50 protein-coding genes, 1 pseudogene and 1 other annotated feature (2 of these 52 running past the window's edge) are annotated in these 57671 nt (G+C 39.9%); of the genes and pseudogenes, 34 read left to right on the top strand and 17 right to left on the bottom strand.

Annotated features, from left to right (window positions below; translation table 11 throughout):
- From kdgD to gudD, 6 genes are all read left to right on the top strand, one after another.
- Window positions 1-530, top strand: the 3' portion of a protein-coding gene (kdgD, locus tag KFZ58_RS15210) for a 5-dehydro-4-deoxyglucarate dehydratase (RefSeq protein ID WP_235792138.1). Its footprint begins 397 nt before the window's first position; the window shows 530 of its 927 coding nt (coding positions 398-927); its start codon lies beyond the left edge, outside the window; it ends in the stop codon at window positions 528-530.
- A gap of 50 nt (window positions 531-580) precedes the next feature.
- Window positions 581-2044, top strand: coding sequence for an alpha-ketoglutaric semialdehyde dehydrogenase GucD (gucD, locus tag KFZ58_RS15205; RefSeq protein ID WP_235792137.1), 1464 nt, complete (start codon window positions 581-583; stop codon window positions 2042-2044).
- Between the two features lie 173 nt (window positions 2045-2217).
- Window positions 2218-3282, top strand: a complete 1065-nt coding sequence (locus KFZ58_RS15200; RefSeq protein ID WP_235792136.1) for a tripartite tricarboxylate transporter substrate-binding protein — start codon at window positions 2218-2220, stop codon at window positions 3280-3282.
- A gap of 64 nt (window positions 3283-3346) precedes the next feature.
- On the top strand, window positions 3347-3748 hold the full coding sequence (locus tag KFZ58_RS15195; RefSeq protein ID WP_235792135.1) for a tripartite tricarboxylate transporter TctB family protein: 402 nt from the start codon (window positions 3347-3349) through the stop codon (window positions 3746-3748).
- Between the two features lie 13 nt (window positions 3749-3761).
- Window positions 3762-5261, top strand: coding sequence for a tripartite tricarboxylate transporter permease (locus KFZ58_RS15190; RefSeq protein WP_235792134.1), 1500 nt, complete (start codon window positions 3762-3764; stop codon window positions 5259-5261).
- A 49-nt stretch (window positions 5262-5310) separates the two neighbouring features.
- Complete coding sequence (gene gudD, locus KFZ58_RS15185; protein WP_235792133.1) at window positions 5311-6660, top strand: glucarate dehydratase; 1350 nt, start codon at window positions 5311-5313, stop codon at window positions 6658-6660.
- A gap of 195 nt (window positions 6661-6855) precedes the next feature.
- On the opposite strand, the gene KFZ58_RS15180 is transcribed toward gudD, so the two are convergent.
- From KFZ58_RS15180 to KFZ58_RS15155, 6 genes and pseudogenes are all read right to left on the bottom strand, one after another.
- Complete coding sequence (locus tag KFZ58_RS15180) at window positions 6856-8406, bottom strand: C69 family dipeptidase (protein WP_235792132.1); 1551 nt, start codon at window positions 8404-8406, stop codon at window positions 6856-6858.
- Window positions 8407-8856: 450 nt separating this feature from the next.
- Window positions 8857-10350, bottom strand: a complete 1494-nt coding sequence (locus KFZ58_RS15175) for a sodium:solute symporter family protein (protein ID WP_235792131.1) — start codon at window positions 10348-10350, stop codon at window positions 8857-8859.
- Window positions 10335-10592: a hypothetical protein gene (locus tag KFZ58_RS15170; protein ID WP_235792130.1), complete on the bottom strand. Its 258-nt coding sequence runs from the start codon at window positions 10590-10592 to the stop codon at window positions 10335-10337. The genes KFZ58_RS15175 and KFZ58_RS15170 overlap by 16 nt, the downstream gene beginning before the upstream one ends.
- Window positions 10593-10595: 3 nt before the next feature.
- Window positions 10596-11216 (bottom strand): 3-isopropylmalate dehydratase small subunit, encoded by a 621-nt coding sequence (leuD, locus tag KFZ58_RS15165; protein ID WP_235792129.1) that lies wholly within the window; start codon window positions 11214-11216, stop codon window positions 10596-10598.
- Window positions 11213-12633: pseudogene (gene leuC / locus KFZ58_RS15160) on the bottom strand (3-isopropylmalate dehydratase large subunit). Before leuC ends, leuD begins: the two are co-directional and overlap by 4 nt.
- A gap of 76 nt (window positions 12634-12709) precedes the next feature.
- On the bottom strand, window positions 12710-13375 hold the full coding sequence (locus KFZ58_RS15155) for a GntR family transcriptional regulator (protein WP_235792128.1): 666 nt from the start codon (window positions 13373-13375) through the stop codon (window positions 12710-12712).
- A 292-nt stretch (window positions 13376-13667) separates the two neighbouring features.
- Between KFZ58_RS15155 and KFZ58_RS15150 the strand changes: the two genes are divergently transcribed.
- The 4 genes from KFZ58_RS15150 to KFZ58_RS15135 are packed head-to-tail and all read left to right on the top strand — an operon-like array spanning window position 13668 to window position 16477.
- Window positions 13668-13874, top strand: a complete 207-nt coding sequence (locus tag KFZ58_RS15150; protein WP_235792127.1) for an RraA family protein — start codon at window positions 13668-13670, stop codon at window positions 13872-13874.
- 35 nt (window positions 13875-13909) lie between these two features.
- Window positions 13910-14299 carry an RraA family protein gene (locus tag KFZ58_RS15145; RefSeq protein ID WP_235792126.1) on the top strand — a complete coding sequence of 130 codons (390 nt, stop codon included), beginning with the start codon at window positions 13910-13912 and terminating at the stop codon, window positions 14297-14299.
- 30 nt (window positions 14300-14329) lie between these two features.
- Window positions 14330-15235, top strand: coding sequence for a hydroxymethylglutaryl-CoA lyase (locus KFZ58_RS15140; protein ID WP_235792125.1), 906 nt, complete (start codon window positions 14330-14332; stop codon window positions 15233-15235).
- Between the two features lie 21 nt (window positions 15236-15256).
- Window positions 15257-16477 (top strand): CaiB/BaiF CoA transferase family protein, encoded by a 1221-nt coding sequence (locus KFZ58_RS15135; protein ID WP_235792124.1) that lies wholly within the window; start codon window positions 15257-15259, stop codon window positions 16475-16477.
- A gap of 398 nt (window positions 16478-16875) precedes the next feature.
- Here KFZ58_RS15135 and KFZ58_RS15130 read toward each other — a convergent pair whose 3' ends face one another.
- The 3 genes from KFZ58_RS15130 to KFZ58_RS15120 all read right to left on the bottom strand — a co-directional run bounded on the left by KFZ58_RS15130 (window position 16876) and on the right by KFZ58_RS15120 (window position 18753).
- Window positions 16876-17559: an excalibur calcium-binding domain-containing protein gene (locus KFZ58_RS15130; protein WP_235792123.1), complete on the bottom strand. Its 684-nt coding sequence runs from the start codon at window positions 17557-17559 to the stop codon at window positions 16876-16878.
- Window positions 17560-17621: 62 nt separating this feature from the next.
- A complete protein-coding gene (gene srtD / locus KFZ58_RS15125) occupies window positions 17622-18227 on the bottom strand; it encodes a class D sortase, LPxTATN-specific (RefSeq protein WP_235792122.1) in 606 nt (201 codons plus the stop codon).
- A 58-nt stretch (window positions 18228-18285) separates the two neighbouring features.
- Window positions 18286-18753, bottom strand: a complete 468-nt coding sequence (locus KFZ58_RS15120) for a hypothetical protein (protein WP_235792121.1) — start codon at window positions 18751-18753, stop codon at window positions 18286-18288.
- A gap of 574 nt (window positions 18754-19327) precedes the next feature.
- On the opposite strand from KFZ58_RS15120, the gene KFZ58_RS15115 reads away from it, so the two are divergent.
- The 11 genes from KFZ58_RS15115 to KFZ58_RS15060 all read left to right on the top strand — a co-directional run bounded on the left by KFZ58_RS15115 (window position 19328) and on the right by KFZ58_RS15060 (window position 32796).
- Window positions 19328-20506, top strand: a complete 1179-nt coding sequence (locus tag KFZ58_RS15115; protein WP_235792120.1) for a YeiH family protein — start codon at window positions 19328-19330, stop codon at window positions 20504-20506.
- 108 nt (window positions 20507-20614) lie between these two features.
- Window positions 20615-21337 carry a GntR family transcriptional regulator gene (locus tag KFZ58_RS15110; RefSeq protein ID WP_235792119.1) on the top strand — a complete coding sequence of 241 codons (723 nt, stop codon included), beginning with the start codon at window positions 20615-20617 and terminating at the stop codon, window positions 21335-21337.
- 243 nt (window positions 21338-21580) lie between these two features.
- Entirely contained in the window at window positions 21581-21718 is a 138-nt protein-coding gene (locus KFZ58_RS15105; RefSeq protein WP_235792118.1) for a hypothetical protein, read from the top strand.
- 192 nt (window positions 21719-21910) lie between these two features.
- The gene (locus KFZ58_RS15100; RefSeq protein WP_235792117.1) at window positions 21911-23266 is read left to right on the top strand and encodes an aminotransferase; all 1356 of its coding nucleotides are present in this window, start codon (window positions 21911-21913) and stop codon (window positions 23264-23266) included.
- 6 nt (window positions 23267-23272) lie between these two features.
- On the top strand, window positions 23273-24253 hold the full coding sequence (locus KFZ58_RS15095) for a selenium metabolism-associated LysR family transcriptional regulator (RefSeq protein ID WP_235792116.1): 981 nt from the start codon (window positions 23273-23275) through the stop codon (window positions 24251-24253).
- 23 nt (window positions 24254-24276) lie between these two features.
- A complete protein-coding gene (gene xsc, locus KFZ58_RS15090) occupies window positions 24277-26052 on the top strand; it encodes a sulfoacetaldehyde acetyltransferase (protein WP_235792115.1) in 1776 nt (591 codons plus the stop codon).
- 518 nt (window positions 26053-26570) lie between these two features.
- A complete protein-coding gene (locus KFZ58_RS15085; RefSeq protein ID WP_235792114.1) occupies window positions 26571-27623 on the top strand; it encodes a TRAP transporter substrate-binding protein in 1053 nt (350 codons plus the stop codon).
- A gap of 78 nt (window positions 27624-27701) precedes the next feature.
- Window positions 27702-29594 carry a TRAP transporter large permease gene (locus KFZ58_RS15075; protein ID WP_370642303.1) on the top strand — a complete coding sequence of 631 codons (1893 nt, stop codon included), beginning with the start codon at window positions 27702-27704 and terminating at the stop codon, window positions 29592-29594.
- A 93-nt stretch (window positions 29595-29687) separates the two neighbouring features.
- Window positions 29688-30881: an iron-containing alcohol dehydrogenase gene (locus KFZ58_RS15070; RefSeq protein ID WP_235792113.1), complete on the top strand. Its 1194-nt coding sequence runs from the start codon at window positions 29688-29690 to the stop codon at window positions 30879-30881.
- Window positions 30882-31061: 180 nt separating this feature from the next.
- Window positions 31062-31286, top strand: a complete 225-nt coding sequence (locus KFZ58_RS15065; protein WP_235792112.1) for an SDR family NAD(P)-dependent oxidoreductase — start codon at window positions 31062-31064, stop codon at window positions 31284-31286.
- Window positions 31287-31496: 210 nt separating this feature from the next.
- Window positions 31497-31766, top strand: a binding site (T-box leader).
- 187 nt (window positions 31767-31953) lie between these two features.
- The gene (locus KFZ58_RS15060) at window positions 31954-32796 is read left to right on the top strand and encodes an SAM hydrolase/SAM-dependent halogenase family protein (protein ID WP_235792111.1); all 843 of its coding nucleotides are present in this window, start codon (window positions 31954-31956) and stop codon (window positions 32794-32796) included.
- A 289-nt stretch (window positions 32797-33085) separates the two neighbouring features.
- On the opposite strand, the gene KFZ58_RS15055 is transcribed toward KFZ58_RS15060, so the two are convergent.
- The 6 genes from KFZ58_RS15055 to KFZ58_RS15030 form a co-directional block, all read right to left on the bottom strand.
- Window positions 33086-33361: an aminotransferase class V-fold PLP-dependent enzyme gene (locus KFZ58_RS15055; protein WP_255695124.1), complete on the bottom strand. Its 276-nt coding sequence runs from the start codon at window positions 33359-33361 to the stop codon at window positions 33086-33088.
- A 154-nt stretch (window positions 33362-33515) separates the two neighbouring features.
- Window positions 33516-34871 carry an aminotransferase class III-fold pyridoxal phosphate-dependent enzyme gene (locus KFZ58_RS15050; RefSeq protein WP_235792110.1) on the bottom strand — a complete coding sequence of 452 codons (1356 nt, stop codon included), beginning with the start codon at window positions 34869-34871 and terminating at the stop codon, window positions 33516-33518.
- Window positions 34864-36303, bottom strand: a complete 1440-nt coding sequence (ortB, locus tag KFZ58_RS15045; protein ID WP_235792109.1) for a 2-amino-4-oxopentanoate thiolase subunit OrtB — start codon at window positions 36301-36303, stop codon at window positions 34864-34866. Before ortB ends, KFZ58_RS15050 begins: the two co-directional genes overlap by 8 nt.
- Window positions 36304-36328: 25 nt before the next feature.
- On the bottom strand, window positions 36329-36631 hold the full coding sequence (gene ortA / locus KFZ58_RS15040) for a 2-amino-4-oxopentanoate thiolase subunit OrtA (protein WP_235792108.1): 303 nt from the start codon (window positions 36629-36631) through the stop codon (window positions 36329-36331).
- A 93-nt stretch (window positions 36632-36724) separates the two neighbouring features.
- Window positions 36725-38155: a Na+/H+ antiporter NhaC gene (gene nhaC, locus KFZ58_RS15035; protein WP_235792107.1), complete on the bottom strand. Its 1431-nt coding sequence runs from the start codon at window positions 38153-38155 to the stop codon at window positions 36725-36727.
- A gap of 15 nt (window positions 38156-38170) precedes the next feature.
- Window positions 38171-39181: an asparaginase gene (locus tag KFZ58_RS15030; protein WP_235792106.1), complete on the bottom strand. Its 1011-nt coding sequence runs from the start codon at window positions 39179-39181 to the stop codon at window positions 38171-38173.
- A gap of 555 nt (window positions 39182-39736) precedes the next feature.
- Between KFZ58_RS15030 and KFZ58_RS15025 the strand changes: the two genes are divergently transcribed.
- A complete protein-coding gene (locus KFZ58_RS15025; RefSeq protein ID WP_235792105.1) occupies window positions 39737-40924 on the top strand; it encodes a M14 family zinc carboxypeptidase in 1188 nt (395 codons plus the stop codon).
- 226 nt (window positions 40925-41150) lie between these two features.
- Here KFZ58_RS15025 and KFZ58_RS15020 read toward each other — a convergent pair whose 3' ends face one another.
- The gene (locus KFZ58_RS15020) at window positions 41151-42050 is read right to left on the bottom strand and encodes a glycine betaine ABC transporter substrate-binding protein (protein ID WP_235792104.1); all 900 of its coding nucleotides are present in this window, start codon (window positions 42048-42050) and stop codon (window positions 41151-41153) included.
- A 530-nt stretch (window positions 42051-42580) separates the two neighbouring features.
- Here KFZ58_RS15020 and KFZ58_RS15015 point away from each other — a divergent pair.
- The 6 genes from KFZ58_RS15015 to KFZ58_RS14990 all read left to right on the top strand — a co-directional run bounded on the left by KFZ58_RS15015 (window position 42581) and on the right by KFZ58_RS14990 (window position 49027).
- Window positions 42581-43663 carry an amidohydrolase family protein gene (locus KFZ58_RS15015; RefSeq protein WP_235792103.1) on the top strand — a complete coding sequence of 361 codons (1083 nt, stop codon included), beginning with the start codon at window positions 42581-42583 and terminating at the stop codon, window positions 43661-43663.
- Window positions 43663-44019 carry a Rieske (2Fe-2S) protein gene (locus tag KFZ58_RS15010; protein WP_235792102.1) on the top strand — a complete coding sequence of 119 codons (357 nt, stop codon included), beginning with the start codon at window positions 43663-43665 and terminating at the stop codon, window positions 44017-44019. The genes KFZ58_RS15015 and KFZ58_RS15010 overlap by 1 nt, the downstream gene beginning before the upstream one ends.
- 28 nt (window positions 44020-44047) lie before the next feature.
- Window positions 44048-45511 carry a betaine-aldehyde dehydrogenase gene (betB, locus tag KFZ58_RS15005; protein WP_235792101.1) on the top strand — a complete coding sequence of 488 codons (1464 nt, stop codon included), beginning with the start codon at window positions 44048-44050 and terminating at the stop codon, window positions 45509-45511.
- A 64-nt stretch (window positions 45512-45575) separates the two neighbouring features.
- Window positions 45576-45926 carry a Rieske (2Fe-2S) protein gene (locus tag KFZ58_RS15000; protein ID WP_235792100.1) on the top strand — a complete coding sequence of 117 codons (351 nt, stop codon included), beginning with the start codon at window positions 45576-45578 and terminating at the stop codon, window positions 45924-45926.
- Between the two features lie 13 nt (window positions 45927-45939).
- Entirely contained in the window at window positions 45940-47145 is a 1206-nt protein-coding gene (locus KFZ58_RS14995; RefSeq protein ID WP_235794758.1) for an NAD(P)/FAD-dependent oxidoreductase, read from the top strand.
- Window positions 47146-47944: 799 nt separating this feature from the next.
- Window positions 47945-49027 (top strand): flagellin N-terminal helical domain-containing protein, encoded by a 1083-nt coding sequence (locus KFZ58_RS14990; protein WP_235792099.1) that lies wholly within the window; start codon window positions 47945-47947, stop codon window positions 49025-49027.
- Between the two features lie 424 nt (window positions 49028-49451).
- Here KFZ58_RS14990 and KFZ58_RS14985 read toward each other — a convergent pair whose 3' ends face one another.
- Entirely contained in the window at window positions 49452-49595 is a 144-nt protein-coding gene (locus KFZ58_RS14985) for a hypothetical protein (protein WP_235792098.1), read from the bottom strand.
- 628 nt (window positions 49596-50223) lie between these two features.
- Between KFZ58_RS14985 and KFZ58_RS14980 the strand changes: the two genes are divergently transcribed.
- From KFZ58_RS14980 to KFZ58_RS14955, 6 genes are all read left to right on the top strand, one after another.
- A complete protein-coding gene (locus KFZ58_RS14980) occupies window positions 50224-50979 on the top strand; it encodes a MurR/RpiR family transcriptional regulator (RefSeq protein ID WP_235792097.1) in 756 nt (251 codons plus the stop codon).
- Between the two features lie 136 nt (window positions 50980-51115).
- Window positions 51116-52711, top strand: a complete 1596-nt coding sequence (locus KFZ58_RS14975; protein ID WP_235792096.1) for a PTS transporter subunit EIIC — start codon at window positions 51116-51118, stop codon at window positions 52709-52711.
- Between the two features lie 19 nt (window positions 52712-52730).
- Window positions 52731-54056 (top strand): 6-phospho-alpha-glucosidase, encoded by a 1326-nt coding sequence (locus KFZ58_RS14970; RefSeq protein WP_304956801.1) that lies wholly within the window; start codon window positions 52731-52733, stop codon window positions 54054-54056.
- Window positions 54057-54144: 88 nt separating this feature from the next.
- Window positions 54145-54636, top strand: coding sequence for a PTS sugar transporter subunit IIA (locus KFZ58_RS14965; protein ID WP_235792095.1), 492 nt, complete (start codon window positions 54145-54147; stop codon window positions 54634-54636).
- A gap of 226 nt (window positions 54637-54862) precedes the next feature.
- The gene (locus KFZ58_RS14960) at window positions 54863-56407 is read left to right on the top strand and encodes a Ppx/GppA family phosphatase (RefSeq protein ID WP_235792094.1); all 1545 of its coding nucleotides are present in this window, start codon (window positions 54863-54865) and stop codon (window positions 56405-56407) included.
- Between the two features lie 258 nt (window positions 56408-56665).
- A protein-coding gene (locus KFZ58_RS14955) for an RNA degradosome polyphosphate kinase (RefSeq protein ID WP_235794756.1) crosses the window boundary here: on the top strand, window positions 56666-57671 show its start. 1070 nt of this gene lie beyond the right edge of the window; 1006 of the gene's 2076 nt are visible here — the first part of the coding sequence; it begins with the start codon at window positions 56666-56668; its stop codon lies beyond the right edge, outside the window.

The following is a 57671-nucleotide window of genomic DNA, read 5'->3' as shown; positions in this document are numbered from 1 at the left end:
ACGCTATTTTATACCAAAGATCTAATGCGATTTCGAGTGTGGAAACCATAGAAAAATTGGCGGAATTCCCGCAGGTTATCGGCGTGAAAGACGGTACGGGAAATATGGAGTTAAATATCGAACTCACCCAGAAAATTGGCAACCGTCTGGGATGGCTGAATGGTATGCCGATGGCGGAAGTGACAATGCCAGCCTATGTGCCGCTTGGATTTAACTGTTATTCATCAGCTATTTCCAACTATATCCCGCATATTTCAAGGAAATTCTATAACGCCCTTTTAAATGATGATAAGCAGACAGTCCATGAAATCTATGAAGATGTGATTCTGCCAATCAATCAAATTAGAAGAAAAAGAAAAGGGTATGCGGTTGCACTGATTAAAGCAGGAATGGAAATTGTCGGACTACCGGTAGCCAATACTGTTCGCCCGCCAGTTGTGCCGGTGGAGGAAGCACACTATGAAGAATTAAAACAAATCTTGAAAGTTGCATTGGAGAATCATCCGCCCAATAGAGAAGTAACGATCTAAACAAATGCTTGATAACTTAAAATTAATCTTAAAGTGGAGGCGATTTCATTATGGCAGTACAGATAGAAACAAGCAATAAATTTTTAAACTACATAAACGGGGAGTGGGTTGCTTCGAATACAAATGAAGTAATGACAAATATCAACCCTGCTAATACCGATGATGTAGTTGGACAAGTTCAAAAGTCCTCAAGAGAAGACTTGGATAAAGCAGTAGCAGCTGCAAAACCTGCAAAAAAGGAATGGAGAGATTTAGCAGGCGCAGAAAGAGGCCAGTACCTTTATAAAGCAGCTGATGTTCTTGAAAGCCGTATAGAAGAAGTTGCACAATGCATGACCAGGGAAATGGGGAAGACCTTTCCAGAGGCGAAAGGGGAAACAGCTCGCGGTGTAGCTATCCTCCGCTATTATGCAGGGGAGGGCATGAGAAAAGTGGGTGATGTGATCCCATCCTCTGATAATGATGCTTTAATGTTTACGACAAGAGACCCATTGGGTGTGGTCGGTGTTATTACTCCATGGAATTTTCCTGTTGCTATTCCAATGTGGAAAATGGCACCTGCCCTGATTTATGGAAACACGGTAGTGCTCAAGCCTGCTTCGGAAGCTGCTGTAACATGTGCAAAGATTTTTGAATGCTTTCAAGAAGCTGGATTGCCGGCTGGCGTTGCAAATATGATAACTGGTCCAGGTTCTGTCATCGGACAGGGGTTAGCAGAACACCCGGATGTTAGTGGAATCACCTTTACCGGCTCTAACACCGTTGGTAAAAACATTGGCCAAATCGCTCTTGCCCGCGGCGCCAAATATCAGCTGGAAATGGGCGGAAAAAACCCGGTAATTGTAGCCGAAGATGCTGATCTTGACCTTGCTGTTGAAGCGACAATCAGCGGCGGGCTTCGTTCTACAGGCCAAAAATGTACTGCGACAAGCCGTGTGATTGTACAAAGCGACGTGTATGAAGTGTTCAAAGAAAAACTTGTAGCTAAAGTAAAAGAGATCCGTGTTGGCGATGGCTTGCAGGATGGTGTCTGGATGGGGCCAAGCGTAAGCGAATCCCAATTGAATACAGTGCTATCCTATATAGAAAAGGGAAAAGAAGAGGGAGAACTCCTCTGTGGTGGGAAAAGACTTTCAGGTGAAGAATATGATAAAGGATATTTCGTGGCACCGACTGTATTTGATGGTATAACCTCTGATGCAACGATTGCACAGGAAGAAATCTTTGGTCCGGTCCTTGCACTTATGAAAGTGGATGAAATGGAAGAGGCAATTGAACTTGCGAATGATGTGGAGTATGGATTAAGCGCATCAATTTTCACGACAAATATCCAAAAAATGCTTTCCTTCATTGATGATATGGATGCTGGTCTTGTACGTGTCAATGCAGAAAGTGCCGGGGTGGAACTGCAAGCACCATTTGGTGGCATGAAACAATCTAGCTCCCATTCCCGAGAGCAAGGGGAAGCGGCTAAAGAATTTTTTACCTCTATCAAGACAGTGTTTGTGAAGTAACCAGATATTCATCCCCCTTTATACCAATTAACGTATAAGGGGACATTCAAAAAAGGAATTTGAAAGCGTTTTATACTGCGATTTTGGTTCTGAAATGAAGGAATTGGATGTTTATCATATCAAATTTCCCAATATTGGGATAGTTAAATTAAATAAAGTGAAGAGGTGTTTAAATGAAAAAATTATTGATGTTTTTGGCAGTATTCTTGATGGCTGGGATTCTAGCTGCTTGCGGGTCCGATTCAGAAGAGGCATCAGGTGATACAAATGATGGAGAGGAAGAAGCCAGTGTTGATCTGAACAGAATAAGGGTGCTGATCGGTTCTACCTCAACAGGCGGTGACACATATCAGATTGCGGACGCTACTAGCAGACACACAGAAGAGGCATTAGGTACCAACATGAAAGTGGATGCTGTGGGTGCACTCCGGGCATTTGATGAATTGAGGAAAGCGGATGACGATGGAAGCACGATCATGTTTTTCCATGATATGGCATACCTGGGGGTGGAATACGGAACGTTTGGTGAAGAAGATGCATTGGAAAACTGGACGATTGGCCCCGTTGTTGCAACTAATCCAGGTAATGCATTTTTAACCAAAGGAGATGCCCCATATAACACCATGGCTGAATCCGCGGAATGGCTAGCAGAAAATCCGGATGAAACGATTACAGTGGCTATTGAGTCTGGTGGTGTATCAGAAGTTGTGTTTAACGGGTATTACCTGTGGGTGGAAGAAGAATATGGAACGGAAGTATCTGACCGTATCCGCGCATATGTTACAGGATCCCAGCAGGATAAAAACCAGGCATTATGGGATGGGAATGCTGACATTATCCATGGTTCTATTGGTGCAAATAACGAATACACCCAGAATGGCGTAGAGGACAATATCAAGATGAAATTCCTGGGAATTACAGCTGATGAAAGAGTAGAAGGTTTTGACATACCTACATTTGCAGAGCAGGGAATTACAGTAAACGGCAATGAGTTTGTCTTTAATAAGGAATTCTTCTTCCTGATGCCGGAAAATGTCGACCAGAATTTTGCAACGTCTCTGGACAATGCCATTGCAGAGGTCGCTGAAAATCCGGATTATGCAGAAGACTTAAAAACAAATACCTATGTTGTTAATCACATGCCAGCAGCAGAAGCAGAAGAATACTTATTAGAGAAGAGGGAAAATTTCCGCTATATTATCGAAAATGCGCCAAACTTGGATGAAATAGCGCAGTAGAGTGGTGAAAGGGGAGGGTGTCTAACGAGGCAGCCCCCCATATTCTTGGAAGGAAGGTGAGGATATGACGGATTTCTTCACAATTGAATTATCTTATAGCAACTATCATCTCATTTTTCCAAAAATTATTGCAAGTATTCTTATAATGATAGGTATTGTTCTTTTAGTAACTAGTCTGATAAAAAAATGGAAGGCAAAAAAATTAAGATTCCAATTTAAATTTTTTTCCGAGAACTACGATAAAGTTAAGATTTACGGAACAATTATTTTACTGATTGTATATGTATTAACGCTTGAAATAATTGGTTTTGTTCCGGCCAGTATTATTTTTATGGTTTTAGTAACGCTTCTGTATATCGGAAATATAAAGAAAAAATCTATTACTGTTTCTATCACAAATTCGTTGGCAACAACCATAGTTATTTGGTATGTGTTCGGCCAGTTGTTTGATATCACTTTACCATAAGGAGGGGAAATCGATGCCTATCTTTGAAATACTTACTCCGATGTCTGTCCTATTATGTTTTTTTGGTGTATTTATGGGCATTATTATGGGTGCTATTCCTGGGATGACTGCTACGATGGCTATAGCTATTTTTTTGCCCCTTACATATGCCTTGGATATGATTGACTCTATTGGTCTGTTGATTGGTTTGTACGTTGGAGGGATCAGCGGTGGGTTAGTACCGGCAATTTTGCTAAATATCCCTGGTACGCCTTCCTCTCTTTGTACAACCTTTGATGGATATCCGATGACCCAAAAAGGGGAAGCAGAAAAGGCATTAAAAGTAGGGATAACAGCATCCATTATTGGGGGGTTCTTCAGTTTAACCGTTTTATATTTCTTTGCACCGATGCTATCATCTGTTGCCATTAACTTCTCTGCAGTGGAAAAGTTTTTGATTATTGTTTTTGCTTTAACGGTGATTGCATCCATTTCGAAAGGGAGCCTGCTTGGGGGGATTTTCAGCGGTCTCTTAGGGATGTTTATCAGCTTGATTGGTACATTTACGGATAATAACCAAATGCGTCTGGTACCGCCGGGCTTTGAAGATGAATTAGTCTATGGTTTTGCCCTGCTGCCTGTTTTAATTGGTTTGTTTGCTATTGGGCAATTGCTGCAGGAGGCTGAAGAAGGAATGAAAGCTGCTCCACATCAGCGGATTGATCTTCAAAAGGGAAAAGATAAGAACAATAAGTTTAGTTTTAAAATATTTAAAAATCAAAAGGTCAATGTTATTCGTTCTTCTCTCCTCGGTACTTTTATAGGGGTACTCCCAGGCGTAGGCGGTAGTGCTGCTTCGATTACAGCTTATTCACAGACCAAAAACTTCTCAAAAAATCCGGAGAAATTGGGGACAGGTGAACCAGAAGGTGTCATTGCCAGTGAGGCCTCCAACAATGGTTTAATTGGCGGTGCCTTAGTACCCCTTCTTTCCCTGGGAATTCCAGGGGATAGTACGACGGCTATTCTGATCGGTGCATTTTTATTACAGGGAATTCAAGTCGGGCCACTGTTCATCACCTCAAATCCTGATTTATGGAATGGAATCGTATTCGCGTTAATCATTGCAAATATCGTGATGTTCATCCTGATGTTTTTTTCCATCAAATATTTTGCGAAGATCGTTTTTATCCCAAAATATGTGATCTTCCCAATTATCGTTGTAGCTTGCGTGGTTGGTTCCTATGCTATTAATAACGGTGTCATGTTTGATGTATGGACATTATTATTATTTGGGTTATTGGGTTATATTTTTCCTAAAATTGGGGTGCAAATTCCATCATTTTTGATCGGCTTCATCTTAGGGGCAGAGGCTGAAAAATATTTTATTGATAGTTTAAAAGGCAGTGGGGGAGATTTAAGCATCTTTTTCACGAATGGACCTATTGCAATAGTGCTATGGGTATTGATTCTCGGCTCTGTGATCTATGCCATTATGGATAGCCGCAAAGCGAAAAAAGCGGATGTATATTAGTGTAATTTGATTCGGGATCTTAATCAGGAAAGAATAGGAGAGGTAATTTATGCAATCAGAGACAAAAATAAAGAATGAAACACCGACATTGGTTGATCTGTCTGTATATACCGTTGCAGGAAAAGATAGTATGTTGCTTAATTTAAGCGGCGCCCATGGACCGTATTTCACAAGAAATGTCGTTATTCTCAAAGATAATAGTGGTCAGGTCGGTGTGGGTGAGGTTCCAGGAGGAGAAAGAATCCGCAAAACATTGGAGGATGCGAAAGCACTGGTGATGGGTGAATCCATTGGCAACTATAAAAACATTTTGAAGAAGGTAAGAGAAACATTCGCAGAAAGGGATGCGCACGGACGGGGACTGCAGACCTTTGACTTAAGGGTTGCGATTCACGCGGTAACCGCATTGGAAGCTGCGTTATTGGACCTGCTGGGTAAATATTTGAATGTGCCTGTAGCGGCCCTGCTTGGAGATGGCCAGCAGCGATCAGAAGTGGACACTCTGGGCTATTTGTTTTATGTTGGCGACCGCAACAAAACAGATCTGCCGTATTCAAGTGAACCAAATGCAATTGATGACTGGTCCCGTCTGCGGCATGAAGAAGCATTAAGCCCAGAAGCAGTCGTCCGGTTAGCCGAAGCTGCTTATGAACGTTACGGTTTTCGTGACTTTAAGCTTAAAGGGGGCGTTTTGCGCGGAGAAGAGGAGATCGAAGCAGTTACTGCGCTAGCTGAAAGATTTCCGGATGCTCGAATTACTTTAGACCCAAATGGTGCTTGGTCATTGCAGGAAGCAATCAAACTCTGTAAAGACCAGCATGATGTATTAGCATATGCGGAGGACCCATGCGGCGCGGAAGATGGATTTTCTGCTCGGGAAGTTTTGAATGAATTCAGAAAAGCAACCGGCCTGCCCACTGCAACAAATATGGTTGCAACAGACTGGCGGCAAATGGGTCATGCGATTCAACTACAGGCTGTGGATATCCCGCTTGCCGACCCGCATTTCTGGACAATGTCAGGATCAGTAAGAGTTGCGCAGATGTGCAATGATTGGGGACTCACCTGGGGATCTCATTCCAATAATCATTTTGATATTTCGCTGGCGATGTTTACACATGTAGCTGCAGCGGCTCCTGGAGACATTACTGCAATTGATACCCATTGGATCTGGCAGGAAGGCCAGTCTTTAACAAAAGATCCACTTCAAATTGCTGACGGGAAAATTAAAGTACCGGAAAAACCTGGGCTAGGTATTGAAATTGATATAGAACAAATCGAAGCGGCTCATCATGTATATAAAAAGATGGGACTTGATGCAAGAGATGACTCCGTCGCGATGCAGTATTTGATTCCGGATTGGGAGTTTGATAATAAGCGTCCTTGTCTTGTAAGGTAATAAGTATTAAAGTTATCGTCGTCAAATGACGATAACTTTAATTAGTAGATAGGAAAGTATAAAACTCTCCTACTGCATAAGTGCGAGCTTTGGCTTTCACCATATGGGGAAAGCCTTAGTTTTCTAATATCACTGATAGGAGGTTAATTGTTTTCGGACAAACAGGTACAGTTATAGGGTGAATAACCCAATACCTCAATCTTCATCCTTACTGTAAATCCCAAACTTACGAGGATATATATCGAGTTCAGGATCATAACAATTAACATACGGCTCATCTGGCTTCTTAACCATCGATTGACTCCAAGGTGGTGTGGTTTCTCCAATATCTGCCGTGTCCTCTGGCATACGAATGCCAAATCGCTTTCGGGTTATCTTTTCCACCTTATATGTCAATTCCTGCCCTAATTGAAGACTTTTGAATGACCATTTTTCCACGTTTTTACTGATCATCTTTTGCGCAGCATCAGCACCCTCAGATTCAAGCAGTGTTAGATACTTTTCTTCCAATTCTTTTCGTTCGTTGAGCATTTTCATTTCAAGGCTCTCCATGCTTCCAGTGATACGGTTTAAGAAGAGTTCAGGATGTTCACTTGTAAAATACAGCAGTCGTTTAAATTCGCGAGTTGCATAACGCGTGGCTTCTTGCATTGCATAATCCGGACTTAATGGTTCCGAATCGGAGTATTTGGTCAGATACCGGTGCTGCACAAATTCAGGCGGCACTGCTGAAGGTTTCGTAACAATTGGAATTGGAACATATGGTGTAGTGACTGCTCCTGTGACGGCAACCCAAAGTGTTTGCAAATCCTTATGAACATGAGGGCGTATATGGGCAACCTGACCGTAGCCTGCCTGGTCATTGGACCAGCGTGGATCCCTTACTAGTGCAAGCATATCTTCAAGGGACATCGGAAGTAATGTTAGAAGTTCATCCTCGCGTTCTGGTGGTATCCGCATTGCGGTGAAGTGATCCTCTTCCTTGTCTACACCTATCCCTGGAAATGGCACTCCATACACATCCTGTAAGTTTAAATAGTCAGAGTCATCCTGCTCAGGGTTCCGCCATCCTTGTTCCCTGGCGAAGTCAACAATGTTATCTGATCCCATATAGTCATCATTGTTTTTAAAATCAACAGGAAAATCATGAATATAACCTGGATAGGAGACACGCACATCATTGGGGCCGAGGCGTTCTGCTGCCCATAACCCTTGGCCGCCAGCAAATTCAATCATCACCCACCCCTCATTCTCATCGGCAAAAAGATGGGAATTGCCTCCATATGTTGCATATCCATACGCATTGATTAGCCCGCCGGTGATTTCCACTGCTTCACGAGCTGTGGTTGCGCGCTCCATTGCAATACGTGCGAGATCACTATAATTCAGTCCTCTTTGTGGTTCAGGTGTCATATCTATTAATTCCTGCCGCGAATCGGACCAAACATCACGCCCAGCTACTCCATGTTCGTTTAATCCACCATTTGTTAACGGCGGAGGAAAACCGAGAAATTCTGAGTAGGTGGAACTGATGTATTTGTACGTGTTTCTATCCTGGGGAATGGTGATCAGTTCTCCAGGCAAATTTGCTGCCTCCGTCACCCCGACTTGAATTCTTGATCCCGCTGGATGATTCTGCGCTGGCACAATATCTATCCAGTGGCTGGATGGTTCATGACCAAATCCACCGAGTAGTGTTGAGCCATCCTTTGTTAAATTTTTGCCTACATAAAAAGCGATACTCATATTTACGGACTCCTTTTCTAATAGCATTAGTCATTATCCTATGTAGTCCATACAAATAGAGTTAATAGAAATTTTTATGCAGAAATAAATAAGTATAAGGACCGCAATTGAACAGAAACACACAGAATATATTCTTGGGAAGAACTGCCAAAACTCAATCCAATACAAGAGGAGTAGAAGACAAAAGAATTTGGGGCAACTATAGCATCCCCTTTTACCCCTGGTAATTTGAATCAAACGTAGTCTTTTCATTTGATTCAAATCACCAGGTCAGCAAGCGTAGCGCGGTAGGCTTTACTGAGCTAGAGGATTGATTACTATTTAAAACTAAAGTAATTAAATGCGAACGATATTGACAAACACCGTCTTTGTTTTTAGGCAGTGCGTTTGTTTACGAAAATCCAATAACATATTGAAAGATTTAATATTGACGTACCGATTAAATATAACTCAAAATCCAATCACTTTCTTTGTCTCCTGCTGCACTTCAGGTGAGGCTTTAACAATAAGACTGCCACCCACACAAATGATGAGGTTTACCAAAAGCCCCCAGACACCGCTGTAAATACCGAGTGGTGTCAGTCCGGTGAATGTCATAAATGATGCAACGACAGAACCTATCAGCATTCCTGCAAAGACAGGTTTTGAATGCAACCCCTTCCAGTACAGTCCCAGTATGATAGCCGGAGCCAGTTGAATGAGTATCTCCAGTTTCAGTACAAATATATCAAACAATGTAGCAGGAGGATACCAGGCAAGGATGAGCAATACAACCACGAAAAAGATGCCGACTACTTTTCCAACCTTGATCTCCTTTTTTTCTGAAGCTTTTTTATTAATAAATCTTCCATAAATATCCCTTGAAACAATAGAAGACATGGAAAGAACGATAGAGTCAGCGGTAGAAATGATAGCAGCTACAATGCCGCCGAATAATATAATCATGGCCCAGTAGAATATAAGATGCTGTGAAGCAAGCATATTTGCCATGATACCGACTAAATTTTCCGATTCCATTGTGCCCAGTCCTGGCACTGCATTGATACCGATAATACCTATTAGAAAAACCAAGCCGGTCGTGAAAAATGGCATCCAGGCCATACCGATGAATGACTTTTTCAAGGTATTTACACTCTTGGCAGCAAAAATCCGTTGTATGGAGTGAGGATATATTGCTGCTCCGATGGATGCGAGTATCAGCATACTAAGCCAACCATTTATTCCTGTCATCTCAGGCACGCCCAGCAACTCAGGCGAATAGGCTTCCATATAATCTGCTGAGGTAGGCAGTCCTCCAAAGTAGATGATGGATCCTATCACAAGAACAAACACACCAACAAGAAGTGCGATTCCCTGCATGGTATCTGTGTATGCTACCGCTCGCATGCCACCCAGCCAGCTGTATATAAGCATGATGACCACGAAGAACAATACGGCAAACTGGTAAGGCACAGTTCCTCCTGTTAACCCTGAGACACCTTGCCCTATTGCAACCAGTTGCTCAAGAAGAAAGTTACCTAAGGCAAAAAGCATAATAAATGCCCCTAATATTGCGATAGGTGTATAATTAAAACGCTTTTGCAGCCAATCTACAGGGGTAATAAAATTAAACTTTTTACTCAGTGCATATAACCTTGGTGCAAATATTAAATACACCATAATGACAAGAATCATAAAGGTAATGGATTGAATCCATTCAAATCCAATACGATATCCTTGTGGAGCGTAACCGACAATCGTATTTCCACTATATTGAGAGGCGTAAAAAGTGAAAAAAAGTACAAACACGCTCAATTCCTTACCGCCAAGATAGTACTCTACATTGCTATCTCTAATATTTCGGTTTTTCAAATATGTAGCAAAACCGATCCCCAGCATGAGAAGCCCGTAAATCACCAAAATCAGTATACCAGACCAGCCGCCAAACGCTAATTCTTGTTCCAAGGTGAATTCTCCTCTCCATCTGAATCGTCTTCGTCCGTTATCCATAAGTTTTTAATGGCAAATGTGAGTGTAGCCGAGATGGCAATGGATACGATAAGAACAATCCAGGCCCAGTAAGGGATGCCATATATAAGTGGTTCATAGCTTCCGGCTGGTAAATACCAAGGGAAGGATAATAAAAATAATATTCCAAGTACTATCCATAGTTTTTTTGATTTAATCGGTTCTCGAATAAATTTCATATATTATATTTCTCCTTCTCTGTACGGATTCATATAAACTGGTCTATGTTTCTCATGTGCCAATATTTCATTTTCAACACGCATCGTCAGATCAATATCATCAATTCCTTTCAAAAACTTCATTCGTGTATGCGGATCAATGTCAAAATGAATGGGGTCATGAAAGTCACTTTTTATTCGTTGATTTTCCAAGTCTATGCTTAAAGTGAATCCGGGATTTTTTTCTTCAAAGGAAAACAATTTTTTTATTACATTCTCTTCAAGTTCGATTAATAATAACCCATTTTTACTGCTGTTATTTTTAAAAATATCAGCAAATGATGGAGAGATAATCGCACGAAATCCGTAATCATACAATGCCCATACAGCATTTTCACGTGATGATCCACAACCGAAATTCTCCCCTGTTAAAAGGATTGTTGCGTTTTCATACGCTTTTTGATTTAATACGAAGTCTTCATTTAAACTTCCATCATGATTGAATCTCCAGTAATGCATTAGATTATTTCCATAACCTGTTCGCTCAAGACGTTTCAGAAATTCAGTGGGTATAATGATATCCGTATCGATATTCGTTTGATTTATCGGGACAGTAGACCCAGTGTATGTTATAAATGGTTTCATAAGCTTTCCACCGCTTTCTTAAATTCCCAATTTCTTATATCTGTAAAATGTCCTTTTATTGCTGCCGCAGCTGCCATTGCAGGACTGACCAAATGTGTCATTGCCCCTTGACCTTGGCGACCTTCAAAATTCCTGTTTGAAGTAGAAGCGACTCTTTCTCCTTCTTCTGCCATATCCGGATTCATTCCTGGACACATACTGCATCCGGGTTCTCTCCACTGGAAACCTGCATTTATAAATATTTTATCGATACCTTCCGATTCGGCACGTCTCATGACATGATAAGAGCCGGGGACTACCAGCGCGTTAATAGTGTCAGCCACATGATACCCTTCTATGATTTTAGCAGCACTGCGTAAATCTTCTATTCTGGCATTAGTACATGACCCTATAAACACTTTGTCAATATTTATATCACTCATTTTTATTAGCGGTTTCAAATTCATGTATTCTAACGCAGATTCGGCAGTTGCTTTTGCAATTGAATCCGAAATAGTGGATGGTTCAGGAACAGTATCACTAATTGATGTAACCTGTCCGGGATTGGTTCCCCAGGTAACTTGTGGTTCCAAATTTTCTATATGAATCGTAATCTCTTTATCATAGACTGCATCTTCATCAGTGTATAAGGATTTCCAGTCTTCTAAAGCTTGGTCCCATGTACCTCCTTTAGGTGCGAATTTTCGGTCTTTTAAGTATTCAAATGTTTTCTGATCTGGAGCTATCATCCCCGAACGTGCTCCAGCTTCAAGAATCATATTACAGATGGTCATTCTCTCTTCCATAGACATGGCTTCTACCGTACTACCGGTAAATTCTACGATATAACCGGCTCCACCTTTTGTGCCGATTTCATGGATGACCTTCAAAATTATATCTTTAGCAGTAATTTCGTTAGGTTTTTCGCCCTCAATTTTAATGTTCATCGTTTTTGGTTTATTCTGTGGAAGTGTCTGTGTTGTAAGTACATGGGTGATTTCACTTGATCCAATACCGAATGCCAACGCTCCGAAAGCTCCATGTGTTGATGTATGACTATCCCCGCAAACAATTGTTTTACCGGGAGTTGTTAATCCTAATTCAGGCCCTATGATATGAACGATACCGTTATCAGGATGATCCAAATCATAGACTGTAACCCCAAATTTATTACAATTTTTGATTAATGCTTCCACTTGTTTTTTGCCAGGAGATCTCTAATATTTTCACGATCCTTGGTTGGTACATTGTGGTCAGCGCTCGCAAAGGTTAAATCCGGTCGTCTTACTGTTCTACCTTGTTCTCTTAAACGAGAAAATGCCTGGGGAGAAGTGACATCATGTATTAAATGCAAGTCGATAAAAAGCAATGGTTGTTCTAAATTTGACTCAATGATATGCCTTTCCCAGACTTTTTCGAATAAAGTTTTTCCACCCAATTATTTTTCCTCCTTGAAAATTATAGTGATATTGATAGAAGGTTTCTTATTCCCATACCATGCGTTTATTGTAGTATTAATTTTTATTTGCCTTTCTTTCAGTGAAAATTTCTTTCCATTTGAGAAAATCTCTCTCAATGTGCAGTTTCATAGTCTTTTCTGCTTGTTCCTGATCACCTTTTATTATTGCATCAACAATATCTGCATGCTCTTTTGTAAAAGCATCTTTTCGTGTGTAATCACCTAAGAGTACATTGCGTGTGTAACTGGATTTACCAAGAATTAATTGCATGATCTGAATGAGCTGTTTGTTATTTGAACTTAAAACAATGTGTTTATGAAAGGCTGAATTTAGTTTGGCTATTTCGCTGTTGGATGCTCCATTTTTAAGCGCCAACTCTGTATTATCAAGGATTTCAACCAATTCTTTCTTGCCGCTGTCTGTACTATTTAAAGCAGCAAGACCAGCTCCGAATGGTTCCATTTTTTCACGGCATAGATAAACATCCTCTGCATCCTCAAAAGTTGGATCATATACGTATATGTGTACACCTTTTTGAACTAGAAGTCCCTCGTGGATCAAAAGTCTTATTGCTTCTCTTACAGGTCCCCGGCTCACGCCAAGTTGTGTTGCTAAAGACGTTTCGGTAAGGTTCTCCCCAGGTGAGTAAACATTCTCCAGTAAATTTTTTTGAATTTGTTTATAGGCTTGGATGTGGAAAGGTTCTGATTTTACGAGCATAGTAATTGACTCACCTCCATGTTTTTTGAAAGGGTTTTCAATATTGTAAGTTGTTATCTGTATTTTGTCAACAGCGTAAAGTAAAAATTTATTTAGATTTAACAAAATATTTTAAGGTGCTTGCATTTTTGAAATATTACTGTTAGACTTTTTGTAAGTTGTAAACTGTTAACAATTTATAATGTATAGAAGGATTTATCAGCAAAACTTACCTTGAATAATGAATGGTGACAGCTTATTTTACCTCTTACGTTTTTTGAAAGGGTTTACAAATGATGTAAAGGGGTTATTTATGGCTGAAATTATAGAGGAATTTAAAAATATTCCTACCACGTGCATTGCAGATGCTTTAAACACTGACAGTTTACTTAACGGAGATATCAAACCATTGGATAACAAGTATAAATTTGCAGGAAAAGCATTCACAGTAAATATAGAAGCAGGGGATGTTTCTTCAATATTCAAGGCTGCTACGCTGATAAATGCGATGATATTTTAATAATTGATGCAAAAGGAGATAGAAGTAAAGCAGTAATGGGAGACTTTATACTCGGGGTACTCAAGAAGATGGGAGTAGGCGCTGTCGTTATAAATGGAGTAATCCGTGATATCCAGGATGTTAAAGCATGGAATATCCCCGTTTACGGCAAAGGCACAACAGCGGCTGCAGGAAAAATTGGTAACAAAGGTGAGGTGAATGTTCCTATTACAATCGAAGGCATCGTTATTCAACCCGGGGATATTGTTGTAGGTGATGCGGATGGGGTGATTGTTGTTCCTCAAGATAATCAACAAAGCATACTATCAAAGTCATTAGAATTTGTGGCCAAGGATAAAAAGCGTGATGAAATTCTTACTGGTAGTAAAGAATCAATTAAAGAATATATAAATTCTATTCTTTCGACGAAGGAAGAATTGAATTGAATAATACATTTTACCTAGGGGGATTACTTTGTGAATAGTAAAGTAAATATTACTGACGTTACAGGTAGAGACGGCTTTCAAATGGAAAAGAAGTGGATTGAAACCCAAGATAAAGTTGGGATTATGAACGCTATCATAGAAGCTGGTGTAAAAAGAATTGAAGCGACGTCATTTGTTTCTCCAAAAGCAGTACCCCAATTACAGGATGCAAGGCAGGTAATCGAGGGGCTGCAGCGTGAGAATATTGACGTAATTGCTTTAGTACCTAATTTAAAAGGTGCCGAGTTTGCTATAGATGCCAATGTGGATGAAATCAATGTTGTCGTTTCTGTCAGTGAAACACATAATAGAAAAAATGTAAATAAAACGGTGGAAGAATCAATCCTGACGATTGGTGAAATTAATAAACTTGCCATAGACAATGGCAAGAAGGTTAATGTTGGTTTGGGTACCACATTCGGCTGCCCGTTTGAAGGATTATATGAAGTAGAAAAAGTGGTTGATGTTATAAAAAGTTTGAAAGAAGAAGGAGTAGACAGCTTTATCCTCGCAGACACCACAGGGATGGCCAATCCTTTACAAGTCACTCATTTTGTGAAAACGGTTAATAAGCTTTTCCCGGAAGATCATTTTGGTTTACATTTACACAATACACGAGGCATGGGATTGGCTAATTTATACGCCGGATATGAAGCAGGTATTAGAGATTTTGATGCTGCACTTGGCGGAATCGGAGGATGTCCGTTTGCACCAGGCGCAACGGGTAATGTTTGTTTGGAAGACATCGTTCATATGTTTGAGTTAATGGGGGTTCCTACAGGCATTCATGTACGTGATTTAATGAATACCGCGAAAGATTTGGAAAAATTACTGGGTTATAAGTTGCCCGGTCAAATTATGAAAGCTGGATTATCAACTGATACCCATGAATCCTAACAATATGAAAGGAGCATTCCTATGACTGAAAAAGATTTAAGAGAAAATCAACCACTGAAAGGAATAAAAGTATTAGAATTCGGTTCATTTATTGCAGCACCATTTTGCACAAGGCTAATGGCGGATTTTGGTGCAGAAGTGATTAAAATTGAATCTCCGACCACTGGTGACCCGTTAAGAAATTGGGGGTTGGCAAAATACGAAGGAAAATCCCTTTGGTGGCCAATTCAGGCTAGAAATAAAAAGTGTATTACATTGAATTTAAAAGAAGATGAAGGAACAGAAATTGTTAAAAAACTGGTAAAAGAAGTAGATATTGTCGTGGAGAATTTCCGTCCAGGTACGATGGAGAGATGGGGGATTGGTTACGATGACTTAAAAGAAATAAATCCTTCCATAATAATGGTGCGTATCTCAGGTTTTGGACAAACCGGCCCTTATAAAGATAAAGCCGGTTTCGGAAGTGTTGGGGAATCAATAGGTGGACTACGGTATGTAACAGGTTATCCCGACAGACCCCCTACCCGAATTGGCGTAGCTATTGGTGATTCGCTTACTGCGATGTTTGGGGTTATCGGTGCGCTTATGGCATTGCATCACCGTGATAAGAGTCCTGACAAAGAGGGGCAATTTATAGATGCCGCTTTATATGAATCTGTTTTTGCCGTCATGGAAAGTAGTTTAACAGAATACATGAAAGTTGGTGCTGTCAGGGAAAGAACCGGCACCTTCTTGCCAAGTGTAGCGCCATCTAATAATTACCCAACAAAAGGTGGAGAATGGATTGTAATAGGGGCTAATTCAGATAATATTTTCAAAAGGTTAACCAAAGTAATGGGCATGGAAGAACTTGCAGAGGATGAACGGTTTGCCACGCATAATGCACGAGGGGAAAACCAGGAAGAAATAGACAAAATCATATCGAATTGGACGATTAAGCAAGATATGAATGATATTGTAAGTACATTGGATGAAGCCGGCGTACCTGCTGGAGGTATCTATAGTGTTGAAGACATTGCCAATGATGTTCACTACCATGCAAGGGATATGATTTTAAAGGTAATGGACAAACAAATGGGTGAATTATATATGCCGGGAGTTGTCCCTAAAATGAGTGGAACACCTGGAGAAGTTAAATGGACCGGCCCTGAATTAGGTGAACATAATACGGAAATATATAAAGATTTATTGAATATAGGTGATGATCAATATACTGAGTTAAAAGAGAGAGGGGTTATTTAGAGTTTCTATAGAGGTCAAATTGTGAGAGACAACTATAATTTGAGAATAATCCTGTTTTATAGGCTCAGGCTACAAAGGTTTGGAAAAGATAATGCTACGTTTGATTAAGCACAATATTCACTACTTGTAGATTGGTTTAATTAATGTAAGCTTTTAACTAAAAAAGGCTGGGACAAAATCCCAGTAAATGAAAGCGTGGTGCCCCACATGAATTGGTGAAGGTACCACGCTTATTTTTACTTTTATATTTTAGTAAAAAAAGATGCCATCGGATAAAATTAAAGTAATGACAATAAGTAGGTGATCAGGTGTATATACCAAGAATGATACCATCTAGGAAGTATGGAACAATTGTGAACCGGCAATCATTTTTTAGTAATTCATTTATTTTGGGATATTTATTCACAGCCAACTCCATCGCGATCTCTATCTAGGTGTGTCCCATAGCCTGGATCTCCTTCATATACAGGAGCTGCACCAGCATCTCTAGCCGCCGTACAATTTTCGTAATAAGTACTAGTGTTATTTGTTGTACTAGATGTAGAATCATCTGTAGGTGTAGTATTATTAGAACCTGCAGTGATTTGTAAATCTTCAACTTCCGTTTGTAGAGAAGCGTTTTCTTCTTCTAGCTCTTCTACTGTGGTAGTCAGATCTTCCTTTTCATTACTTAAACTATCTATTTCATCCTCTAATTCTTGTGTTTCCTCATTATGTTCTTCACTCTCACTCGTTAATGCATTGAGTTCATTTTGACTACTTTCCAGCTCATCTTCAACTTGTTCTTTATCTGATTGGATTTCTTCTACCTCTAGCTTTAGAGATTCATTTTCGTCTGTTAGTTCACTTATTTCATTTGTTAGTTCCTCGTTTTTTTGAATTTCTTCATCCAGTTGTGCAAGTGAGGAATCGTCGTAAATCTCAGTGCCAACAAGCATAAAAATGAATCCACCTATTAAAAGGGGATAGAACAACTTCTTTGATAGTTTTCTTTCTTTATTTTGAACTTTTTTGATAAAGTGGTATGTTAGATAAACAAAAGAAGCCATGAATGCAACAAAACCTAAGACTAATAGTATCATAGAATAGAATTATGCCTCCCTCTTGAACAACTGATGTTAGGGCGGTTTTATTTCCCGCCCACTCATTCAACCAATGTAGCCTCCACAATATAACGATCGGGTGCATACCCGATATAATCAAATGGATAACATGTTGTCAGCGTCAATGTTGGCTCCTCTTTTTCGACAATAACCGTCCGATCATCGGCATCGGTAATCCATGTCTTATTGATTTCATATTCAAAGGTCTCCCCGTCGTAATGGACTTCTAGTGTATCACCTTGACCTAGCTCATCTAGCCCGGTAAAGACAGTGTCGCGATGCCCGGAAAGTACTGTGTGCCCGCCTTCGCGATTTGGAACGGTTGTCCATTCACTCACATACATCCCAACACCTTGATCGAGGGTACGCTCATCCGCTCCCCAATACGTTGTAAAACGCTTATCCATAGCCGGAATATCTAGTTTTGCTATCTCTGAGCCTTTTTCTATATCAAAATTGAGCGTTGATGGATCGACTGTTACTTCACTTTTTTCGGGAATATGCTTTTCAGCTGTATCAACGGCTGCAGCTTCTGCCTTCTCCGGAATTTCCTGAACGGATTGTGTTGCCTGAAAATAATTCCAACCGCTGTAAGCAACAACAATGAAACCAATCACAAACAAGAGCAGCGATAATTTACGGATCATTGGACTTTCCTCCCTTATATGAGAGAAAGGCAGACGATCGGATCGCCTGCCTTAAATTTTACTGACGCTTGCGCAAACCAAGTGCACCAAGTGCCATAGCTCCTAAACCACCTAGGATGCCAAGCGGTAACGCTGTTGCAGTGTCTGGTAGCTCGCCACCTTCTTCATCAGATGATGTTGATTCATCTGTCGTTGCAGCATCATCGGATGATGTAGTATCTTCTTCAGAGGAAGTAGATTCATCCGATGCTTCCTCGGATACTTCTTCTGATTCGTTATCATTTTCGGATGCATCATTGCTGGAAGAAGTAGAATCTCCATAATCATAGGTTTCACATGCTTCTTCATCGTTATCTCTATCCAATCCATCTGGATCATTTGGATCTGCATCGAAGTGTTCCTGAGCTTCTGCTTGTGAGTCAAAATCCTCGCAGTTCAAATTGTCCGCAGCAAAGACCGATTGAGCTGTACCGAACATAAAAAGAACTGAAAGCAAAACTGCCAATGTTAAACGTGTTCCTTTCATTTTGTTACACCCCCCTAAATATTATTTAAAAAAGTAGCAGTTACAAGATGATTCTACTATTACTAAAATCTACTATTTAATGTAACTACTAGACTCACTGTAACATAATGGTAATAATTTTGTAAAATTTTCTGTATGTTTAAAAAGAGAGTGAAGGGTCGTACTTCTATTAGAAATTAATTCTTTACTTCAACTGCCATTCTCCAGTTCATTAAAACTACCTAGGCGGAACCCCGTTGATAATGCAACTAGTTCATGCTTAATTTATATTTAGCTATTCATTTAAATTACAACGTGTGTAATCTGCTTGTTAATTATTTTAGTAGAAAAAATTTATTGGGCTATATATCCTCCAGCAACCACTAACTCGGCTCCTGTCTGAGAATCTAGATTCATCGGACCCTAGATAGACTATGGCATAGCGACTTATAGAACATTAAAATTTTCCTTCCTTGATTATAGAATAATCTTATAAAGAATATTAAAATTCCTTATTTCTCCTTTTTATTAACATCTATTATGCTTAAAAATAGAAGTTTCATATAAAGGTTGATTATCATGGGGAGTTGATAACTTGGAAAAACCAATAGTAAAGCAAGAACTTCAAAAAGAAGCCCATTTCTTAATAAAAATACTGCCTGGGTTGTTTCTGTGTTTGGTTGTCATGTTTTTGGGGATTTATGGTGCTGAACTTATTGGGTATTTAATGATCCAAGCGGGTTTATTATCTGAAGGAAGTCAAACGCCAGTTTCTGGAATCTTTGTTGCCATTATAATTGGGATTATTATTCGCAATACGGTCAGCCTGTCAGATGTTTATGCCCAAGGAATTTCTTTTTCAATGAAATACGTATTGCGTGCTGGGATTATTCTGCTGGGTTTGAGGCTTAGTTTGATGGAAGCATTGAAGCTTGGAGCGTTTGGGATACCGCTAATTGTGGCGTGTATTTCAGTGGGTTTGTTTATAACACTATATTTGACGAATAAAATGAAGCAATCCATGCGACTTGGAACTTTGATCGCAAGTGGAACCGGAATTTGTGGTGTGACTGCGATTATGGCTACATCTCCTGTAATAAAAGCTAAAGAGGATGAAATTTCCTATGCCGTTGCCAACATTACGATATTCGGTTTAACTGGAATGATGCTGTATCCGTTTTTGGCCAATTTTTTATTTGTGGATGATCCGATTAAAGCGGGTTTGTTCTTAGGAACAGCTATCCATGACACAGCTCAGGTGACAGGAGCTGCATTAATGTATGACCAGTTTTTCCAAACACAGGCAGTTGTCGAGACAGCGACTGTTACGAAATTAACGAGGAATTTATTTATCATTGCTATTATTCCATTTTTATCGTATTTATTTTTTAATCATACAAGGAAGAAAGATGGTGAGAATGGCAAAGGGGAGGCTGCTTTGCCGAAGTGGTATACTTTTATCCCTTTGTTTGTTATTGGCTTTTTGCTTCTTTCCGTTGTACGGACGATTGGTGATGCTACGACAGAAAATACAGGAAATGCCTTTGGATTTTTCGCTCAAGATACATGGGAAGGTATTTATACCAATCTCAGTTCATTCGGGACTACATATCTCCTTGGAATGGCGATGGCAGGGGTCGGCTTGTCCACTAACTTTAAAATGTTTAAAGGAATCGGAATTAGGCCATTTTATATAGGGTTTACTGCAGCGGTGGCAGTAGGGGTTGTGAGTGTTGTTTTGATTTCTTTGTTTGGTGGGTTTGTTAGCGTTTAATTTTATTGGAGGAACGACGGATGGTTAGTTAATCAACAAAATTACCTTCTCATTTTCTGAAAAATTTGCTATTCTTAACCTTAAATAATTAAGAAGGGAATTTGACACATGCAATTAAACCATCAAAGTTCTGTCCCATTACATGTACAATTAAAGATTATTATCGAAAGACAAATAGCATACGGGGAACTTAAGGGAAAAATTCCGAGTGAACGCAATTTTAGGCAAGAATATGACGTCAGCCGAAGCACAGTTCGTGAGGCTGTTAAACTTCTGGTTCGGGAAGGTATTTTGCAGAAAAGGCCCGGTAGCGGAACTTTTGTTTCATTAAAACCAATCCATCAATGGCTTGGGACTCTTACCAGTACCACGGAGGCCATCAGGAAAATGGGCATGAAGCCAGGGGCGAAATTAATCCATCATTATAAAATGACTCCATCTGCCTCTATTCAAAAAAAGACCGGATTTAAAAAAGCTCATTTTATAAAAAGAGTCCGGTATGCGGATGATATACCAATTGGCTTGGAATGTCATTATTACCCTGTTGCTATTGGGGAGGCGCTTGCCCAATATGATTTAAACGATGCCACACTTTATGAGATTGAAGAAAAAGAACTCGGTATTTTGTTTGCTGAAGCGAATCAAACGATTGGTAGTGGAATTATATCAGATGAGGATGCCCTACTTTTGGATATACCAGCACAGTCGGCTGTTCTTATTGCTGAACGAACTATTAAAGACGAGGAAGGGAGTATGATTGAACTGGAAAAAGCGTATTACCGCAGTGATATGTATAATTTTCAAATAAATTTATCTCGCAAATTTGGTTGAGTCATACGTTTTCCAACTTTTATCTGATACATTACGTTTCGGTCTGTTGCCCAGTCGATGCCGGGGTTTATAAGAAATAATTATTAAATTTATTATTATTTCAAATCACTCAATTTACTAAATAGTATTGAAATAAATTTAACAAAACCGTATAATAACCTTAAATCAAATTAAAGTGGTACGGACGTCCTGATGAGTCATGTGCTAGTTCTTCTTTATTTTGCGGAGATTGGAGTGATTTTTATGATCGTTGGTGTTCCAAGAGAAGTGAAAAATGAAAAGCGTGTTGCTTTGACTCCGTCTGGTGATACTACATTCACAACTGCGGGCAACCAGGCATTAATTGAATTTTCAGCCGTGTATGGAAGCGGTTTCCATTAGGAGGAATATCTGACTGCGAGGGCTGGCTCATGATGATTCAACCTATGTAAAGCATGGCGTGCTGCATGGTTGTGACATATGAATCAGTTGCCAAAACACACAACATGAATTCTAAGCCAATTACGGATGTTTTGATGAGTAAACCAGTCTCTTCTTGATTCGGAAAAAAATCCAAAGAAATGGGGGAGAAATATGAAACCAGAAGTGGAGATGAAAAAGGCAGGAACAGAAAATGAATCGCATCTTTGGAACGCCATGCATAAATACAATCCAAACGCAAAAGCAACAGTGGCCGTTTCCGGAGAGGGTTCGTGGTTTACAGATGAAGAAGGGAATAAGTATCTCGACGGGGTGTCCGGACTATGGTGCTTGAATCTCGGATATGGAAGGCAGGAAATCGTTGATGCTGCTGCAGAACAGATGAAAAAGCTTTCGTATTTTCCATTAACCATGAATCATCAGCCGGCCATTCAATTAGCCAACAAAATTAGTATATTGCTCGGGGCAGAATATCAGACATTTTTCTCCAATAGTGGGTCAGAGGCAAATGAAACGGCATTTAAAATAGCCCGGCAATATCACATGCAAACAGGAAATCCCGGCAAATATAAATTCATTTCCCGCTATCGGGGATACCATGGATCAACACTTGGTGCAATGAGCGCGACAGCACAGGCCAGCCGCCGGGTCAAATATGATCCATCTGCGCCGGGTTTCCTGCATGTTGCACCACCATACAGTTACCGGTCGTTATTTTCAGGAACGCCTGAGGAAAAAGATTTACGAGCGGCTGATGAATTAGAGGAAATGATTCGGTGGGAAGGCGAGGAGACGGTGGCAGCATTCATTATGGAGCCATTCATTTCCGGCGGTGGTGTAATTATACCATCCATGAAATACATTCAGCGCGTTCAAGATATTTGCAAGAAGTACCATGTATTACTCATTATGGATGAAGTCGTGTCCGGCTTTGGACGTACCGGGAAAACGTTTGGATTTAACCATGCTGATGGGGTCCAGCCAGATATTGTAACCATGGCGAAAGGACTGACAAGTGGCTATCTGCCGCTTGGTGCAACAGCAGTAAAAGGTGAAATCCATGAGGCGTTTAAAAAAGAAGGAAAAGACAATCATTTTCGTCATGTATCGACCTATGGCGGACATCCTGCAGCTTGTGCAGTTGCATTGAAGAATATTGAGATTATCGAAAAAGAAAACATTGTGAACCGGGTGAAATCACTGGGAGATGAAAAACTGCTTGAATTAAGTAATCTGAAAAGTCATGAAAATGTTGGGGAAGTAAGGCAAGCAGGATTTTTGCTTGGATTAGAAATGGTAGAGGACAAGGAGACGAAGGAACCTTTAGCAGACGATAAGATGGGAGAAATCGTCGGTAAATGTAAACAAAACGGCCTGATTATTGGCAAAAACGGGGATACTGTTCCGAACGGAAATAACATCCTTATTATCGCCCCGCCGCTTACTAGTACAGAAGAAGATCTTGACTTTATCATTGCAACAGTTCAGTCTGTCATCCACACGATGTAGAAACTAATGGTTGTCAAAAAAATGAATGGGAAGGTTGGACACGTGAATTACGAGCGCTTAAATACCTTTATCGCAGTCGCTGAGAAAAGTAATTTTTCAGAAGCTGCAAAAATGTTATATGTCACACAGCCAACGATTACATCACAGATTAAAGCATTGGAAGAAGAATTAGAGACAAAATTATTTGAACGGACAACAAAAAAAGTGGAAATGACCCAGTCAGCGAAAATACTGTTGAAGTATGCCAGAGAAATTGTACAAATGAATGATGCTGCCCGTAAAGAAATTAAACACATGGAAAGTCAAAGTTATGGTGACTTAAGAATGGGATGCAGTCTAACGATTGGCGAATATATTTTGCCACAGTTTCTCAATCAATTTAAGGAAACGTATCCTTTAATTCAACTACAGGTGAATATAGAAAACTCCCATTCCATTTTAGAAAGCATAAAGGCTCAAGTTATTGATGTAGGGTTAATTGAGAAACCCATACAGGATGTTCAAATTTGCGTAGAACCTTTTCTGGAAGATGAACTTGTTTTAATTGCAGCTCCTGGTTACTTTTCAGATAATGACTCGCATATTACGCTGGAACAAGTTCAGGAGTCCCCGCTTATTTTTCGGGAGGAGGGTTCAGGGACACGGTCCGTTGTCAACGATTATCTCAGGAATTCGGGTCTAACGGAGGATGATTTGCAGATTGTGATGGAACTGGGAAGTACGGAAGCGATTAAAGCAGCTGTTGAGTCAGGTCTGGGCGTATCTTTTATTTCAAAAAATACGATTAAAAAAGAACAAAAGTTGGGACTGTTAAAAGCTTATTCCATTACAAATTTAAAAATGAAACGTGATTTCTACATCGCATACCGGAAAAATCATGTACTAAAGTCAACGACGGATCTTTTTTTAGATACATTACGTAGTATTATGAAGGAAAGGGAAACGTTAATGGTTCAACCGTTAGCCGGTGATGATCATAAATATTAATTTTTATAGAGGAGGAATTAATTATGGTAAAACAAACGGAAGAAATGAAGCAGGCAGTTAATCAAAAACAGAAAATGACACCAAGTGAAGCAATCGTGGAAACTCTTGTGGCAGAAAACGTGAAAGAAGTTTACGGTATTGTGGGATCAGCGTTTATGGATATGCTGGATTTATTCCCAACGGCAGGAATTCGTTTTATTCCGGTGCGTCATGAGCAGAGTGCGGGTCATATGGCAGATGCCTACGAACGTGTTTCTGGGACAGCAGGCGTCATTGTTGGTCAGAATGGCCCGGGGATCACAAACATGGTTACATCGGTTGCAGCAGCAAATCAGGCACATAGTCCAATGGTAGTTATTTCACCGTCTGCCGGAACGAATTCAATCGGACTGGACGGTTTTCAAGAAGCGGATCAGGTATCTATTTTTGATAAAATTACAAAAGAAACGGTCCGCGTGACACACAAAAATCGTGTGGCTGATTGCCTGCGGACAGCTTTCCGGATTGCATATGCCGAGCGTGGTCCAGTATTATTCGATATTCCACGTGACTTGTTTTATGGTGAATTGGAAGACTATATTCTACAGCCAAATCAATATCGGGCAGATAAACGGGGAAGCGGTGATAAGCAGTCTATCGAAAGGGCAGTTGAACTGCTGAAGAATGCCAAAAAGCCGGCGATTATTTCCGGACGTGGTTCTGTTGATGCAGATGGTGTTGATTCTGTGGTTAAAATAGCCGAGCACTTAACTGCACCGGCAACTTGTGCCTATATGCATAATGATGCGTTTCCAGCGGACCATCCGTTAGCGGTGGGGCCGATCGGCTATATGGGATCCAAAGCAGCAATGTACAGCTTGCAAGAAGCAGATGTGGTGCTGGCAATTGGTACTCGTCTGTCACAATTCGGTACACTGCCATGCTATGATATCGATTATTTCCCGAAACAGGCAAAGATCATTCAAATTGATATTAATCCACGTCAAATAGGTCGAACTCATCCTGTTGAGGTTGGTATTATTGGGGATGCAAAAGAGGCAAGTGATGAAATTTATCAAGGGTTGCAAGCGGCCCTACCTTCCCCCGAAAAGGATAATGATCGAGTGAAGCTTGTAAGCAAACGCAAAGAAGAGTGGGAGCAGGAGCTGGTAGATTTGGCGATGGAAAGTGGCAATCCAATCAATCCACGCCGTGCTTTATTGGAAATGACAAAAGCGATGCCGGAAAACGCGATTGTTTCCTCTGATATCGGTAACGTTTCGTCGACAGCGAATGCTTATTTGAAATTCAACCAAACCCGTCGTCATATTGCAGCACTGACATTTGGCAATACTGGTTTTGCCTATCCAGCAGCACTTGGCGCACAGCTTGCGGAACCGGATGCCCCTGTGTTTGCAATCATCGGTGATGGTGCTTGGGGCATGAGCCTGCATGAAGTTAGTACAGCTGTTGAACAAAACATTCCAGTGGTGGCCTGTGTCTTCAATAATAAAGCATGGGCAGCTGAAAAGAAAAACCAGGTCGATTACTATGATGATCGTTATGTCGGTTCTAATATTGAAGCACCGGAATTTGCTGAAGTGGCCAAATCAATGGGAGCGCTTGGATATACCATTGATAAAGCGGAAGATATAGTTCCTGCGATAGAAGAGGTATTGAAAAAGCGGAAACCAGCTGTATTAAATATTTATGTTGATGGTACACAGCTTGCACCACCATTTCGTAAAGATGCCTTGAAGATGCCTACACGTTTATTGGATAAATATAAGCATCTAGATTATAGTGTGTGGGGAAAATAGTGTAATTGGGAGCTCTCTGTCTGATTGGCAGAGGGCTTTTTGAAATAACTTTCATAATAAAATGATCGCACGACGCACTTTAAAAAAATTATTTCCTTTTTGATAAGAAATCTGTCTTCTATATGTAAAACTATCACACCTTTAAACGTTCTCAGGCAGTTCTAATACGTTGTTTTATTATAAAAAGTTATATACCTTATAAAAAATTACGATTTTAACATTTTTAGAAAATTATTGATTTATTAAGAGAATATGTTTAAATAATATTACATACTAACTGGTAGGGTCTACATGATGAAAAGGCTATGGTGATGGAATGATTAATAAGAATGCCTGCTTCATATTCAGATTAGTAGTTTCCTTAAAAGGAAAATGAGGGAGGGTGTCTATAAAAAAACATGTTGTAAGCGTTACCAAAAATATGTTTTTAAAGGTTAGCAATATAATGCCTACATTATTTGCGTATTAATAATAAAAATTGAAATTGTTAGTGTTGATCCGAATAGAGGAGGCAATTTATGAAAAGAAAAGTAATTCCGATTTTAGTGTTTTCACTTTTAGTCTCTCTGATAATATTATCTGACGTTCGGTTATCACAGTTTGCGGGGGCTACAGATACAGATGTTATAACGCTTCGATTAGCCCAATCAAAAGCTGCGAGCCATCCGGTATCACTAGGGAGTGATAAATTTGCTGAACTTGTTGAAGAAAAATCAAATGGAAAAATAATTATTGAAACTTATCATGATGGGCTTATTGGTGATGATCGTGAAGTGATTGAAAGTGCACAGCGCGGGAGTATCTCCTTTGCTGGTTCATCGACTCCTAATATGACGAGTTTTACTAATTATTTTACTGCTTGGGATTTACCTTACATTTTTGAGAATAAGGAAGAGGTGTACAAAGCAATTGACGGAGAACCTGGGGATATTATTCGTCAGGAAATGGAGAAATCTGGTTTTAAGGTTATCTTCTTCCCAGATTACGGATTCAGGCAGATTGTTAATAATCAACATGCTGTGGAAGTCCCATCCGATTTGGAAGGGATGAAAGTACGCACAACAAATTCTCGTATTGAGCAAGCTGATTTTGAAGCATTTGGTGCTCACCCTACGCCTATTTCCTGGTCTGAGGTGTTTACGTCATTGCAGCAAGGAACGGTTGATGGAGAAGGAAATAGCTATTCTTTGTTATGGGATTCGAAACACCAAGAGGTACTTTCCCATGCCACAGAGGTTAATTATAACTATAGCTCGGACATTGTTGTTATGAATAAGGAGATATTTGATGACTTAACTGAAGAAGAGCAAAACATTATTATGGAATCCGGTCAAGAAGCGATGGAATGGCAGCGGCAAGTTGCTAATGAACGTGAGGCAGAAGCAAAACAGCAGTTTATTGATTTTGGAGTGGAAGTATATGAGCCTACGGAAGAAGAAATGATGGAGTGGAAACAAGCAAGTGAAGTAGTTTGGGATACCTATGTTCGTGAAGGATATGCTGAACCGGAATATGTCGATATCATCCTTGAAACATTAGGCAAGACAAAAGAAGGTATATTTTCAGAATGATTCTAGGATGGGAAATGTTAGGTATTTGCACCAAGTAATACTACACCGACAGCAAGCTTTTAATTAGGAGGTAGATGTATGGAGCAGGCTACAGAGGTGGAAGGGCCAAAAACAGAAAAACCGCAGAGGAAGCATAATTTCTTCAATTTTTTGGATCGACGATTTGAGGAAGTATTCATTGTTGTTGGCTTTGCATTATTTATATTATTGATTAATTTCCAAGTCATCAACCGATATCTATTACCCTTTATTGAAGTGGCAAATATCACTACTTGGACGGAAGAAATGTCACGTTACTTATTTATTCTTGTTTCATTTCTTGGTGCAAGTTTAGCAATTCGACAGGGAGAATCAATTCGTGTCAATGTGCTGTTTGATAAGTTACCGACGAGGTGGCAACATGCGATTGAAATAGCAAATACTGTTTTTATGCTGTATTTCAGCTATATCATGATACGTTATGGATTCGAACTGATCAGCTTTCAGCTTGAAACGTCCCAGACAACGCCGGCAATGGCCATTCCAATGGCCATTCCATATAGTGCGGTTCCCATTGGATTTGTGCTTATTGCAATACGTTTAATTCAAAAGTTTCTTAAAGATACAAAAGAATTGACGATGCAAGAAGGTATTTTAGGATTAGTATTATCAGTTATTATGGTGTTGCCTGTTGCTTTCCTGGGCGACTTGCAAATTTCTCTCTTATTGTTTGGCTATTTCATCTTGTTTATTTTTATCGGAATGCCGATTGCCTTTTCCTTAGGTGTGAGTACGATCGCGACCGTGATTGCAACCGATGCGATTCCAGTGGACTTTTTTCCGCAAACGGCTTTTACAAGCATTGATAGTTTTCCAATAATGGCAGTACCATTATTTATCGCTGCTGGTGTCATCATGGGCGGTGGGATCATTATCCAACGATTATTAAAATTCTCGGATGAGTTAATCGGTTTCTTACCTGGTGGATTGGCGTTAGTGGCTATTGTAACAAGTATGTTCTTTGCAGCGATTAGTGGTTCAGGACCGGCAACTGTTGCGGCTGTTGGAACTATATTAATTCCAGCGATGATCAAACAAGGCTACCACCCTGGGTTTTCAACAGCAATTGTTGCAACAGCTGGTTCAATTGGGGTTATAATTCCTCCGAGCAATCCGCTTGTAATTTACGGCGTTATGTCACAAGAGTCTATTTCAGATCTATTTATTGCAGGAATTATTCCAGGAATAATGACTGGTATTGGATTAATGGGTGTTACTTATTTTATTGCTAAAAAGAATGGATGGAAAGGAGGTAAATCATCATTTGATTTAAAAATGACACTTAAGGCTGCATGGGATGCGAAGCTTGCATTTCTTGTACCAATAATTATTTTAGGTGGGATTTATGGCGGTTTAATGACGCCAACAGAAGCTGCTGCAGTAGCTGTAGCATATGGCTTGATAATTGGTGTGTTTGTCTATAAAGATCTTAACTTGAAGTCATTTTATCGGCAATTAGCTAAAGCAGGTGTAACATCGTCCATTATTATTTTAATAATTGTAATGGCAAGTATCTTTGGACGATTGATAACGTTGGAACAGGTGGCAGAAACGGTCGCAAATTTTGTTCTTGGTATTAGCGAAAATAAGATTGTTATTTTATTACTGTTGAATTTATTCTTGTTATTGGTTGGTCTGGTAATCGAGGCATTGGCTGCAATTGTTATTGTTACACCGATCTTATTACCGATGGCAACGGCTTTAGGAATTGATCCAGTTCACTTCGGTATCATTATGGTCTTCAACTTAGCAATTGGGTTCATCACGCCGCCAGTTGGTGTTAATCTCTTTGTTGCTGCGAGTACGGCGAAACTTAAAATTGAAGAAGTTATTAAAGGGAACAACATATTACTTGGGACGATGTTGGTAATGCTTGGGATTGTTACATTTGTTCCAGAAATCAGCTTATGGCTGACGGATTTTACGGAATGACATCAATCTACCAAATGATGCTTTTTTGAATGATTAAGGTATTAGAAGAAAAATATTTATTTCAATTTTAAAAAACACGAAGGAGGAGCTAAAATGAGTTCGGTATTTTTACCAAGACAGTTAGAGGTAGGGGAAAAAAGTTTGGAAAGTATAGGAAAGATAGCGACGAGGCAAGGGATTTCTCATCTGTTTGTTATTATCGATGCATTTCTAACGACAGATCCCCTAAATTATGATGTGAAAATAAAGCAAATTTTGGATGAGGAACATGTGCGGGTCACATTCTTTTCAGACTACCATGGGGAACCAACTACAGATCATTTAAATGGTGCATTGAAAAAGCTGCATGATTCAAATGCGGATGGAGTATTATCGCTTGGCGGAGGAAGTGCAATTGATATTGGAAAGGCAGTAGCCCTTTTTGCAAAGAACCCTTACATGAAATGGGAAGCAATCGCATCACAAACTCGCTTGGATCGGCTGCCTTTAATGGCTTTACCAACGACAGCAGGGACTGGTTCGGAGGCGACAAAAGTGATGGTTGTAAAAAATAGTGAAACAGAAGTGAAAATGAATCCAGGTCATCCTGATTTAGCCCCGGATGTGGCGATATTGGATCCACTTTTGACGACGAGTCTACCAAGGCATTTTACCGCGTACACGGGAATGGATGCGCTAACCCATGCGATTGAAGCATATGTATCAACAAATGCAAGTCGGATAACGGATGATTATGCACTTAATGCGATTAATTTAGTAGGAAAGAATCTTCACATCGCATATGAAGAAGGAAGCAATGTAAAGTCAAGGGAGGAGATGCTTTTAGCTAGCTGCTATGCTGGGACAGCTTTTTCGAACGCATCTACTAATCTGGCACATGCAGCAGGTAGGCCATTAGGTGCGCGATTTTATATTCCTCATGGGTTAAGTGTTGCATTATTGTTACCGTTTGTCATGCGTTTTGGCGTTTCTGCAGTACCGGAACGATATGCCACAATTGCTGTGGCACTAGGGGAAGACTCTAGCAAAGATGTCAATGAATTAGCGGAAAAGTCAATAGTTTTAGTAGAGGAATATAATAGGCAATTTGGCATATGGCAAGATGGTTTGAAGTATATTGACATAGAAGATTTGAAAGTCAATTTGTCTACGATTGTGGACGATGCTTTAAGTGGAAACGGTATTACAACCAATCGAATTATTCCTACAAAAAAGGATGTAGAAGAAGTTCTATTAGCACTTGTGGAAAAGTTACACAGTGTTAAACACGAAAATATTATAAATTAGTAGATAAAATTTTCTCACTCTTGAATATCCTCTTATTAGATAAAATTCATTGTTTTATCTGATTTGCATCATGAATATTATTAGAAAGTGCGGTTCCCCAACAAGGGTCTTAACTGTCAGGGAAGCATGCATCAAGGTTTTTAGAGCAACCCTCTTAACGCGATTGCCCCCGGCCCTATCATGACGCCATTTTGGGATGAATTGATGGCGCCAGGGGATGAGCGTGATCAGTTTATAGATGCGCTTGCTAAAAAAGAAGTTCCTTGTCTTTTCTTAGGTTCCGAATTATCTTCTTTCGTTACTGGTGAAATCATTAATATGGGTGGAGGACTAGGAAATATCGTTTCTCAAGAATCAACTTTCTTTCTTCTAGTGAGAATGAATCGGTTAATAAGTAGGGTCTAGTGAATAAAATAAACCCTACTTTCTTAAGATGATCCTCTTCTGTAACCAGGAGAGAATTATTTGTAGATTATGACTGAATTGGCTGACGATTAACTTCCCTAGAGGATGCCAAAAAAATCGTAAATCGAGTTAATAAGTACTTGCCTTTTAGACTATTATTACGTATACTAACCATCATAGATAACATTTATTTGAATCATTCGTTATTTATTAAAAGCGTTGACGAGGAAAAGTAAGATTCACATATTTTTTTCACAGAGAGCTTCGGCAGCTGAAAAGAAGCGAAGATATGAATCTGAACAATGGCCTCTGAGCTTCGTGCTGAAAGTATCAATTGATATTAGTAGGTTCCGACGAGATTTGGTGCTCGTTATCCATACCACAGTATAAAAGTTTAAAGCTTTCGTACTTGATGAGACCATATATGCGAATATATGGTGAAATAAGGTGGTACCACGTTAATCCAACCACGTCCTTATCGATATTATTTCGATATGGCGTGGTTTTTTCGTTTTTTAGGCAGTTAAGAAAGTATAACTACTTTCTTACTGCATAAGTGCAACTAAGGTTGTCACCTAAAGGCTTGGTGACAACCAAGTTTTCTAATGATTCATAAAACCAGGCTTATCAACGAAAGATAAGCTACATAAAAATTAGGAGGGTTTACATGAGTAGGAATTTAGTAATTCAAACAGATTTTGGGACTAGTGACGGTGCAGTTAGTGCAATGTATGGGGTGGCCATTTCTGTGGAGCCAACGCTTCGTATATTCGACCTTACACATGACATCCCGCAATATAATATCTGGGAGGCATCCTACCGGCTAAATCAGACAATAGCCTATTGGCCAGAAGAAACTGTATTTATTTCGGTGGTTGATCCTGGGGTTGGAACTTCAAGACGAAGCGTTGTTGCCAGGACGGTTGATAATCAATATATTGTAACACCCGATAACGGGACACTTACCCATATTAAAGAAGTGATTGGAATTAAGGAAGCAAGGGTAATTGATGAGAAAATGAACCGATTGCCGAGGTCGGGCGAATCATATACGTTCCATGGCCGCGATGTTTATGCATATACAGGAGCAAGATTGGCTTCAGATGTAATCACCTTTGAACAAGTCGGGCCTTCCATCGATGCGGGAGATGTTATTGCATTAACCAAACCTGAGGCTTTTATTGAAGATGGTGTTATTTATGGCAATATCGATATACTGGATGTTCGCTTTGGTAATTTATGGACAAATATAAGCAGAGCGTTATTTAATGAAGCTATTATAGAATATGGCGATTCTTTTGAAGTTACCATTGCAAATAATCGTCAGCAAGTATATAAAAATATTATGACATATGGGCATTCCTTCGCTGATAGCCATCTTGGTGAGCCATTATTATATGTTAATTCATTAGATAATTTGGGTGTAGCTATTAACCAAGGTTCCTTTGCAAAAGCATATCATATCGAAACTGGCGCTAATTGGCGGATTGTTATTCGGAAGGTGGCGTGATTGGTTGATTTAGTAATGATTTAATGTGTATAAGTTTTAAACGATTCCTTGGACACTACTAGACTTTAGTGAATAAAAATAAGCTTTTCTTTTGCTTAAAAATATCATCTAATAAAAAGTCCCTTGGTTGTGCAGGCACCTCAAGGGACTTTAACAATTAAACATCATTATGTTCGAATCGGATGAATTTGTAATAGCAATTTAATATGATTCCTTAAAAGCAAATCAGACAACAGGAAAACTTTAGACTTATTAAAGCACAAATGATGGCAGCAGTTTATTCCCCTACTTACTGCTTAACTTTTTCGCCTTGTGCAATGCGATGTAATTTCAAATAATATTGAATTGCACTAATGAAACGATCTGTTTCCTCTGCTGTATTATAAGGGGCAAAACCAGCACGAATCCATCCGCCAATTTCATTAATTCCTAGTTTATTAGCAAGCGTTGGTGCATAAAAATCCCCGCTTGCAATAAAGATGGCATGATTTACTGCTAGCCATTTACATAATCGGGAAGGATTGACTCCCTTAATGGTAAAGGCAATCGTTGGCGTTTTGGGAATATGATCTGGCGCTTGATATAAGGTTTAACGCTGGAAATTGCTGACGGACTTCTTCAATTGATAACATACATTCAACTCCCTTTATAAAAATTATAATGAAACGTTAAAAACAATGGTTACCCTCTGTAATTTTTGAACTTTACTACGGTCATTATCACCACCCCTTAATTTCATCAAGGACACTATCCGGTACACGACCTGCAGTAACATCTTCAAATGACTCTTCCAGGATTTGTAATGCCTGTTCTAAATATTCCTCTTTAATCGTAAGGGGAGGGGCTATACGTAATACAGAACCGGAAAAAAAGGTTAAAAACAATCCTTTTTCCCAACAACTCCAACATATCTTTGCGGCATATGAATGATTCGGTTCTTTACTCACTTGACTTCCCACAAGATCAATACCAAGCATCAATCCTTCTCCTCTAATATCGCCAATTACGCCAAAACGTTCTTGAAAATATCTGAAGCGGTTCTTGATATAGGATCCTAATTCCTGAGCACGTTTCGTTAAATTTTCGGTTTCAATAACTTCAATCGTAGCCCTTGATGCGACACAACTTATTGGATTTGCAGCTAGAGAAAACGCTCCTGCAGGTGGTTGCCAAGAAGTCATTATTTCGCTTCTACCAACCACTGCACTTAAGGGCATGCCTGAAGCAATTGCCTTACCCATGACTGTTAAATCAGGTTCTAACTGAAAGTGTTCACTAGCAAACCACTTTCCCGTTCGGCCAAATCCTGTTTGGACCTCGTCTGCTATAATGAGAATACCGTGTTCATTACATAACTGCTTCAACTCATCTATAAAAGCTTGTTGAGGCACAATTACTCCAGAGTCACCTTGTATAGGCTCGATTATAATAGCTGCTATTTCTTCTGGAGGGCAAACAGTTTCGAGTATATGTTTAATAGCTGCAATGCATCGCTCACTCTCATTATCAGTCTTGAATTGTGGTCGGTATATATCTGGGAAAGGAATATGATAGATATCCGGTAATAAAGGGCCCATATTTTGTCTCATAGGCAAACTAACCGCAGAAGCACTCAAAGCCCCATAGGTATTTCCATGATATGAACGTGAAAATGCCAATATTTTAGATTTCCTAGTATAACTTCGAGCTAGCTTAATCGCCGTGTCATTCGCATCACTTCCTGATAAACCATACGTCACCTTTTTTGAAAAGTTGCCAGGAGTAATACGAATAAGTTCTTCTGATAAAGCGATTAAATTTTCGTGACTAGCATACGCTGGATTATAGTGTACTAACTGATCCATTTGCTCTTTCATACGATCAATAATAACTGGGTGGGCGTGTCCAGTGTTGGTTACACAAGCACTGGATAGAAAGTCAATCCACTTGTTACCATCATAGTCATAGATGAATTCTCCTTTGGCCTCTTTAATAACGAGAGGGAAAAAAGGGAGCCTCATTCCAGAACCAAGGACTTCATTTTCTCTCTTCAGCCATTTCATGTTTTCATCCATTTTATTCACTAAATTATTCACTAGGATTCGTCTCCTTTTTAAGGTGAGATGAGTGTTGGTTGATATAAGATTCAATATAATCTAGACCTCTGTTTACTTCTTTTGCTAAAAAATTCTTGTCGCCCATATTCAGTTTCTTAACATCTTCATTTTCCAATTTGTTACGTAAGTATGATTCTCTGATTCGGTCTAAATCTATCTCTTCTATTTTTATTTGTTGGATATGCTCTGGGATTACAATTGTTGATCCAGGTTTATTTTCTTCAGGATTTCCCTTATAAACACTTATTCCTTGTTCTTTTGCAAAGTTAAGTTGCGCAACTGGATGTTTACCAGCGCCAGTATATTCAGACTCTTGAACCACTACAATTTCATCTTCATCCAATTGTTGTGCCAAAACTAATGCAGCAGCCAAGGATGTATTTCCAGCAGGCCCTCTTTCTAAGCCTTCTAATTTTGCCAATAATTCTGTGGTATAAAATACTTCCCCCTGGGTCACTGTTATAAATTGATCAAGATATCGTAATGGTCGGGCTGCATTGTAAGGAACATCTGAACGATCAGGATTTGTAGTAAAAGGCATGCTAAATCCAGTGTGTCCCGTTGTAAATGACTTACGATTAAAATCCTGATCTGAAGCCATATGTAATCCTTTTAAATCCACGGAAACACCGATTATTTTAGTCTGTTTGTTTCCGAATTTCCTCAAGCCTCTAGCCGTACCTGTAATGTTTCCTCCACCAGCATGAGTGACACAGACGGCTGCAGGTTCTTTGCCAAATTGTTGTTGTACTTCTAAACCGATTTCATATCCGAGTGTTTCCACGCCAGCAATTGCATAGGGAGAATAAAGTGAAGCATTGAAGTATTTCGTTTCATCTAAAGTAGCTAATGCGGTATAGAAAAGTTCAGGACCTACTGACAATTGTACTACCTCTGCTCCAAGGCTCTCGCATTTTCTTGCTTTCTCGATTATTTCCGGTTGCCCTACCCCATTACTGTCAAAGGTTTCTTGCAAAACAATACATTTTAATCCTTGTTTTGCTGCCTGACTGGCGACAGCGGCCCCATAATTACCACTGGTCGCAGCAACTACACCAGTAAATCCTCTTTTTTTAGCTTCATAAACCGCCAGTGAAGCCCGTCGGTCTTTAAAACTGCCGGAAGGATTAGCAGCCTCATCTTTCATTACAATTTTTGCACCCTTACCTTTAGGAGCAATCTTTCGGACTAGTTCCGTTAATTGATTTAATTCCCATAAAGGTGTATTTCCGACATGAAATTCTTTTTGAATATCCATTACCTCTTCAATGCTATACCCTAACACCGTCATCATTTTCTCATAATCAAAGGCAATTGGACTTGTCTGAAATTGTTCATAATTAACTTTTAGTGAGTTTTCGATAATTTCATTTCTTCGTTGCATTGTTTGTTGATACGTTTGATCAAACATCGTGTAACATACCTCTCTTCTTTATTTACTGGCGGTTATTTAGTATGTTTTCTTCTTCTTCACCAATATGAAGTAATTCTATAACAGGAGGCCCAAAGGTATGATTATATTCTGGTTGTGATTGCATTAACTTCCCTTTTATGAATCGTCTGCTTAACGTTTTAATAGTAACGATCTCATTTAAGTAAGCATCATTAGCCAGAAAGCCTCTTACTTTCATTTCATATGGAATTTTTTTGGTTTCCAAAGGTAATTGGTTTGATCTATCTTCAGGATACAATATTGTATTTTCCACTTCGACCCAAGTACCTCTTTTTATTTTTTTCATTCATATACACCTTCCTAATGTTATGAGCCTTCAGCAGGGGGGAGCCTAAGTACAATAACAAACATATTAGCCCCGCCACTTAACTTCACTATTTCATTGTGATTTAGTCATGATTTCGGAACCATCATTTGCTTCTTCTTGATACCAAATGAATTTTTTGGTATATCCATAAATAATTACTAAGATAATCGCTGCAAAGTTCATCCACATGTACGGTAAGTATTGAAGCGTCGGTACGCCAAACATAGCCGCCATGAAAATCCCATTATCCGTCCATGGAACCATACCTGAAGTTAAAGTTCCTCCAACCTCTGTATTTCGAGAAAGTACTCTACGATCCACATTTAAATCATCATAGTTTTTTTCCATAACTTTCGGAGTCATAATTAAGGAAACATACATAGAGCAACCAAAAATGTTGGATAAAAGTCCAGTACCAACTGTTGCTACAGAAAGTCTTCCTACATTTGTAATAAGGCTTTTAAAGGAATCCACTAATACTTGTAATGCACCAATGTAATTGAGTAACCCTCCAAAAGCAAGCCCCAGAATAATGACAACGATCGAACCAAGCATACTTGTAATTCCACCACGATTTAACAACTCATCCATAAATTCATTACCAGATTGAATAGTAAATCCTTCATAAACAGTACTTAATGCAGAGACCCACTCTGTCCCTTGAAACACCCCGGCCCAAATTACGCCTAATAATGCTCCGAAGGCAATTGTTGGTATAGCAGGTTTTTTCATAGCTAATAAGACAATAACTACTACAGCTGGAATTAACATATACCAACTAATATTAAACGTGCTACTTATAGCTGCCATGGTAGATTCAACCCTATCTAAATCTACAGTATCGGTAGCATAGGTAAATCCAACGATTGTGAAAGCTAATCCACTAATGACAAGCGCAGGGACACTTACATAAAGTAAAGATTTGACATGTTCAATAACATCTACTTTAGACATCGAAGAAGCTAGTACAGTGCTATCGGATAATGGAGAAAGTTTGTCTCCAAAATAAGCCCCAGATAATACAGCCCCTACAACCAAAGGTAAAGGAATACCTAAAGCACCGCCGACACCAACCATCGCAACACCAGCTGTTCCTGCTGTCCCCCAGGAAGTTCCAGTTGCTAAAGACGTAACGGCGCAGAGGATTACAGTGGCTAATAAAAATATACTAGGGTGAATAAATTCCAATCCGTAATAGATGATGGACGGGACAATTCCACCAGCAATCCAAGTACCGATGAGCGCACCTACAGTTATAAGAATTAAAACTGCATCAAGGCCGCTTGATATCCCGCCTTTAATAGCTTCTTGCAACTCATCATATTTATAGCCTACTTTGAGGCCTAGAATAATGACTAAAAATAATGCAATAAACAAAGCGAGTTGAATGGATAAATCAAAAACAGCAGTAAATGAAAAAGCAATAGCTAAAAACAAAACAAGTAATATAATGACTTCTATAAAAGATGGTTTTTTAATGCGCTTATTCTTATCTTCCTTCAATTTAATTACCTCCCTTTAAGATAATGCAGCTAATTGAAACTCCGCTTTAATTTTTCCTACAATATGATCATTTGTGTTCAATACATCAGGATTGGTATATTGCTTCAATTGATGAAGCTCTTTTTCTTCACCTATATTTAGTTGACGAAGAATTTCATTAACAACAGGATATAGGAGGCTTAAGTTACCATCTTCAATTTTAACTGCAATGCCAAGCCCGGTTTTCCGATCACCAACACAATACACTGCATCAGCTCCAAGCTTTCCAACAATTCTTCCTTCAAAGGCACGCATAATATCCGTGCAATAGCGATCTTTTCCACCGACCATTTCTGGAAAGTCAACCATGGCATCTGCAATTCTTTCAAGCGTCGTTTGGCGTTTCGGGTCAGCAACTACGTCAGGATTTGCTAACCGAGCATAACTCAAAGCTAAGTTATAGAGGGGTAAGCGATGTACAGGAGCGCCGCATCCGTCAATACCAATGTGCATTTTTTCTGCCGGATAATCAGTCATTTCCTCTATTGTATGAAGAATACGTTTCTGTAATGGGTTTGCAGGATCCAAGTAGGTATCTAAATCCGCATCCATTTGGACTGCTGTAGCGATCATGCCAGCATGTTTTCCAGAACATGCACTATAGACACTGGTTGGTGTGATTTCTTTTTTTATTAACGTTTCTTGTACATCTTGGTTAAGAGAATGATGGAATCCACATTGTAATACGCTTTCATTTTGACCCGTTTTTTCTAGCATTGATAATACCCTTGCTAAATGGTGTTCTTCACTGTTATGTGAAGAGCAAGCAAGCGAGATATCTGCTTGATCAAATCTAAAATCATCCGCAGCTCCTGATTCTATAAGAGGAACGGCTTGTACAGGCTTCATGCAAGAACGGGCATACGTGAGCCTATATGGATCACCATATGAATATAGTAATCTTCCTTTTTCGTCTACAACAGCAATGTGACCGAGATGCGAGTTTTCAATCACACCACTACGGTAAACGTTTGCAATTGAGTTCATTCTTTTGAACCTCCCCTCCAGCAAGTAGATTTGAATCTTTTTTACTATTTATTAATATTAATATATCTAAATTATAAAATTATTACAAGTTCTTATTTAGCTCATAGCACGTAGAAGGATATAAAAATATAAATACTCACTTTCTATTAAGATGCATTCTTCTTTCATAATATTTGGTTTATCAGTAAAACTTATGTGAAATTTTCCTTTCTTATGTTAGTAAAACGTACTTACATTCACAGTGACTTACTTATATAATAATCCGATTAAAGATTGGAGTAGTATACTTAACCTAGCCTTATAACTAGGCTCAGGTTATTTTATTATGGAAAGGATTTGTTTTTTAGAGGGAAGCCTCTATATGGGGATGTAGGTGTCTATATTTGTTCACATGGTCATTTATAGGAAACACTTACTAGTATCGGCAACCGTGAACGTATTGATTGAATACATTGAACTGATCCCATAGATTCATCTTTCCTTTTAAGGAAGGTAAATAAAATATGCACAACGAATAGATAGAGGAAGTAAATAATTAAATGGAGGGATTTATGTATGCAAAGAAAAAGTAAGTTTGCATTGGCATGCAGTGCAGTGTTACTAAGTGCTGGTTTATTGGCACCAGTGCATGCTTCACCAGCAAATGCAACTGATTCATCTGTACATCAAAAGCCGCCTGTATCCGGGTTTATCAGTCATGAGGAACTCACCAGAGAACTTAATCAATTGGAAAGAACTAGTAATGGAAAGGTTAATGTCGAAGTCGCAGGCTATTCCAATCAAAATCGCGAAATCTATACAGCTACGGTTGGATCAGGTGATAAGGTTGTTCTAATTGAAAGCGAAATTCATGGAAATGAAAAGACGGGAACGAAAGCGTTGGTAAACATGCTGCAACAACTAGGATCGAATAACTCTCCTGACATGCGACAGCTTAGGGAAGAATTAACAATTGTTGCGATGCCGATGATCAATCCAGATGCAACAGAATTAAATCGCAGAGGTAACGATATGACATGGGATGAAGTTGTCAATCAGTTCCCACAATTAGAAGCTGCAGCACCATCATGGAATTACTATACGTATACAAACGAGTATTGGGATTATGCGTCTACCCCTGGATTTGATGTCAATCGTGATTTTAATCCAGACCTTGACTATACGCCACAAGCTGAAGACTTTCCTGGAGCATCAGACGAGCCAGGTTGGTTTATGACACCTGAGTCGCAAACTGTACGGGATGTATATAAAGATTTGCAAGCAGAATTTGGTACGGTAGATGTTTTCGTAGACTTACATCATCAAGGTGAATATGTCATGGAAGGAACGGGCGATCCAGTCACATTATCACTTTCCGGTTTGTTTGTACCTGATCCTAACACAGAGGAAGGGGAAAAATACAGCGAATATGCAGACCAATATAAGGAGGATTTTTCTAAACAGTTAAATGTTGCTGCATACAACGCCTTGCAGAAAATGGGGAATTCACCGTTTGGCAACATCTCCCTATACCAACAAGGTTTAGATCTTCCAGGGACTGCACTTGGTTCTTTTGCTTTGAATGGGAGCGGTACTGTATTATTTGAAGTTACAGGACAAACCCAAGACTTTGGCCAAAAGAAAATGGGACAACTAACAAAAGCGGTAGAAACAGGCTTATATGGCATATTAAATAGTGTCGCAACAGAAGAGGTCTATGACTTAGATCCAGACGCTTATGATGATATTCCGTTAACTGAATAGCATTACGTTCTGAACGCGGGACTAATCGGCCTGTGCGCGGAACAAATATCAGCGAACACGGGATGAAGTGCTTTGATCGCGGAACACATCATTACAAGCGCTGGACGAGGATGCCTGTGCGCGGAACAAATATCAGCGAACGCGGGATGAGGTGCTCTGAAGTGGAACGGCTGCACGCAAAAAAAGACTACCCAGCTGAAATAGTGTGGGTAGTCTTTATAACACCTTAATTAGTCGGTAAATCTTCAATACTGTCAATATCCATATATTCTGGTACAACAAAGCCTTGTTGTGCGCCCTCCAAATTCGGACCCAAGTCGACGATTTCGTCTTGATACTCTTCATAATAGGAAGCTGCACCTACAGGGAGCCAGGCAATTAACATACCATCAACATCGCCACTGGAAAGGGCTTGAAATGCGACGCCCATATCAACCATCGTTAACTTCACATCGTAGCCCAATTCTTCAAGAACAAGCGCAACGACATTCGTTGATGCGGTTTCTGTATCCCAATTAACGTAGGCCAGCTCGATTTCCTCATCTTCGACTGGCTCAATATCTTCAATCCAAGAGTCAACTTCATCCCGATTGTTTTCGATCCATTGCGCAGCTGCTTCACGTGGCTCAACATCATCACTTCTAAAGTTTGTCATAACCTCATTCATGTCTTCTATTTCCCAGTAAAAGTTATCCAATAATTGATAGGCAGAAGTATGTTCATCCTCAAGACCTTCTCTGACCATCGTATGTATATTTTCGGATGCACCTAGTGTTTCTTTTGGATCCTCTAAAAATTTCAAGTCATATTCTCTAAACGCCCAGTGTGGTTGCCAAAGCGTGACGACAATCGGTTCTTGATTTTCGATCGCAGTTTCCAATTCCGTTAGCATGGCTGCTTCCGAACTTGGAGTCAGTTCCGCACTTAAGTCGTATTCCTCAACTGTCTCATTGGCGATATTCATCGTTCCTGATCCTGGCTCTATTCCGACAATTTCCTCAATTTCAGCTGCATCATTACTTTCCTCTTCTGCAGCGTTACCACTGGTTTCTTCTTGGCATCCCACCAATAGTAATACAATACTAATACTTATGAGGATACCCCATTTCTTTGATAATGAAATCATGGTGTTATATCATCCTTTCTGTAAATGGTTTTTTCATAAAATTTTTTCGATTACATTTTGTACCACAATTTGTCGACAACAAGTAGGATAAATCAGAAAAAAAGAAAATACAAAGTCGATTTCAGGCGTTCTCAGTCGATTTCGTGCATCATGCTTGCTCAGTGAAGCTCAGTGCGCTTCAGTGAAAGAAATACTAACCAATCTGACTTAATTATATATTGTGTTTGTTTTTCGATTTTTCAACATAATCTACACGGTAAGCCTATCGGTGGCGGAAATGACGGTGATGGACAGTCTTATATTGTTGATTTTAGATGTTCGAGTTCATTGGGAAATTAATTTTCCATGCAATTTTGGAGTTATTTGCTCACTGAAGCTCACTGACGTTCACTGAGCTTCACTGAAGTCACTCAGTTCATCAAATCGGCTTTGCCAGTAATCAGGGGCTTTTGTAAACTGTAATTAATTCATGCGCATGGATATACCAATTCAGGTTTAATGATTCTTAAGGAAAAAATAGGAGTGATTTTATGCCGAAGAGGCAGAAACAACGTCGTATCATCGACACAGACATCCATGAACGGGTGACTTATTCGGATCTTCTCCCTTACTTGGATAATCCATGGAGACGATATATAGAAGATAATCACTGGGTGCAGGAAAAACATATGCCGTATACGCAGCCAACTGTGGCTGGTGTCGATCGCGCAGATGCTGTAACACCGGACGGGGGAGCTGCAGGAACGGATCTAAGGTTTATGCAAGAACAACTACTCGATGCGGAAGGGCATGAATACGGTATTTTAAGCGGTGCCTTAGATCCCTCTCCGTCGTCCATGCACGGCTGGTATGAAATGGGGGCTGCCTTAGCGAGTGCCTATAACGATTGGCAAATTGAAAATTGGCTGGAAAAGGATAGCCGTTTATACGGTTCTGTTCATATTGCGGCGCAGGATCCACAACAAGCGGTTCGTGAGATAGAACGGGTCGGCCCCCATCCTAAAATGGTGCAAATATTGTTGCCGATTGATACCCGGTCATGGGGGGATCCGTACTATCATCCGATTTATGAAGCAGCAGAGCGTCATAATTTATCAATTGGTATGCACCATAATGAGCCACCTACTCATTTCGGGGGCTGGCCGCGTTATTTTATTGAGTGGCATACCATGTTGCCAACGGCGCATATGATTGAAGTCTCCAATATGGTGTTTAACGGTGTATTTGATAAATTCCCTGGCTTGCACCTGATCATGATTGAGGGTGGATTTACGCATGTCCCGCATCTAATGAAAAAGATGGATCAGCAGTATAAGGAACTTCGTCACGAAATTCCTTGGGTAAAACGGATGCCGAGCCGCATCATTCAGGATCATGTCCGTTTTACAACCCAACCCGTTGAAGAATTAAGCCAGAGAGAATTTATGCAGTTTGTGGATCAAATGGGGTCGGAGGATATGATTTGTTTTGCAACAGATTATCCACATTGGGATTATGATTCACCACTCCAGGCGCTTCCTAAATTAGACGCGGCGCTGGAGGAAAAAATTTATTCCGAGAATGCGCGAGCTGCCTATCCTAAATTGCCGCGACCAACAGGGGGTGCGAAATAATGAGAGAAGTTGTGTGTCATAAAGAAGATATTCATCCCGGTAAGATGAGAAGTGCTACATTAGGAAAGATTCCAGTTGTTGTTTGTCGCACAAAAGACGGTGAATTTTACGCATTTGCCAATCGATGTCTGCACCAGGGCGCACCGCTTTCAGAAGGTGTCTTATGTGGTGATACAAAACGTACAGATATTCATGGCAACTATGAATATATTAAAGACGGCGAAATCCTCCGTTGCCCGTGGCATGCGCTCGAATATGACATAAAAAATGATGGTGCTATGCTAGCAGAACCTGACAAAAAATTACGCAGTTTCCAAGTCACGATTGAGGATGACCAGGTGGTTGTATATAAATAAGTAGCTGAAGGATGCATGAGGTGAACGTATGAAAAAGATGTTTATTAACGGTGAATGGATGGAAGCCAGTTCCAAAGAGACAAGAGAAATTATAAATCCTTTCAATCAAGAAGTCATCGCAACGGTAGCGGAAGGCGATGAGGAGGATACGAAATTTGCGATTGCGGCTGCTCGGGAAGCTTTTGATAATAAGGAGTGGGCTTGGATCCCTGCTGCACAGCGAGGTAAGGTTGTTCACCTGATTGCCGATTTGATCGAGCGTGACCACGCGGAATTGGCTGAGCTTGAATCACTCGACACCGGTAAAACAGTAGAGGAAAGTCGCGGGGATATGGATGATATCGCAGACGTTTTTCGTTATTTTGCCGAAATGGCTGACAAGGACGGCGGCGAAATAATTGATTCCCCTATTCCAAATTCAACCAGCAGGCTGGTCCATGAACCTGTCGGCGTCTGCGGCCAGATAACGCCATGGAACTACCCATTGCTGCAGGCCTCATGGAAATTGGCTCCAGCACTGGCGGCGGGGAACACACTTGTCATGAAGCCAAGTGAAATTACGCCGCTTACGTCGGTGAAAGTTTTCGAATTAATGGAAGAAGCCGGCGTTCCACCAGGTGTTGTCAACCTGGTGCTTGGATCTGGCGCTAGCGTTGGCGCGGAACTTTCAGCTAATGAGAATGTCGATTTGATTTCATTTACAGGCGGGATTGAAACCGGCAAGAAGATTATGCAGGCAGCCAGTTCCAATGTGAAAAACCTGGCACTGGAACTTGGCGGGAAAAATCCGAATATTGTTTTTGCCGATGCGGCATTTGAAACAGCTGTTGATCAGGCGATGAACGCGGTATTTTTCCATGCCGGACAAATCTGTTCAGCAGGCACCCGTTTGATTATTGAAGAAAGCATTCACGATGATTTTGTCGCGGCTCTTGTCGACCGTGTAAAGAATATCAAGCTCGGCAGTGGTTTTGATAAATCAACTCAAATGGGGCCGCTCATTTCAGAGGAACAGTTAAATAAGGTGAGTAATTATGTGGAAGCCGGCAAGCAGGAAGGCGCAACGGTCGCAGTCGGCGGCGGTCGTCCTGACGATCCCCAGCTGCAAAATGGATTTTTCTACCTACCGACTGTATTGACCAATTGCACGACGGAGATGCGTGTTGTGCAGGATGAAGGCTTCGGCCCAGTGATTACGGTGGAAAAATTCAGGGCCGAAGAAGAGGCCGTCCGTCTTGCTAACGATTCTATTTACGGGCTATCCGGCGGTGTTTTTACAAATGACATTGCCAAAGCCGAGCGCTGCGTACGGAAAATGCGAATGGGAACGGTCTGGATCAACGATGTGAACCTGTACTTCCCGCATGCACCATGGGGCGGCTATAAACAGTCCGGAATCGGCCGTGAACTCGGCAAAACGGGGCTGGAAGAATATCAGGAAACCAAGCATATTTTCCAAAATTTGAAGCCTGAGCCAGTTAACTGGTTTTAATGTATATGCCATCGTTGGCAATCAGCGTAAGTGAAATAAAGAATGAAACTCAGGGAGGATAGCAATGCAACATTCAGAGGGTGAAAGTCCCGTTTTGGACGACGCTTATATTTATGTGTGCTCAAGTTCAGAGCTTGAAGAAGATGATTTGATTGAATGTGAAACAGGTGAAGAGACGATTGTGGTCGGCCGGGGAGAAGGGAAGGTTTATGCTGTTGAAGGGATATGTACACATGCCTATTCCGAGCTGGTCGATGGTGAGTTGGACGGAACTTGTCTGACGTGTCCGTTGCACTTTGCCTGTTTTGATATCCGTGACGGTTCCGTGCTGGAAGGTCCGGCAGATAAACCGCTGCGTGTTTATGAAGCTATCGAGTACGACGGATCCGTATGGGTCAACTATGAAAGGGGGTGATGGGTTGGCGCGCGTGAATACAACGATTATTATCGGAGCTGGAATTGCAGGTGTAAATGCCGCTGAGAGCTTGCGAAAAGAAGGTTATCAGGGGCGGATTGTGCTGATGGACCGCGACAGACAGATTCCCTATGATCGTCCGCCTCTGTCAAAGGAGTGGATGAAGGGTGAGGTCGATGATGCACGTATATTATTGCGCAATCCTGCCATTTATGAAAAATTAGATATCGACTTGAAGCTAGGTGTTGAAGTGACAGGAATCGATCCCGACCGTAAAATCCTCGATACGGAAAATGGCCCTTCCTATGAATGGGAAAAACTCATCCTTGCGACTGGAACAAACTTACGAACATTGTCCATACCGGGAGATGATTTGAAAGGAATTTTTTATTTACGAAAGATGGATGATGCACTAGCCATTAAATACCATATGCAATATGTGAAGCAGGCCGTTATTATTGGTGCTGGATTTATCGGTGCCGAACTTGCCTCCTCTATGAGCGAGATGGGAATCGACGTTACGATTGTGGAAAGGTCCGCTTACCCGATGGAAAATATCGTGGGGCGACAAGTATCAGAGCATTTTCTGGATTTGCATCGACGTAACGGCGTTGAAGTGATTACAGAGGATTCTGTCACTCAGTTTAACGGGGAGATGAAAGTTGAAGAAGTAGTAACATCAGGAGGCCGATCGATTCCGTGCCAGGCTGTCATGATAGGCGTAGGAGTGACGCCGAATACGAAGGTAGCCCATCCGCAATTAGAGGCAGAAGGGGGCTATGTTGTTAATGAATATGGCGAGACATCCCTCTCTGATATTTATGCGGTAGGGGATTGTACGTCATGGCCATACCAAGGGGCGCCCATTCATATTGAACATTGGGATCATGCCGTAAACCATGCCAAGACAGTCTCGCGGAACATAATACATCCGCAATCCACACCTTATACGTACACCCCGTACTTTTGGTCGGATCAATACAGTACCCGGTTCCAATATTTCGGGCATGCAAAAAGATGGTCTAAAACTGTTTTACGGGGATCAATAGAATCGGATGCATTCACGATTTTCTATCTAGGTGCTCAGGATATCGTCAAGGCCGCGTTCCTTTCCAACCAACCGAAAAACGCCTTGCCCGTAAGACGGATGATCCAGCAGCAGAAAGTGATAGATGTGGAGGCTTTGGCAGATGAGGGTGTAGCTTTGAAAAAGGTTTAGTAATTGCAGGTATAAATGACTTGTCTGTTGGGACTGCGTAAAGAGTGATTTCTTGAAAATAAGAATATGTTTTAGTTTTACAATCTATTTCCGGGAAGAAAAGTGTCATGTGTAGCTTTAGTGCATGACGCTTTTTTGTATTCATAGTGTAGTTTGGCCGAGTAACATGCAAATATAGTAGGCGCGCTGAATAAAACGTTCTGAACGCGGGACTAATCGGCCTGCGCGCGGAACAAATACCAGCGAACGCGGGATGAGATGCACTGATCGCGGAACAAATCATTACGACAGCGGGACGAGGACGCCTCTGCGCGGAACAAATAGATTGAGTGCCTGTCACGCCCCGCATTTTGGCGGTTTTTGTCGAATGGTATGACGCTTTCTTCCTGATACAGGCAAAGAGTCAGTCGTTAATGATTATATGGTTTAAAAATGCCATTTCAATAAAAAACGTAAAAATTTCATTGAAAACGTTAAAACATTCCATGGACCTACCGATATATAGAATAGATCATCAACGAGGATGATGTGTTTTTGAGCATTAACGTTAGGGAGAAAACTGGGTAAAAAAGTTTATTCTGGACGAGCAAGGAAGAGAAATTGAAATTGAGGTAATAAAAGCGGATGGAAATATAAACAACTTTCTTCGGCTGCGAATTACAGCTCCACAAGCGTTTAAAGGATTACGTGGGGAAAATTATGATGATAGTGACTCTACTAGTTAGAGTTATTATAGATGTAGCAAGTCACAAGGATAGGTCTTGCTATAAAAAATAAAAAACACGGAGGTAGATTAATTATGATTATTAATCACAACATTGCGGCGCTAAACACGCACCGCCAGCTATCAAGCAACAACAATGCTGTACAGGGATCTTTAGAAAAACTTTCTTCAGGTCTGCAAATCAACAAAGCCGGAGATGACGCTGCAGGTCTAGCAATCTCTGAAAAAATGCGCGGACAGATTAATGGATTGGAAATGGCTAGTAAGAATGCTCAAGATGGCGTTTCTTTGATTCAAACTGCAGAGGGTGCGATGAATGAATCACATGCGATTCTTCAGCGTATGAACGAATTGGCAGTACAGAGTTCGAATGATACGAATACGGATGCAGACCGTGCAGAAATGCAGAAGGAGGTAGATCAGTTAGCAGAAGCTTTAACTGATATTTCAAATGACACGGAGTTTAACACGCAAAACTTATTAGACGGTTCATTTGAAGGGACTTTTCATGTTGGAGCGAATGAAGGGCAGAATTTGTCAATTTCGATTGGTGATATGAGTGCTGAATCACTTGGAGTCACAGGATCTCAAACCGGGCTAACTGAAGAGACTGATACAGTCCAGGGTATAGCTGATCAAACTGTTCTTCAGAATGATAGCGGTAATAACATTGCAGTAGGAATGGATAATGAGTCAGGAGATACTGCTTTCTATAGACTTAGTGATGTAGAAGCTATTGATGATGGATTTGGGGGAGAAGAATTAGTACTCAAAGATGGAGTTGATGCTGCGGACGCACTAACAACAGTTAATAGTGAAGATGGTTCTGCAATTATAGGAATTGAAGGTGGCGCAGGAATTGACATTTCTACCCAAGAAGCAGCTAACTCAGCAATCTCCACTATCCAATCAGCTGTCGATCAAGTTTCAAGCGCACGTTCTAACCTAGGTGCAACACAAAACCGCCTAGAACATACTATCAATAATCTTGGAGCTTCTGCAGAAAACTTAACTGCTGCAGAATCACGTATCCGTGACGTTGATATGGCCGCTGAAATGATGGAGTTCACAAAGAATAATATCCTTTCACAAGCGTCACAATCAATGCTGGCTCAATCCCAACAAATGCCTCAAGGAGTTTTACAACTTCTGCAGTAATTTGATGGGAAGGGCGTCTAATCTGGTAACGGGTTAGAGAATAACTGGGTGAATTGCTGGAACTTCCTAAAGTGTTTTGTACCACAACGTAGTTGGAAACGGCAGTCGTGAAGGTTTGAAAAACAAAACAATGAAGCAATGGATAATCAGCAGCCAAGCGCCTAAGGTGAAAACCAGGCGAAGGTTCAACGACTAGAATGCACTGCCTAATGTGTAAGCCACGGCAATGAGATTCGTAGGGTGGTAAACAATCATTCGAAGTGCCCAGCCCCTTTGAATTTGAAGGGTGAAGATATAGTCTATTCTGTGATTGAAAAACACAGTGGCCAAGCAAGCCAACCAACAACCACAAGGTGTTTTACAGTTATTACAATAATTACTTTAAAAGGGATTCTAACTTTATTAGAATCCCTTTACTATTACTTTATAGTGATTTTTTAAGTTCACTTAATTTGTAAACCACAGACCAATAACTTCTGCCAATTAGATTTGCGATTTCTTTGTCGGTATAGCCACATTGTTTTAATTGAATAATCTCTTGGACTTCATCATCTGAATAAGCTCTCATGCGATTCGATGAGCTTGTTTTAATTCGTACATCAGTACCATATTTTCCTTTTATAGGATTTTTAATTTTAAATTCTCATTTAAGTTGACCTCATTTTGATATGGTGCAAGTATGTTAAGAAAGCTATTTACTTCGTGCTCTTTATTGAGTTTTAGTAAACTTCCATTTCCATCTGGATGACCAGATACAACAAAATTAGTATCAAATGTTTTATTCAAATGAGTAGCTAAGATTTAGATTTTCTTCCCTTGTGAAATTGAGTGTATAAATAATGAAGCTTGGGTAGCAGTAAACAGTGTTATTATTTTTATTATATCTGTATGTAATAATCAAGCTTCCAGGTTAAATGTTATGACTAAGCTTATATTGAAGAAGAGTTATAGCGTAAAAATTTCCGTAAATAAAATTCATACTTCATTTCGCCATTTATTACTTAGTTATGCATTTAACAAAAAGACTAAAGCTGAACAATAGTTTGCCATCAGCCCTTCTTTATATTCCAATTAGATTATAATTCTAAAAGAGACATATTAGTTTATTGAAACACTACGATTGGGCAATTCTGGAGATATCACTCACTATCCACTATAATAAAATTATTAATTTACCTTAGAAGGAGTGACCAACCTTGATTGATATTAGTAAATTTATTCAAGGGAAGAATCTGACAGATTTAGATATTCAAGTTTTCACCTATATCATCGATAATATTGATAATGTTTTACAACAGGGCGTTAGACAAATTGCGGAAAACAACTATACCTCTGCTGCTACAGTAATTCGTTTATCCAAAAAACTGGGGTATACAGGTTTTATTGACATGTACTATAACATCTTGCCTCTGGTTAAAACAGCGGAGAATCAACAGCAAACCGAGGTAGTCGAGGATTTTCTGGAGATGACACCTCAGGATTTTTTTAAGTACAACACGTTGGAAGATATAGAGCAGTTTATTCAGACGGTTTTACATCTACATCAAAATTATATTTTTATTTATGCTACAGGTTTTTCTGGTATTGCTGCGGAGTATCTGTATAAAAAATTACTGGTACTAGGGAAAAAGACAGTACATGCAAGCGGAACTGATTCCGTTGGTGTGTTTGAGAATAATATAGAGGATATCGGTGTGCTGGTTGTTATATCGAAATCCGGTGAAACGCAACAAGTCATTGATAAATTGAATGCTGCCAAGGAGCATAAAATATCAACCGTTTCTTTCACCAAAGAAACGACTAACCGAGTTGCTGATTTATCTGATTTGAATTTTAAAATCATCGATAATAGCAAATTAGACGATCGAAATATGCTACCAAATATCTTCTTTCCCAGACTGCTGATGGTGTTTGAATTCATCATGAAAACCTACCTTGAACGGATAAAATAGTAACTTCCATAGATGCTTATTTTTGTGAAACGTGTTTCTTCTGTTGAAACACGTTTTTATCATGTTTGAAAGCATTTACACAGGAAATAGTCCATGCGAAAATTAGATTACATCAAGGAGAGATGGGGGGACAATCATGAGGGAAAAAATGATGGAGGGAATGCAAAGGTTTTCCAAGGCAATGTTTATTCCTGTGCTGATTCTACCAATTGCAGGTATTTTGATTGCTCTTGGAAATGTATTTACAAATCAAAGATTACTTGACACTGTTCCGTTTTTAGATAATCCTATCACAACTGGGTTTGGGACTATTTTATCTGGCTCTTTAGTTTCTATTCTTGGTAACTTAGGATTGATATTTTGTGTCGGTATAACAGTAGGTTTAGCGAAGAAGGAAAAGGCAGTAGCTGGGTTTACAGCGATGTTAGGTTATCTGGTATTCGTTAATGCGATGAATCAATTTATGGAACTGAGTGGTTTACTGACTGAGGCAGAAGCAATGCAAAATGCCGGCCAGACATTGGTGATGGGTGTACAAATCATGGATATGGGTGTTTTTCTGGGTATCATGCTCGGGCTTGTAACAGCTTATGTTCATAATAAATTCATTGAAAAAGAATTCAAAGGAGCCTTGCAAATTTATGGCGGTTCCCGCTTTGTATTTATTGTCTTAATCCCGGTGGTTATTTTATTAGCGGTTGCTCTCACATATATTTGGCCTTTCTTTCAAAGTGGAATTAATAGTTTGGGATCTTTAATCCAGAGCAGTGGGAACTTTGGCTTGTTCTTATACGGGATGTTAGAAAGGTTACTAATTCCGACGGGTTTGCATCACTTAGTATATACGCCATTTTTATATTCATCTTTGGGTGGTGTGACAGAAGTTGGGAATCAAGTATTTGAAGGCGCGAGAAACATTTACTACGCCGAAATTGCTGATCCGAGTGTAACCCGTCTATCGGAAAGTGTTATATGGGATGCGCGCGGTATTTCTAAAATGTTTGGGCTAATTGGTGCGTGCTTAGCCATGTATCATACTGCAAAGCCTGAAAACAAAGCAAAAGCAAAAGCGATTTTAATTCCAGTAGCTTTCACATCTTTTATTGCTGGTGTAACAGAGCCAATTGAGTTCTCCTTTATGTTTGTAGCACCACTATTGTTTGTAATCCATGCTGCATTAAGCGGATTGAGCTTTGTTGTATTAAATCTATTGGATGTTCGTGCAATAGGGCCAAATGGGATGATTGACTTCTTATTGTATAATCTACCGCTAGGAATTGAAAAGACAAGCTGGCCTATGTACATTTTAGTAGGATTGCTGTTCTTTGTTATTTATTATGTTACATTCCGTTTCTTAATTACGAAATTCAATTTCAAAACGGTTGGACGTGAGGATGGAGAACAGGAAACGAAAATGTACTCCAAGAAAGAGTATAAAGAAAAGAAAGGCAAAGAGGAAGCCCTAGTGGCACAAGAGAGTCCAGGCAAGGCGAGCGTCATTGTCGATGCTTTGGGTGGCGCTAACAATATTAAAACCGTTACCAATTGTTACACACGATTAAGACTCACACTGGACGAACCGGATTTAGTAGATGAATTAACATTAAAAAACGAAACCGGAGCAAACGGTGTCATTGTAAAAAATCAAAATGTTCAAGTCGTATATGGGTTGGAAGTTAACAACATTAGAAAAGACGTAGATAACTATTTAGGTATAAAAGAAGTTGATTAAACAAGAAAGGATGATTAATATGAAAGAGTTCTCAGTTGTTATTGCAGGTGGCGGAAGTACGTATACACCAGGAATTGTTATGATGTTATTGGACAATTTAGATCGTTTTCCAATTAAAAAACTGACCTTATATGACAATGATGCTGACAGACAAACCGTTTTAGGCAAATCATTGGAAATCTTATTGAAAGAGCAAGCGCCAGACATTAAATTTTCTTATACGACAGATCCTGAAGAAGCATTCACTGGTACAGATTTTTGTTTCGCGCATATTCGCGTTGGAAAATACGATATGCGTGAAAAAGATGAAAAAATCCCATTAAAACATGGTGTCGTCGGGCAAGAAACTTGTGGACCTGGCGGAATTGCCTATGGAATGCGTAGTATTGGACCAATGATTGAAATGATAGACCTGATGGAAAAGTATTCACCTGAATGCTGGATGTTGAATTATTCAAATCCTGCAGCTATTATAGCTGAAGCTTGTCGCATCCTTCGCCCTAATTCACGGGTGTTAAATATTTGTGATATGCCTGTTGGAACGTTAAGGAGAATGTCGCAAATTATTGACAAGGATCCTAAAGATTTAGAAGTTCGTTATTTTGGGTTAAACCATTTTGGTTGGTGGACAAGTGTTAAAGATAAGGAAGGTCATGAATATTTGTCACAAATTCGTGAATATGTTGCAGAGCATGGTTATCTTACTCAAACTGAGGTAGATACACAGCACATGGACCAAAGTTGGCAAGAGACGCATAAAAAGGCGAAGGACCTTTTGGCGATTGAACCGAGATTTTTGCCTAATACGTATTTAAAGTATTATTTCTACCCTGATTTCGTTGTAGAACATTCAGATTCTGATTATACTCGGGCCAACGAGGTAATCGATGGAAGGGAAAAGGAAGTATTCTCGACTGCGAAAAATATCACTGAAAAAGGAACAGCAGAAGGAAGCGGATTTGCAATTGGCAGTCATGCCACGTTTATTGTTGATTTGGCACGTGCTATTGCGTATAACACGCATGAAAGAATGCTGATGATCGTAGAAAATAATGGTGCCATTGCAAACTTTGATGACGATGCAATGGTAGAAGTTCCATGCCTTATAGGCTCAGATGGACCGGAAAGATTGAGCCAAGGCAACATACCGGAATTTGAGAGGGCGTTGATGTATCAGCAGGTAACAGTGGAAAAATTAGCGGTTGAAGCGTATATCGAGGGAAGTTACCAAAAGTTCTGGCAAGCATTAACGCTTTCCAAAACTGTGCCAAGTGCTGAAGTAGCGAAACAGGTACTTGATGATTTAATCGAGGCTAATCAAGATTACTGGCCGGAATTTAAATAATTGAACTGATAGGTAAAAGGCGAAAGTCACTTTCGCCTTTTACCTATTGATAGCAGATTCTGATTAATGTTATATGGAGGTAAAATATATGCTAAAAAAATTACTTAGGAAAAAGGAAACAACTGAGACATTTCTCTCTCCGATTACCGGAAATGTTGTCAAAATGGAAGATGTACCGGATGAGGTATTCAGTCAGAAATTAATGGGTGATGGAGTTGCCATTGAACCAACAGAAGGTATCGTGGTAGCTCCTTTTGATGGAGAGGTGGCTCAATTTTTTCAAACAAAACATGCTGTCGGAATCCGTGGCACAAATGGTTTGGAAGTTTTAATTCATATTGGATTAGAAACAGTAGCCCTTAATGGAGAAGGTTTTGAGGGATTTGTGGAACAAGGTGACCATGTGAAGGCAGGGGATAAACTTGTAGCCTTTGATCTGGAACTCATTAAGGCAAAAGCTGATACTGTCATTTCACCAGTTGTTATCACAAATGGAGAGATGGTGGAATCACTGATTAAAAGTGAAGAAAAAGTTGTTGCACATGGCGAATCCGTATTACTGACTGTCAAAATGAAATAGTTTGAAGGGGAAAGGTTATTTGCTTTTATGGTGTAATTAATCAAAGTTCAGAGTCAAAATTACCATAAGACAGAATATCTATTTCATCATGATTACACCTCCATATATATTGGCGAAACTCACTAAACAATAGTAAAATACAAACTGAAGTATCTTACGGAGGGCGATAACACAGCAGGGGACAGACCCCTCAATTACAACTCCCCCCAATTAGGCAGGTGCTACAATGCAGAAGAGATATTATTCTATTATTGATATTGGTTCAAATTCGATGCGGTTGGTGATTTATGTTCAGCAAAATTCCGGGCGATTGCATGAGGTTGAAAATGTAAAGGCTGTTGCTCGTTTGCGTAATTATCTTGATGATGATCAAATGCTGACACAGGTTGGGATAGACATCTTAATTGATACATTAAAAAGCTTTAAAGAGGTTCTAAAAACCTATCAGCTTACCAATTTTGTCTGCGCAGCAACAGCAACGATACGACAGGCGGAAAATAAACAGGATCTCAAGAAGATGGTCAAAGAACAGATAGGTTGGGAGATGTGGATCTTATCCGAGCAGAAGGAAGCCTATTATGGTTATCTGGCTGTCGTAAATTCAACTTCCATCACAGAAGGAGTAACCGTCGATATTGGCGGTGGAAGTACAGAAGTAACCTATTTCAAAGACCGCAAGCTTATGGAGTCCTACAGCTTCGGTTTCGGTGCGCTGACATTGAAAGAATTTATTTCACCTGAGAAGTCTCTTGAAAAAGGACTCGCCAACATGCGCGAATACATTTATGGACAATTCAGTACGTATTCCTGGTTAAAGGATAGAAATATTCCATTAATCGGCATTGGCGGTAGTGCGCGTAATATGGCTCAAATTGATCAAAATATGAATAAGTACCCACTGGCAGGACTGCATCAATATAAAATGAACGGTAGTGACATTGCGAAAATCAGTAACTATTTATCCTCCTTGTCATGGGGCGAGATGCAGAAAGTGGAAGGATTATCAAAGGATCGCTCGGACTCTATTCTCCCTGCTGTTGAAGTGTTTCATTGCTTATTTCAGACAATACAGGCGGACTGTTTTGTCTTAAGCAGAAAAGGGTTGCGGGACGGGATCTTTTATGAACAGCTGTACCAGGATCACGTTACACCGATTCTTCCAAATGTCTTGGAGGACAGTATACAGGAACTAATTAATGATTATAGCTTGAATGTAAAACAAATATCGCATGTCCAATACTTAACACGAAAGTTATTTAATAACCTTCAGGCGAAGGGAATGGCTTCATTAACAAAACAGGATTGGCAGATGCTGGAACTTGCAAGCAATGTATTTTATCTCGGTGATTACATCGATTCGGAGTCAAGCTCACAGCATACGTTCTATTTGCTTGCAAACCGTACCATTGATGGGATTATGCATGTGGACCGGCTGAAACTGGCATTAGTTGCATCGTTTAAGAACAAAACCATCTTTAAACAGTTTCTGGCTCCGTTTAAACACTGGTTTTTGAAAGAAGAGCGAAAAAAACTCCGGATGCTTGGAGCAATGCTGAAATTCACCTATAGTCTGGATGCGACAAAACGGCAGGTTGTTCAAGATTTTTATCTGAAGGTGAAAGGCGATACCATTCACCTTACACTCCACTGCAATAATGATTATATGCCTGAAGCGTACCAGGCAGAGAAACAGAAGAAACATCTGGAGAAAATGGTACATAAGCATATAGAACTAACATTTACGGATATCAGGTACGGCGTGTCGCATTAACGTGTACGGAAAATTACGTCAGCAGAAAACAGGCAGAACGCCACCAAAATCTTTAGAAACTCTTAACATTTTAAAGACATCTTTTCTAGTATAATATAACTACAGAATAGTTGAAGACTTGGCAGAGTTTAAAACTTTATATCTGCATAAGTGCAGCTGGGATTTTTAGCAAAGGTCTTCGTACACTTATGCAGTAGGGATGTTTTAGACTTTCTTAACTGAAACAAAAGGGTGGTAAGAGTGACTGAAGCAGATAAAATGAAGCAACTGGATAATCCAGCGTATTATAACAACCGGGAAATCAGCTGGCTTGCTTTTAATAAACGTGTGCTGGATGAAGCTTTTGATACAACAAATCCATTGCTAGAACGGTTGAAATTTATTGCGATTGTTTCCTCGAATCTGGATGAATTTTTTATGGTGCGGGTAGCAGGACTGAAAGATCAGGTGAAAGCGGGTTTTAATAAGCCGGAAAATAAAGCAGGATTAACGCCAAAGCAACAATTGGCCAAAATAGCAGAAGAGAATCATCAGCTCGTGAAAAGTCAGTACCAGATATTTGATACATTAAGCGAACAATTAACAGAAGAAAATATTTCGATTATTTCAGTGGATCAGCTTACGAAGCAAGATACAGCGGAACTTGAAGTTTATTTTGATGAACAAATCTTTCCGATACTTACTCCGATGGCAATTGATGCTTACCATCAATTTCCGATGCTGTTAAATAAGTCGGTGAATTTAGCGGTTGTGCTTGAAGACACATCTGATACTAACGGTAAATTTTTGAAAAAAGCAATTGTACAAGTCCCTGCTGTTTTGGACAGGTTCGTAAAAATTGGTGATAATGGGCAGTATTTATTGCTGGAGGACATCATCAGCCATTTTATAGGAAAGCTTTTCAAAGGATATCATGTTAGATCCATCACTGAATTCCGTATTACTCGAAATGCAGATATGACACTACACGAAGAAGGGGCCAGGGATCTCCTCAAAGAAATAGAAAAGGAATTAAAGAAACGAAAGTGGGGAGCTGCTGTCCGTCTAGAAGTCCGTGGTGGGAGACACGATCAATATATGGTTGATCTGTTATTAAGCGAATTGGAAATACATAAAGACGATTTATATGTGGTGGATGGACCGCTGGATTTAACCTTTTTATTCAGCTTTAGAGAGGAACAGAAGGATAATGAACATTTATTCTATCAAACATTAATACCGCAGCCACCTCAGGATATTTTTCCCGGGGAGAATATATTTGAGG

It is taken from the genome of Virgibacillus sp. NKC19-16 (assembly GCF_021560035.1).
GTDB classification, from domain to species: Bacteria; Bacillota; Bacilli; order Bacillales; family Amphibacillaceae; genus Virgibacillus_L; species Virgibacillus_L salidurans.
This window is presented reverse-complemented; position numbering and strand designations above follow the sequence as displayed.

What these genes read in the sequence shown, in the direction of transcription:
- KFZ58_RS15135 (WP_235792124.1), top strand. Translation starts at nt 15,257, where the DNA reads ATGACTGAAAAAGATTTAAGAGAAAATCAACCACTGAAAGGAATAAAA.
- betB (WP_235792101.1), top strand. Translation starts at nt 44,048, where the DNA reads ATGAAAAAGATGTTTATTAACGGTGAATGGATGGAAGCCAGTTCCAAA.
- KFZ58_RS15190 (WP_235792134.1), top strand. Translation starts at nt 3,762, where the DNA reads ATGCCTATCTTTGAAATACTTACTCCGATGTCTGTCCTATTATGTTTT.
- KFZ58_RS14985 (WP_235792098.1), bottom strand. Translation starts at nt 49,595, where the DNA reads ATGAGAGCTTATTCAGATGATGAAGTCCAAGAGATTATTCAATTAAAA.
- KFZ58_RS15180 (WP_235792132.1), bottom strand. Translation starts at nt 8,406, where the DNA reads ATGAGTATCGCTTTTTATGTAGGCAAAAATTTAACAAAGGATGGCTCA.
- gucD (WP_235792137.1), top strand. Translation starts at nt 581, where the DNA reads ATGGCAGTACAGATAGAAACAAGCAATAAATTTTTAAACTACATAAAC.
- KFZ58_RS15120 (WP_235792121.1), bottom strand. Translation starts at nt 18,753, where the DNA reads ATGAAAGGAACACGTTTAACATTGGCAGTTTTGCTTTCAGTTCTTTTT.
- xsc (WP_235792115.1), top strand. Translation starts at nt 24,277, where the DNA reads ATGGTAAAACAAACGGAAGAAATGAAGCAGGCAGTTAATCAAAAACAG.
- KFZ58_RS15085 (WP_235792114.1), top strand. Translation starts at nt 26,571, where the DNA reads ATGAAAAGAAAAGTAATTCCGATTTTAGTGTTTTCACTTTTAGTCTCT.
- KFZ58_RS15015 (WP_235792103.1), top strand. Translation starts at nt 42,581, where the DNA reads ATGCCGAAGAGGCAGAAACAACGTCGTATCATCGACACAGACATCCAT.
- KFZ58_RS15025 (WP_235792105.1), top strand. Translation starts at nt 39,737, where the DNA reads ATGCAAAGAAAAAGTAAGTTTGCATTGGCATGCAGTGCAGTGTTACTA.
- KFZ58_RS15200 (WP_235792136.1), top strand. Translation starts at nt 2,218, where the DNA reads ATGAAAAAATTATTGATGTTTTTGGCAGTATTCTTGATGGCTGGGATT.
- srtD (WP_235792122.1), bottom strand. Translation starts at nt 18,227, where the DNA reads ATGATCCGTAAATTATCGCTGCTCTTGTTTGTGATTGGTTTCATTGTT.
- ortB (WP_235792109.1), bottom strand. Translation starts at nt 36,303, where the DNA reads ATGTTTGATCAAACGTATCAACAAACAATGCAACGAAGAAATGAAATT.
- KFZ58_RS14975 (WP_235792096.1), top strand. Translation starts at nt 51,116, where the DNA reads ATGAGGGAAAAAATGATGGAGGGAATGCAAAGGTTTTCCAAGGCAATG.
- ortA (WP_235792108.1), bottom strand. Translation starts at nt 36,631, where the DNA reads ATGAAAAAAATAAAAAGAGGTACTTGGGTCGAAGTGGAAAATACAATA.
- leuD (WP_235792129.1), bottom strand. Translation starts at nt 11,216, where the DNA reads ATGAAACCATTTATAACATACACTGGGTCTACTGTCCCGATAAATCAA.
- KFZ58_RS15075 (WP_370642303.1), top strand. Translation starts at nt 27,702, where the DNA reads ATGGAGCAGGCTACAGAGGTGGAAGGGCCAAAAACAGAAAAACCGCAG.
- KFZ58_RS15095 (WP_235792116.1), top strand. Translation starts at nt 23,273, where the DNA reads ATGGTTGTCAAAAAAATGAATGGGAAGGTTGGACACGTGAATTACGAG.
- KFZ58_RS15110 (WP_235792119.1), top strand. Translation starts at nt 20,615, where the DNA reads ATGCAATTAAACCATCAAAGTTCTGTCCCATTACATGTACAATTAAAG.
- KFZ58_RS15010 (WP_235792102.1), top strand. Translation starts at nt 43,663, where the DNA reads ATGAGAGAAGTTGTGTGTCATAAAGAAGATATTCATCCCGGTAAGATG.
- KFZ58_RS14960 (WP_235792094.1), top strand. Translation starts at nt 54,863, where the DNA reads ATGCAGAAGAGATATTATTCTATTATTGATATTGGTTCAAATTCGATG.
- KFZ58_RS15150 (WP_235792127.1), top strand. Translation starts at nt 13,668, where the DNA reads ATGGCTGAAATTATAGAGGAATTTAAAAATATTCCTACCACGTGCATT.
- KFZ58_RS15100 (WP_235792117.1), top strand. Translation starts at nt 21,911, where the DNA reads ATGAAACCAGAAGTGGAGATGAAAAAGGCAGGAACAGAAAATGAATCG.
- KFZ58_RS14965 (WP_235792095.1), top strand. Translation starts at nt 54,145, where the DNA reads ATGCTAAAAAAATTACTTAGGAAAAAGGAAACAACTGAGACATTTCTC.
- gudD (WP_235792133.1), top strand. Translation starts at nt 5,311, where the DNA reads ATGCAATCAGAGACAAAAATAAAGAATGAAACACCGACATTGGTTGAT.
- KFZ58_RS15170 (WP_235792130.1), bottom strand. Translation starts at nt 10,592, where the DNA reads ATGAAATTTATTCGAGAACCGATTAAATCAAAAAAACTATGGATAGTA.
- KFZ58_RS15155 (WP_235792128.1), bottom strand. Translation starts at nt 13,375, where the DNA reads ATGCTCGTAAAATCAGAACCTTTCCACATCCAAGCCTATAAACAAATT.
- KFZ58_RS15065 (WP_235792112.1), top strand. Translation starts at nt 31,062, where the DNA reads ATGACGCCATTTTGGGATGAATTGATGGCGCCAGGGGATGAGCGTGAT.
- KFZ58_RS14990 (WP_235792099.1), top strand. Translation starts at nt 47,945, where the DNA reads ATGATTATTAATCACAACATTGCGGCGCTAAACACGCACCGCCAGCTA.
- KFZ58_RS14970 (WP_304956801.1), top strand. Translation starts at nt 52,731, where the DNA reads ATGAAAGAGTTCTCAGTTGTTATTGCAGGTGGCGGAAGTACGTATACA.
- KFZ58_RS15030 (WP_235792106.1), bottom strand. Translation starts at nt 39,181, where the DNA reads ATGAACTCAATTGCAAACGTTTACCGTAGTGGTGTGATTGAAAACTCG.
- KFZ58_RS15195 (WP_235792135.1), top strand. Translation starts at nt 3,347, where the DNA reads ATGACGGATTTCTTCACAATTGAATTATCTTATAGCAACTATCATCTC.
- KFZ58_RS15020 (WP_235792104.1), bottom strand. Translation starts at nt 42,050, where the DNA reads ATGATTTCATTATCAAAGAAATGGGGTATCCTCATAAGTATTAGTATT.
- KFZ58_RS15070 (WP_235792113.1), top strand. Translation starts at nt 29,688, where the DNA reads ATGAGTTCGGTATTTTTACCAAGACAGTTAGAGGTAGGGGAAAAAAGT.
- KFZ58_RS15145 (WP_235792126.1), top strand. Translation starts at nt 13,910, where the DNA reads ATGGGAGACTTTATACTCGGGGTACTCAAGAAGATGGGAGTAGGCGCT.
- KFZ58_RS15060 (WP_235792111.1), top strand. Translation starts at nt 31,954, where the DNA reads ATGAGTAGGAATTTAGTAATTCAAACAGATTTTGGGACTAGTGACGGT.
- KFZ58_RS15000 (WP_235792100.1), top strand. Translation starts at nt 45,576, where the DNA reads ATGCAACATTCAGAGGGTGAAAGTCCCGTTTTGGACGACGCTTATATT.
- KFZ58_RS15130 (WP_235792123.1), bottom strand. Translation starts at nt 17,559, where the DNA reads ATGATACTATTAGTCTTAGGTTTTGTTGCATTCATGGCTTCTTTTGTT.
- KFZ58_RS15105 (WP_235792118.1), top strand. Translation starts at nt 21,581, where the DNA reads ATGATCGTTGGTGTTCCAAGAGAAGTGAAAAATGAAAAGCGTGTTGCT.